Genomic DNA, 57,671 nt, shown 5'->3' on the forward strand with positions numbered 1-57,671 from the left:
TCTCTTACATCAGCATGTCACCTGCATTTTTTGACAAAAATTACGATAGCAAAACGCAAAGCGACTACTGGTATTTGCGTGAAATATGCTAACCTACGGCCATAGTTTCTGATAGGTGGTTTTTATGCATTGTGATATTTATAAGTTTCCCAAACATGACGATATGTACGTCTATATCGCGCGTCCCGATTATCCTAATGATACCGATGAGATCAAGGACTGGCTTGGCGTGTTACCAAAAGACTTTCGTGCAGGCTTAGGTCGTAGCAAGTTTGTCATGCATCTGGATTTGGCGGCAACGGCTACGCTTGCTCGTGTCAATAAGGAAGAGGTACTGGCCAAGCTACAATCACAAGGCTATTTTGTGCAGATGCCGCCGCAGGATGTCATGCGCCGCCAAGCTGAGCTACGCGCCCGTGAAGCGCAAGATAATATTTACGACTAGTAGCGCTATCGCCGAATCAGTAGGTTTATATGAGGTGTGTGGCAAGTTGGTTTTGAGCGTTGTCGATAGACTGAGAAAGACGCTATAGTTGATACAGTTTAAAAGAGAGTCAAGGCAACCGAGTGTAGATGTATAGGTGATACTTCAAGTGAGGTTAACGCTGTCCTTCTTTTATAGAGGATTGACTATATAACACATTTGGTCACATGCATTTAGGCATAGAGTCATGATAAACTGGCAGTCACGAAATCCATATAGAGACGTGCGTCATGTGCGCGTCGATGATGTATTCGGTCTTATTTGAGTGCTGTAAAACGTACCCTATGCCGCTTGGCACACAACGTGTCACCGATGACAAACGCAGGTAATTAAATACGCATGGACTGGTTAAAAAATATCTTACACAGCTTACCGTTAGAATCTATCAGTGACATTCTCGGTGAGATTGCCATTTGGTGGGGCCAGATGGTAAAGGATGTCCCACCTGCCGATCTGCCAATGTATGCTTATCTTGGCGGTGCTATTTTGGTATTGGTCTTATGGGTGCTGGTCGCTCGAGTATTGCCCAAACCGCTAGGCGGAATGAGTTGGATGATTCTGTTTGCGGTGTTATTGGCACCCGGTACGGCACTTGGTGATCCAAGTGAGCTGGCACCAGCCAGTATCAGCGTGGTATACGGCATTATGATGAAAGACTATGCCGGCGCGATAGCCAGTATGTTGCCTATCTTGGTGGTATTGGTCGCAGGCTTGTTCGTCGGGTTTGTATGGCAGCTGATACGTAGCGCATTTGCTTCTAGCTTAGACAAAGCCCGTAGCCGCAGCGCAGAAGACACGCAAGCAACATTGCAAATGACGACAGGTAGCTATTTACCAGAAGGCGCTACCGTAACCGAACAGCCTGAAACCAATGTGAGCTTAAAAAAAGAAAGTACATTGGCCAAAAATCCTAAGAATGATATGTCTAACAAGCAGTAAAAAAATGCTAAGCATTTAGAGAGTATTGTTATCTTAATAGACTTTAATACTCAAATAAAAAGACACCAATGCGTGTCTTTTTTTATGTCGCAAGATTTATCCACTATATAAAAAACTGAGGGTTGTCCGCTATACATAACATTTGTTAATAATGGCGAACGCATGAGTATTTTGGCAATGCGTCAGGCTGTGCTAATCTAATTTGATAACCCGCTATTTCTAGATGATTACTTCGCCTGTTTATGACCCATTTATCTATAACAATAACTCAACCATAACTGAGATTTGACTATGAGTACGACTGACACGACTAAAAAAATCTTCACTGGCACACAAAGCTATATTGCCACAGATGATTTACAACTGGCAGTCAATGCCGCTATTACGTTGCAAAAGCCGCTACTGATCAAAGGTGAGCCGGGCACCGGTAAGACATTGCTGGCCGAAGAAGTTGCCGAGAGTTTAGGTATGCCACTAATCACGTGGCACGTCAAATCGACGACTAAAGCTGAGCAAGGTCTGTATGAGTACGATGCAGTATCGCGCCTGCGGGATTCGCAGTTGGGCGATGATAAGGTCTATGACATTGCCAACTATATCAAACCAGGTAAGCTATGGGATGCGTTTACCAGTACAGAGCGTACGGTATTATTGATTGATGAAATTGACAAAGCAGATATCGAGTTTCCAAACGATCTGCTGCATGAGCTAGATAAAATGTCGTTTTATGTGTATGAAACGGGCGAAACCATCACTGCAGCGCAGCGTCCAGTGGTCATTATCACTTCGAACAATGAAAAAGAGCTACCAGATGCATTTTTGCGTCGTTGCTTCTTTCATTATATCGACTTCCCTGAAGAGCAAACCATGCGTCAAATCATTGAAGTGCATTTTCCTGATATCCAAGAAAAACTGGTCAATAACGCACTCGATATCTTTTATAAGCTGCGTAATATTCAAGGTCTTAAAAAGCCACCATCAACGTCTGAATTGGTCGATTGGTTGACCTTGTTACTCGCTGACGATATGGCTCAAGAAGAGCTAGAAGAAAACTTGCGTGGTGAAAAGTCTATTCCACCACTGTATGGTGCACTGCTCAAAAACGAAGCCGATGTGAGTCTATTGCAGCGCTTTGCCAATATGATGCGTCGCTAGCCTGTCAGCATTAGAGGGCAACTCAACTGCCTTGTCATCATGGCTTGAGCCTATCAATACTAGGCTCAGTCATAACCCAATCAGCCAATAAGCGATGCGACTCTTATGTTTATTAAACTGTTTTATACCTTGCGTACTTACGGCGTGCCAGTCAGTACGCGTGAGCTGCTCGATCTCAATGCTGCGCTTGAGCAGGGTTTGATGATGCAGCCGCACCCAGAAGACCCAAGCCTGACCACCTTTGCCAGTCGCGAAGACATGTATCGATTGATTCGGCTATGTATGGTCAAAGATGAGCGCCACTTTGATAAATTCGATCGGGCAATGGCGGATTATTTCGAAGGTGTCGATAGTTTGGATATGGATGAGCTATTGGCTAAGCTGACGGACGTTCCTAAAGAGTGGTTGGATTTAAAACTAGACCCCAAAAACTTAACGGAAGAGCAGCGTCGACTACTCAAAAAATATGGCTCGCTAGAGGAGCTGATGAAGGCGTTAGAAGAGCGTCTGAAAGAACAAAAAGAACGACATCAAGGTGGCAGTAAATGGGTCGGCACAGGTGGTACATCGCCATTTGGTGCCTATGGCGATCATCCAGAAGGCGTTCGAGTCGGCGGTGAATCTCGTAAGCGCAGCGCGGCCAAAGTCTGGGAGCAGCGTAAGTATCGAAATCTCGATGATGATAGTCAGCTCGGTACTCGTCAAATTCAGATGGCGCTACGCAATCTACGCCAGTTTGCCCGTACTGGCAGTGCTGATGAGCTTGATATCAAAGAAACCATCAGGCGAACCGCAAAAAAAGGCGTGCTCGATATTCATATGCAGGCTGAACGCCGAAACCGTGTCAAAGTGCTGATGCTATTTGATGTGGGCGGTAGTATGGATGTCCATGTCGAAGCGCTTGAGAAACTATTCTCTGCGGCAAAAAACGAGTTTAAAACCTTAGAGTTTTTTTATTTTCACAACTGTCTTTATGACTATGTGTGGAAAGATAATAACCGTCGCCACAGTGCGCCGATGCCAACCTATGAGCTGCTGAATAAATATGGTCGGGAGTATCGCGTTATATTTGTTGGCGATGCGTCTATGTCACCCTATGAGTTGATGACGGTAGGCGGTAGCGTTGAGTATATGAATAATGAGGCGGGTATCGTATGGCTGAAGCGAGTACTTGATCATTTTGATAAAGTCGCTTGGCTCAATCCGGAAAATCCTACATATTGGCAATATACTCAAACCATCGTTGAAATCAAAAAACTCGTGGATAACAAGATGTATCCCATGACCTTGCATGGTGTGGAAGAGATGACCGGTTACTTAGCACGGTAGTTTTGACATCTACCCTAATTTATAAAGTCTATTAGTTCTGATTGAATCTTTATGAAAGCAGCCATTATGACAACATAATGGCTGTTTTTTTTGTTTATAAATAAGCAATATGACAATTCGGCATTGGTATGCTGAGTAAAACATGATAACATTCATTTTAAATGAATCTTATAAGTGTTCTTATTTAAGACATTTACTTAAAGATTCTTATCTCCTGTTTTTTAATATATCCATTCGACCACTCACTGAGAAACAACATGGCTTCACCAAAAACATTAGAAATCGTCACCGCAACCGTTCCTGTACTTGAACAACATGGCGTTGCGATTACCACAGTATTTTATAGAAACATGTTTAATGAGCATCCTGAGCTGTTAGATATTTTTAATGAGACCAATCAAAAACTAGGACGTCAACAGACCGCATTGGCTACAACAGTATTAGCCGCTGCTAAGCATTTGGACAAATTGGCCACGCTATTGCCGCAGGTGACCCAGATTAGCCATAAACATAGAGCGTTACAGATATTGCCTGAGCATTATCCTATCGTCGGTAAATATTTGATCGGTGCGATAAAAGAAGTGCTAGGAGAGGCAGCCACTGACGACATCATTACCGCTTGGACAGAAGCCTATGATGAGATCGCTTCGGTATTTATTCAAATTGAACATGGCATGTATAAAGAGGCGATGTGGAAAGGTTTTGCGCCTTTTAAAGTCACCGAAAAGATAGCAACTGCTACGGATATCGCAGCCTTTACAGTAGTGCCAGTGAATGATAATGAAGATAGTAATGAAGATATTGACCTGAATAAATTGAAGTTAACCGCTGGTCAATATATTACGGTGAAAACAGATCCAACAGACAGCGATCATATTGCGCTGCGTCATTATTCTTTGTACTCTGCCAGTACCGATGCAGGCATTCAGTTTGCTGTTAGACGTGACAACCGTAATGAGCATCATGGGTTGGTCTCTAACTATATGCATGACCAATTAGAAGTCGGTGACACAGTTTTATTGTCGGCTCCAGCTGGTGATTTCGCGCTTAATCAAGATTTGGTACAACAGAATGAGATTCCGTTGGTATTGATGAGTGCCGGTGTCGGGGTAACACCTGTGCTGTCTATGTTAGAGGCGCAAGTACTGGCCAATCCTAAACGACCTATTATCTGGATTTATGCGTGCCAAAATGCCACACATCATGCTTTTTCTGATCAGGTAGAGGCCTTACTCGCAAAAGCTGAAAACGTAGAAAAGCATATTTTTTACTTTGAATCGGGACAGCTATTAGATGCTGCATGGCTTGAAACATTACCAAAGCCTGCCGATATCTATGTATGCGGATCAATGCCATTTATGGAAAGTATGATTGATGGGTTAGTGGGATTAGATCATGGTGTCGATAGTGTCCATTATGAACCGTTTGGCCCTAAAATGAGCTTGGGCGGTTAAGTTTTTAACATATAGTTGGTGAACTACTAAACCGCTACGGCGTTACCCATCCTTAGATGTACTACTTGTACAATCTGCAGTCGGCTACCTTGTACCCATTTTAGAGTTCTTTGACTATAATATTAAAAATAAACGTTTATAAAAAAGCACTTAGCGTGAAATAATCATGCTAAGTGCTTTTTTAATCTTAGTTGACAATAAATAGTATCAGGGCACATTACTCTTTATTTTCAACCACACCAATCATGACGCCCATCTCTTTTTTATCCTGCTTATCGATGCTAGGCGCATATAATGCCGACGCAATCCCACCATCTAAAAACAGTGCATTCGGGCAGTTTAAATTGTCTCTAAATAGGGATGCAAACTGATAAAACGTGACTGGTTCATCGCTATTGACGAACTGTATCGTGCCATCATCACACACGCCTGCACCATTACGAATCTTGAGTGAGGTGCTATCAGGTTTGAATTGTGGATGTATCTCATTATTAATGACCAGCATAGGGCCTGATTGAGTGGCATACCAGGGCTGCGCTTTGTCCTCTGACAGTAACTCACTCAAAGCATTACTTTCCGTAATCTGTACCTTGCCAGCTTTATCCCACCACATGACCCCATTAGGTAACAGATGAAAATTGCCACCACCTTCTTTTAAATTTAATGACTTGATCTCTTTACCTTCGATAACCGTATAGCCAATCGGTGCGTATTTTTGATTGTACATCCCAGCATTCATCGCAAAGTTGAGTGTCTTATCTGTTGGTAATGTTGACAACAACGCATCAAAGGTAAGCATGGGCTGACTACTATCAGATGACTGCCAAAATAACTTTAATGCGTAGCGTTCATCAGTCAATGCTTCCGCTGTAATTCGGCACGCACTGTAAGAAAATGGCATATCCTGAGACTGGCACGACCAGCTGTCTGTATCGCTGCTAGCCGTGTCAGTATTTGATTGCTGGCAAGCGCTAAGGCTTAGCACAAGCACTATCGTTGATAGAGCTAAGGTAAAAAGGGAACTTGGCATTAATCACGCGTCTTTTAACATAGAGGTTATTTAAAGGTTGCTACTGCTTGCTGCTTAATCGCATCTTTATCAATCATTCTCGAGGACTGTTTTTTAGTCACTCGTCGGTGGAAAATCACGGAATGTATTATTGACGTTACCGATCATGATACCAGTAGTATTATTGTTTGCTTTATCGTCCGTTGCTTGATCACCTGCTTTTAAAGTTGGCGCTTCGGTTTGTTTACCTGTATCTCGCGAGTCTTTGTTGTAGGCAATCAGCGCATCATTATCGGCAAGGAAGCTATCCGCTGTCGACATCACCCACATCTGATTGAACACGTCTGCCCGGGCACTTTGATCAAGTAAGGCGCCTCTATCTGTAAAGTAAAAGAACTTCGACAGTAGTTTGATTTGTCCATCGTCTAAGCGGCGTGCGATGTGATAAGGCTGTAGTTGACTTGGATGCTGTAAACCAACTGCGCCTACGATGCTAGCAAGCGATTTTAGCGTGTTTTTATGGAAGCTGGCAACGCGCTCGGCTTTACTTGGGACATCAAGCGCTTTTTGGCGATATGGATCTTGGGTAGCGACACCTGTTGGGCAAGTGTTGGTATGACAAGAGCGCGACTGGATACAACCGACCGCAAACATAAAGCCACGTGCTGAGTTACACCAGTCTGCACCCAAAGCAATCATACGAGCAATATCAAAACCAGAGACGATTTTGCCACTTACGCCAAGCCTAACCTTGTCACGAATACCTGCACCGACTAAAGTGTTATGAACCAATAGAAAGCCATCAACCATCGGCATGCCGACATTATCCATAAACTCGACAGGTGCGGCACCAGTACCACCCTCAGCACCATCAATGACGATAAAATCAGGATAGTTATCCGTCTCTATCATGGCTTTGACAATCGCCATAAACTGCCACGGCTGACCAATACAAAGTTTAAAACCAACAGGCTTGCCACCAGATAGTTCACGTAACTGCTGCCAAAACGCCACGAGCTCACGCGGGGTACTAAATGCAGTATGCGAAGAGGGTGAGATGCAGTCTTGACCAAGTGGTACTTGACGCGTATCAGCAATCTCTTGGGTGATTTTACTAGAGGGTAGGACACCGCCTTTACCTGGCTTAGCGCCTTGCGATAGTTTGATTTCGATCATTTTTACTTGTGGATCAACGGCTTTTTCTGCAAAGGATTGTGCATCAAAATCACCATTGGCATCGCGGCAACCGAAATAACCCGTACCCAATTCCCAAATCAAATCGCCACCAAATTTTCGATGATGAGGGCTGATCGCACCTTCGCCCGTATCATGCGTAAACCCGCCTATTTTCGCGCCTTGATTCAGCGCCATAATAGCGTTGGCAGACAAGCTACCAAAGCTCATGGCAGAGATGTTAAATACCGACATATCATGTGGCTGTGTGCAACGCTCACCGCCCACCATGATACGAAAATCTTTGTTTTCAAGTGGTGCACTAATAGCTGACTGCAAAAACCATTCTTTGCCATGCGTATATAAATTGTCGAGCGTCCCAAAGGCATTGGTATCACTGACGTTCTTAGCACGCTGATAAACAAGGGCTCGCTGCTGGCGTGAAAACGGTACTTGCTCTTTGTCATCCTCGAGCAAATATTGACGAATCTCAGGGCGGAAGTCCTCTAATACATAGCGGACATGACCCGCGATAGGGTAGTTATTTAGGATGGCATGCTTGGATTGAATGACATCGTAAATGCCCAAAGCCACCCCAAAGCCACCAATAAGAATCAGCCACCAGTTCAATAATAACAACCCTGCTAAAAACAGAAAAACGGCTGCACCAAAGGTGCTATAGCGCAACAGTACACCGGTCAAATAGGGCGAGTTACTTTTTGGTTCAGGGTTTAGATTGGTACGAGATTGGGGCATAGCGAGGCTCGGTAATAAAACATGAAAATTAAAAAACGCGGTAATTATATATAACAGATAAAAAGAACATGTCTCAAGCATCAATACGTATGATGTCGACGACAGATAATATTTATCTTAACTTATAATTAACGCGCATATTGTACGGTTATGATATCACGGCTTAGCGGTAATTGAGTAAGGGATGCTTGTGCCATGACTTTCTCAACAAATCACTCGCACCAAAGTTTTCTGCTCATCAATGGCCTCAAACTTAATGTCAACGGGCAAAAACTGCTCAATCAACCATGCTTGAGTTTCAGTATGTTGGCTGATAATTCGTGCCGTAAATTCGCCACCACCAGATAGCGCCAGTGGCAATAGCAACTGGTCTGTTAAGTATTCATCGACCAACGCATCAGTTTTGAACAGATAACGTTTAACCAAGCCTGCTAGTCGATTGCCCATTTTCTCAGCTGACGTGCGTTTTTCGCCCAGTAGCGTAAATATTTCATGATGCAGATGATCGCCACATTCATGAGTAACCTGTGCATAGCAAGTATTGCCTTCACCGATACCGTCCAGCTTATTCGCTTTAGTAGTAATAAGTGACTCATCTACTCCGCTTTCAAGCAGTACGGCTTTAGCGCTGGCAAGCTCGCGTTTGCCAATGTCATATTCTAAATTTAGGACACTGGCTACTAATGCGATATTTGTCAGCGCTCCACGTTCGGTTAGGTGTAGTGGCTTGGAATCAGCACGGCGCATGAACGGTGTAATGGTCGTCTTAATCAGGCCGCCACCGATGGGCGCAAAGCCTGCTTGCACGCATTCAATATTCACTTGCATGCCTAATTTCGCCAGTGCAGGGACGAATGCGTACTGCAAAAAGTCCGTGGTTGGCGCTAATGGATTATGCGTACCGCCTTTTATACTCAATGTTGAGTGGACACTTTGATCTGTATTAGCAAAAAGCAGAGCAGGAAGTAGCGTTTGTAGCACCAAACTGGTACTGCCAGCCGAGCCAATATCAAAATGGTAATCACCTGATCGAATCGCACTCGGCGCAAAGCGAAATGATGAGCTGCCTAACACTGCGCCTGATACGCTAGCGTTCGATATCTGTTGTGACGCTTGTACACACATTAAGTGCTGACGCATCAACCCAGATTTGGCTCGCCCAGCGCGGATATTAAACATTTCAATAGGTATGCCTGTCAGCATCGATAATGAGAGAGCGGTACGAATAATTTGTCCGCCACCTTCGCCAGTGCTGCCATCTATTTTTAGGATTGCGCTCTTGGTGCTTGCAGTATGGGCGTTGGCATTATTGGCGCTTTGGTTGGACATAAAGCTCATTGATACACTCTCAAATTTTAATTTTTTGTAAGGCGGTATGTGATTATTCTATCGTGCGTGCTTAAGTTGCTATCAACTACTATCAACTACTATCAGATAAAAGAGCCTAAAAAATACGTTATGACGCATATTTTTTAGGCCCTGTTCATCTATCTATCAATCAAAATTTAGCTTTAGATATCAACGTTTAGCTGTTGAATTTTTTCGCTAATAACTCTTTGATAAATGTCACGACGGCTGCGCTGTGCTCAGAGTTTTTGATTTCATCTAATAGCTCAGCTTTTGACATGCTTTGGTATCTCTGTATGTCTTCGCTGCTGATGTTTTTTGCGCTGTCGATCAAGCCTGATAGGCCATTGTCATCGTTATCACCGCCTGTTACAGCGCCTAACATATCGTTCATATTTAACATCGGTATTTCCTCATATAAAAGTAATTATCAAATGCTTCAATGTGAAAGTCATTATAAATCTGTGCCGTGGTCACATACCACGCACATCTTAGTCTACCGTATCTATATTCGTTTAGGGGTATTAAAGTCGCTCATGCAAATGATTTGCGCCAACTTCTTTTGCATATCGCTACGGATAATTAGGGCTTCTGCGAGTTTCATTTTGGTTCTCTCTTATTATAATCAGGATTCAATATCGCCCCAAAAATCAATATGATTTGGCGTATCGATTATTGGAAATTTATCTGACAATTCAAAACGAAATTCATGAGCAAGATAGTTTGATAGATCGTATCCATAGTAGATAATATCTGTCTGATAGATAGAAAAGACAGGGTTACCAGCTTTAAAAGGTTTGTTAGCAATATAGCGATGTGAGCGAATAGGTATCATTCTGGAATAAGTCTTATAATGACGTTTAGCAGTAGCTATGTTTTCGCTAACATTATCAGACTTTGTGCCCCATTCCTCTATCCAAAATCCATTTTTCTCTATATCAAATGCTATGCCATCAAAAGGCCAGCCCAGTTTTTTGCGGATAGCAATTGCCTCAATTTTTGACTTTAGACCTAATCGCCAGTTAACAAAATCATTAGATACAGGCAGCTCTTTTTGCAAAAAATCTCGTAGATCAGGGGGAAACTTTAAATTGAATTTACTTTCAATTTGTTGAACTTCTTCATCAGATAGTCCATGTTCAAATTTGACTTTTTTGCTTTAAGTTTTCGTATGATTTCTATAGTTTGAGCATGTTTCATGATGTTTGCTTCCAATTTTAAAAGCTGATTTCAAAATAATTAAATGAGGCACTTATTACCAATCTTTTAATCTTCCCAATAAAAAAGCCCATCGTAATAAGAGAGATAATTATCAACCAGCACAGAAGGTATTTTTTCAGCTATTTCCAATGATGTAGTCAGTGCAAGTGTATTCAAACGAATTAAGCCTTTGCGAGTCAAAATTTTTTCTACTTTCTGAGCAAGATTCTTCACCGCACTATTGGTCAAGTTATCTAGCATTTTACGGCTTGGTAGATAATGAGAACACATTGAAGGGTCATGAATAGGCCATGACTTTGAACCTTGCATAAAGACATAGTAAGGTAGCATTCGATGAAATAGAATTATAAGCCCTTCATAGCTCTCAAGACTTTCGAGAGGATCACTAGTAAAGTCAGAAGTCTGCTGGTAAAACCATGCATCACAGTAAGAGGCATAACCTGAACCATAATGATCTACTTCTAGTTGAAATAGAGTTTGAGTATGACTTTTTATCTCTTCACAGAGGCCTCTATAATAACCTTCTATCGTAGACTCTTCTCCTGTATTGAAAGGATGCCCGTGCCAAACAATCTCTTTTTTTTCAACATGAATTTGGTGGATCAAATCATATAGATTAATAGTTTGTTTCATAATAATCTCCTTTTAAAAGTTTAACCCTTCACACACACCACCTGACGCAAAGTATGTACCACTTCTACCAAATCACTTTGCGCTTGCATTACGTCATCAATATTTTTATAAGCCGCTGGAATCTCATCAATCACATCCGCGTCCTTTCGGCATTCTACGCCCGCAGTCTGCGCAATTTGATCGGCGACCGTAAATACCTTTTTGGCTTCAGTACGTGACATGATACGACCTGCGCCATGCGAGCAAGAGCAAAACGATTCTTCGTTCCCTTTACCGCGCACGATGAATGATTTGGCACCCATTGACCCCGGAATAATGCCGTATTCACCAACGCGGGCACGGACAGCGCCTTTACGGGTCACAAATACTTCTTCGCCGTAATGTTGTTCTTTTTCTACATAGTTATGATGACAGTTCACCGCTTTTACGGCTGCATCAAACGGCTTATGTATGATTTGGCGTAGCGCTTTGATGGCTTTTTCCATCATGATTTCGCGGTTTTTAAAGGCAAAACGCTGCGCCCAGCCAACGGCAAACCAATAATCATCGAAATGCTCTGTACCCTCGGCAAAGTAGGCCAAATCTTTATCTGGCAAGTTGATAAACCACTTGCGCATGTCCTCGCGTGCCAGCTCAATAAAGTAGCGACCGATGGCATTACCCACACCGCGTGAGCCTGAGTGCAGCATGATCCAAACTTGGTTGGTCTCATCAAGGCACACCTCGACGAAATGGTTCCCCGTACCCAGCGTACCCAAATGATTAAGGTTATTGGTGTTTTTAAGTTTGGGGTGTTTTTGGGTTATATAATTAAAGTCATCAACCAGCGTTCCCCAACCGTTCATTACCGTGTCATCAGGGTTTGCCCACGCACCCACATCACGGCGTGACCCGCGACCACGCGTTTTACTACGACCATGTGGAATTGCTTTTTCCAATTCGGTACGCAGACCAAGCAAACTGTCTGGCAAGTCGTTCGCGGTTAGCGTGGTTTGCACTGCCATCATTCCGCAGCCAATATCGACGCCAACGGCAGCCGGAATAATCGCTTCTTTGGTTGGCAATACCGTACCGATAGTCGCGCCAATACCAACATGCACATCGGGCATCACCGCAAGCCATTTATATACAAACGGCATCTTTGAGGCTTTGATCAATTGATCGTGTGCTTTTGGATCAACAGGCACGCCCTTAGTCCAAAGTCTAATAGGCGTTCCACCGTCTTGAATGATGTTATGAGTAGTTGGTTGCATGTTATGTTCCTTAGCATTCCAAAGTTTGTTTATTATGAAAGACAATTCTTACTTTATATATTGCTAAGGGCGTGCCAAGTTTTTAGAATAGTTTGAATTTATTTATAAGTGTTTGATAGTAAATGGTTTAATTCTTACGTGTTTTTCAAATAGATGAATTTACTTAACTATAGGTTAAAAATATATAGAAATATATCTAACTAGATAGAAAATAATATACTATTTATAAATGATAATCAGTGATAAGTAATATTATGAATAGTGATTCGAACAACAAAACCGCCGTCATTGGCTTCCTCGGCACTACTTTAGACAATGGCTTTAATGAAAAGCGTTGGCAAAGATGGCGTCCAACCGTCAGTTTGGGTCTACATGATGAGCTGTTTGTTGATGAGCTGCATATCTTATATAGCAAGCGCGATAAGCGGCTATTTAAAATTATTGCTGATGACGTAGCACAGGTTAGCCCTCATACCACTGTTATTGGTCATCACGTGGCGTTGACCAGTCCGTGGGATTTTGCCGATGTTTATGCTGAGCTGTATGACTTTGCCGCAAGGTTTGATTTTCAGGACAATACCGATTACTTGCTGCATCTGACCACAGGTACGCACGTGGCGCAGATTTGCTGGTTCTTGTTGGTAGAGGCGGGATTTATTCCCGCTAATTTGATTCAGACTTCTCCTTGCCCAAGACCTGACCAAGCTGATCCGCAAGGGCGCTATCAAGTGATTGACTTGGATGTCTCACGCTACGATGGCTTGCGTGAACGCTTTGAAGCAGAAAAACAGCAACATTGGCAAACTCTACAAGCCAATCTAGTCACCCAAAACGCCGCTTATCAAAAGCTCATCTCTGATATTGAAAAGGTGGCCACGCGCTCAACCGCATCCATACTATTGATGGGCGCAACAGGGGCGGGCAAGTCGCAACTGGCAGGCCAAATTTACGCGCTTAAAAAAGCCAAAGCCAGCAGTGCGCAAGGCAAAAACACGCTTGAACAATTCATTGAGGTCAACTGCGCCACGTTGCGTGGTGACACTGCCATGAGTGTATTATTCGGTCATGTCAAAGGGGCATTTACAGGCGCTGCGACGAGTCGGGATGGGCTGCTAAAATCAGCCGATGGTGGATTGTTATTTTTAGATGAAATCGGTGAGTTGGGGCTTGATGAGCAAGCGATGCTATTGACCGCACTGGAGGAGCAGCGCTTTTATCCGCTGGGCAGTGATACGCCGATTAGCGTGTCGTTTCAGCTAATGGCAGGGACGAATAAAGACTTGCGGCAAGCGGTCGCTAATGGCGAGTTTCGAGCGGATTTGTTTGCGCGTCTTAATACATGGACGTTCTTTTTACCATCGTTGAAAGACCGTCTGGAAGACTTACCTGCCAATATCGACTATGAGCTAGCGCGCTTGGGCAGCGAGCAGCAGCAGCAATATCGATTTACCCCAGAGGCGAGGCAGTTGTATGAAGCTTTTGCAATGAGTACGGATGCGACATGGCAGGGGAACTTTCGTGATTTGACTGCTAGTATGATTCGTCTGACCACGCTGGCTGAGAGTAAAGTGATTCGCAATGATGATGTGCAAGCGGAGATTGAACGCTTAACGCATCTTTGGGAATTGCCTGATAGTTTTAATGGCTCTGATGGCTTAAATAGCGGTAATGTTAGGACTAAAAATAGCCTAAGCAATAATAGTACTTTAAATAGTGAAACCATTGAGAAGGGTAGCCATAATATTTTAATAAAATATCTCGATGAAGACATGCTGACAACTATTGATCCGTTTGATGCAGTGCAATTGGCATATGTGATTGAGGTATGTATTAGCCATAAAAACCAAGCAGCGGCTGGACGCTATCTGTATGCGAATTCGCGTGATAAGCTAAAAAGCCCGAACGATAGCGATAGATTGCGTAAGTATCTGATGAAGTTTGGTCTTAGGTTTGATGAGCTAAAATGAAGTATCTCTCATAAGATAAAACCCGTCAATTAAGTCAAGATACTTATACTATAGTTTTATGGTTTATTCTCTTTTAAACGCCCGAACCAATCCGCTCAGCCAATGCCTGCAATTTTGGCACTATCATCGTCGCATAGTTATCAGCTTCCCAGTTGGCACTTGGCACACTGGCATTGAGCGAATAAGCATACTGTCCAGTGGCGATATCAAACACGCCAATCGCTACCGCCAATATATCGGTAGAAAACTCCCCATCAGACACGGTATAGCCGTATTTTTCATAATGCTCAGTCGCGCTGGCTAGGGCAGTTTGCGCATGGTTATAATCCTCTGTAGATAACTGCTCTTGTAAATTACTATCAATTACAGCCTGTCTCGCCTGTGAGCTTACCGTATAAAAAGCACGTCCGATAGCAGTGCGTGCGACGGGTACGGCGGAGCCAACCTGTAAGTTGACCGATAGACGAGCAGGACTACGGCAGCAGGCGTGATATCGCATTTCTCCTTCGACTTCGGTTGCCAAATTCACCGATACTTCGTTTTCACTAGCGAACTGACGTAATAGTGGTTCAGCTGCTGCGACCATATCGTGGCGACTCCATGCGGTCGCGCTTAGGCGTACAGCACTACTGCCCAATTGATACTGACCATAATCATTCGTTCGTAAAAAACTAAGCGTAGTCAAAGTATGGATAAGGCGAGTAATGGTTGCTTTTGGCAGTTTGGTCATCTGACATAGCTGTTGATGGGTGAGCCGCTCATTATGCTCAAAAGCCGCTAGTATGATCAGTCCCCGTCCCAATGCCGTCACAAACTGTCGGTCATTCTCTTCCTTATTTTGACTCATTGTTGCATGCATGCGTTCGAGTAGTGGAGTAGCTGTTGATAAGGGTTTCGTCATTTTATACTCATATTTTTTTGATAAAGGTTTACAGCGTGGCTAAAGTTTGGTTAAATGGTTTTAAATTATGAAACTAAGTTTCGCACAGCGGAATAATGAAGTCAATGACTTGTTAGACCAAATGATGTATCAAACACTATTAGTCAGTCAGGATGACTGATACCAAGGAGATCCACATGGCAACATCTACTAGCCCACGCTTTGATTGGGAAGATCCTTTTTTACTACGTGACCAGCTCACTGAAGAAGAGCGCATGGTCACCGACAGCGCGCGTCAGTTTTTTCAAAAAGAGCTGATGCCTGGCATTATCGAGGCCAATCGCAACGAGAATTTTGATCGTAATATCATGCGTCAAATGGGTGAAATGGGTCTGCTTGGTGTCACGATTGAGGGCTATGGTTGTGCAGGTCTATCAAGTGTCGCCTATGGTCTGATTGCCAAGGAAGTGGAAGCCGTTGATTCGGGCTACCGTTCAGCGATGAGCGTACAATCAAGCTTGGTTATGCATCCTATTTGGGCGTATGGCACAGAAGAGCAAAGAGAGCGTTATTTGCCTAAGCTTGCTTCGGGTGAGTATGTCGGCTGCTTTGGTCTGACTGAGCCAGATTCAGGATCTGATCCTTCATCGATGTCTACTCGTGCGCGCGCTGTGGATGGCGGTTATGAGCTGACGGGCAATAAAATGTGGATTACCAACAGTCCTATCGCTGACGTATTTGTCGTGTGGGCAAAAGATGATGCGGGTGAGATTCGCGGTTTTGTTTTAGACAAAGGTATGAAAGGATTATCAGCACCGAAAATCGAAGGTAAGTTCTCATTACGTGCGTCAGTCACTGGTGAGATTGTTATGGACAAAGTATTCGTTCCTGAAGCCAATGCTTTCCCAGATATCCGTGGTCTAAAAGGGCCATTTGGCTGCTTGAACAAAGCCCGTTATGGTATCGCTTGGGGTTCGATGGGTGCGGCAGAATTCTGTTGGAAAGCCGCTCGTCAGTACACGCTCGATCGTAAGCAGTTTGGTCGTCCGCTAGCCGCAACGCAGCTGGTACAGTTGAAGCTGGCCAATATGCAGACAGAAATCACATTAGGTCTACAAGCGGCACTACGTGTCGGTCGTCTGATGGATGAAGACAATGCAGCACCTGAAATGATTTCACTCATTAAACGTAATAACTGCGGCAAGGCGCTTGATATCGCTCGTATCGCTCGTGATATGCATGGCGGCAACGGTATCTCTGACGAATTCCATATCATCCGTCACGTGATGAACTTGGAAGCCGTCAACACTTACGAGGGTACACATGATATTCATGCGCTTATCCTAGGCCGTGCACAGACAGGCATTCAAGCGTTCTTTTAAGCGTTTTTAGCTAATAGTTTTTGGTACAAATGTATTTTATGACGTACGTTACTGCTTGGCTTTTTATCAAAAGAGCATTAACAGTAGCGTACGTTTTTCAGTTGTTCTTCATGATTTAACTGCTTAGCAATTACATCTTGAAGAACAATTTTCTAATCAGAAAATCGAAAAATACGCCACAGAGTAAGGGAATCTCATGACAGATATGATTGATATGGCTAACATGCCAAGGGGCGCATTGCATGGTATCAAGGTGCTCGATTTATCGAGAGTGCTGGCTGGCCCTTCTTGTACTCAAGTACTTGCTGATCTTGGTGCCGAAGTCATCAAAGTTGAGCGTCCTCATATCGGTGATGAGACGCGCCATTGGGCACCGCCAACATTCAGCGATGATACCTCCGCTTATTATGCTACGATTAACCGCAATAAAAAATCACTGACGGTAGATATCACTACGCCGACAGGACAAGACATCATTAAGCAGCTAATCGCTGACAGTGATATCTTGGTTGAGAACTTCAAAGTCGGTGGTCTGAAAAAATACGGCTTGGATTATGACAGCTTAAAACAAGACAATCCGCGGCTGATTTATGCGTCATTGACAGGCTTTGGGCAGACAGGTCCCGATGCCGCGCGCCCTGGTTATGATTATATTATCCAAGGGTTATCGGGGCTGATGAGTATCACAGGCCCTAGTGATGGCGAGCCGCACAAAGTTGGCGTGGCAGTCGTCGATTTGTTTGCAGGTTTGCAGCTAACGATTGGTATTCAGGCGGCACTATTGGCGCGTCAAAATACGGGTGTTGGTCAACATGTCGATGTGGCATTGCTCGACAGTGCACTGGCTATGCTGGCCAATGTCGGCATGAATCATTTGGCATCCGATAAGATACCGCCAAGGTTGGGTAATCAGCATCCTAATATCGTGCCGTATCAAGTATTTGCGGGCGAGGGCGAGCAGCACTTTATTTTAGCCTGTGGTAACGACAGTCAGTTTGCCAAACTGTGTGAGGTGCTCGCAGTTGATTGGCATACCAAAGAGCGCTTTGCGACCAATCCACAACGCGTTGCCAATCGCGAACTGCTGTGCGGGGAGCTGACTAAGTATTTTGCTAATCAGCCACGCGCCTATTGGCTAGAAGTGCTAGATCAGGCAGGTATTCCATGCGGCGCGATTCATAACGTGGCTGAAGCCTTGGCCATGCCGCAAGCGCAAGCACGTGAGATGATCGTTAATTTCACCGAGCAAGGCAGTCCAGTACGTGCACTTGGCAATCCTATCAAATTATCCGCATCACCAGTCAGCTATCGTACGCCGCCACCGCAGTTAAGCGAACATACTGATAGTACACTTGCTGATTTGGGTTATGACAGTGAGATGATCGCTAAGCTAAAAGCTGATGGTATTGTTTAGTGCGTCGTTTGCAGTAGTATACTTGCAGGAATAGATGCTCAAAATAACAGCTAGAAAATGGAACTTCTTAAATAAAGTAGTGTTAAATACAGCAGTATCACAACAAATAATGCAAAACCAAGTAGTGTCAAACAAGGAATGTTGAGCATGAAAATATACAGCCATGAAAATTTAAGCCTGCATAGACCGCTGCCATATTTTTCTTATGGAAAGATGCATGAGCCGTTAGAGATACCAGAACGTATGGTCGAGTTTTTGAAAGCGCCAGCTGCATTGGGCTTAGAGGTGACGACTGCTATCGATGTTGGCACCGGGCCTATATTAGCGGTACATGATTTTGGTTATGTTGAGTTTCTTAAGCATGGCTATGATGAATGGATGGCAGTAGGGGAAGACTTGGGTGCGCAGGTGCAGACAGGGATTTTTGTACCGTATGATAATCCTGGTATTGGCATCATGGCAAAAGCAGCTAAGTATCAAGCAGATGACAGTGCGCCCATTAGTGAGCATTCTTGGACATCTATCTATTGGTCAGCGCAAACAGCACTTAACGCAGCCGAAGCATTGCTAAATGATAAAGTAACAGACGCTGAGCGTGCTGACAGTCATATACAGCTTTGCTTTTCACGGCCGCCTGGTCATCACGCGCGTAAGAGCGCTGCGGGTGGGTTTTGCTATCTTAATAATGCTGCCATCATCGCCGAACATCTACGGCAGAAATACGCAAAAATCGCCGTTATAGATACGGACATGCATCACGGACAGGGTATCCAAGAAATATTCTACGACCGCAAAGACGTGCTTTATACTTCAGTACATGGTGACCCCGTTAATTTTTATCCAGCAGTGACAGGGCATGCGTTTGAAAAAGGCATAGGCGAAGGTGAGGGCTACAACATCAATTTCCCGATGCCACATGGCACCGATGAAGTGGGATTTTTTGAGTATATTGATAAGTCTATCGAGGCAATGATGCTATTTGACCCTGATGTTATCGTTCATGTCTTGGGGTTTGATGTTTATGAGAATGACCCAGAAGCAAGATGTGCTGTTAGTACCGAAGGCTTTAAGATATTGGCACAAAAAATGAAAGCGCTAAACAAGCCATTGATCGTCTTAGTCGAGGGTGGCTATTATATTCAAAAGCTCAATGATAATCTGCAAGCATTTTTATCTGGGCTTATCGCTGAAGACAGCAATAATAGTTGAAGTTATAAGCAACTAAAGTAATATAAGTGATCCAGCTAGTTGAATGCTCAGTAGTATCAGTCAAATTAAAAACAATCAAATAGGTCACAGAGTTTACCGTCACACTCTGCGACCTACTCTCTACAAACTTCTATCATTTATCAATTCGTAGTAAAGCCTAAATGCTGCTCAATTTGCTCGGCCAATTCAATCAATACCGCACTGACCTCAGCCCGTTTAGACTCATACTCTCCTTGCAAAAAACTCACCGCCATACCAGCGACCGCATTGCCTGATGCATTACGGATATAAGTGCCCAAGCAGTACATCCCATCTCGTAATTGACCGTCATCGAGCGATACTCGGCTTTCTTGTATCGCCGCAAGCTCAGTTGCCAAATCGGTAAAATTCTTGACCCCATGCTGGGTCATAGGCGTTGGAAACGCATCTTTATACAATGATTTGATACTGTCCATCGACAACGTCGATAGCATGGCTTTGCCTGTCGCAGAAAATACGGCAGGTACGCGAACGCCTGCTCGAAAAGTAAATCCAAGCGGCGCAGGGGACTCATGACAAGCCAAAAATACCACTTCGCCCAAATCAAGTTTTGACAAGGTAACTGTGTGCTGAAGAAGTACCGGATACTGCACAATCAAATCTTTAAACAACTGCACCACGCCTTGCTGCTGCTCATACTTGCCTGCCCAATACATCAAATATGAACCCAAATAAAAACGGCTTTCAGGGTCTTTGTAAATGACATGCTTGGTCAATAGACTCTGCAAAATGTTGTGAGTGGAGCTACGCGGTAGCCCAAGCTCTTTTGCGATATGAGCCGCTGTCAGAGGCTGTGAGCTATCGGTAATCAAGTCCAAAATCTGAAATGTTTTGTCTAGCGCAGGTACGGCAGTCGAGCTCATAAATAACCTATAAAGTGAAATAAAAGAAAGAAGTACAAGATAATTTTTAAAATAATGAGATTAAGGGTTGCAAATCGCGTCATATCGTTCTTATAATGATGTCTCGTATATAGAATACCTGTTCAGTATATTGAACAAACAACGAATTATCAATAATTATTTACGACTTACCATTGTATCCATTCTTATAAATACATCCTATATGACAAGGAGCGTCAACATGTCACACACGCTGCAGTTATCGAATCCAGATTTACTCAAACAATCTTGCTTCATCAAAGACGGCTGGCATGCTGCTAGTGATGAAGCTGTACTTGATGTCAACAACCCTTTTAATGGCGAGCTCATTGGTACTGTACCAAGCCTCACCACAGAAGATGTCAACGAAGCCGTTGCTTATGCTCATGATGTCCAAGCAGACTGGGCAGCAAAAACAGCCAAAGAGCGTGCAGAGTTATTGCAAAAATGGGCTGATCTAATCGATGCCAATAAAGAAGATTTGGCCATCATTATGACTGCTGAGCAAGGTAAGCCGCTGACTGAGTCACGTGGTGAAGTGGGTTATGCCAACAGCTTTATCCGCTGGTTTGCAGAAGAAGGCAAACGCGTCTATGGTGATGTGATTCCTGCCAATAGCGCGCAGCTACGTCATGTCGTTCTCAAGCAGCCAGTCGGTGTTTGTGCCGCTATTACGCCTTGGAATTTCCCAGCTGCGATGATCACGCGCAAAGTTGCTCCTGCACTAGCAGCAGGCTGTACGATTATCGTCAAACCTGCTACCGAGACACCATACTCTGCATTAGCACTGGGTGTATTGGCAGAGCAAGCGGGTATTCCTGCTGGCGTTATTCAGGTTGTAACCGGTAAGTCTTCTGTCATCGGCGACATCCTAACGGGTGATGCACGCATTCATAAACTGTCATTCACAGGCTCTACAGAAGTAGGCCGTACGCTGATGGCACAATGCGCGCCAACTATTAAGAAGCTATCGTTAGAGTTGGGTGGCAATGCGCCATTTATCGTCTTTGATGATGCCGATCTAGAGAAAGCCGCTGCTGGTTTAATCGCTTCTAAATATCGTAATGCTGGTCAGACCTGTGTCTGTGCCAACCGTGTATACGTGCAAGACAGCATCAAAGATAAATTCTTAGACGTCTTTGTCAAAAAAGTCGCTGAATTAAAAGTAGGTAACGGCCTAGAAGAGGGCGTCGATATTGGTCCTCTTATCAACAAAAAAGCGTTAGATAAAGTCCAAGCCTTGCTAAAAGACGCGCTAGATAAAGGCGCAAAGCTGGTCACTGGCGGTAGTATCAATGATGCTTCAGAACTGACTTATAACCCAACGGTTATCACCGATATTAGTAGCGATATGGATATCGCCTCTGAAGAAATCTTTGGACCAATTGCGACCATCTTTACCTTCAAAGACGAAGCAGAAGTTATTCATGCTGCTAACGATACGATTTATGGCTTGGCCGCTTACTTTTATAGTAGCGACTATGCACGCTCATGGCGCGTTACCGAAGGTCTTGAGTACGGCATCATCGGTCATAATACTGGTCTAATTTCTACCGAAGTTGCCCCATTTGGCGGCGTGAAGCAGTCTGGATTTGGCCGTGAAGGTTCAAAATATGGTATCGAAGACTATATCACGACCAAATACTGGTGCTCTGATATCACCTAATAGCCATAACCTAATGAGTTGGCTTAATGGTTAGCACAGTAACAATTAAAAAAGTATCAATTAGCATAAATTTTTAGATATCTGTGGTGTTTTGGGTCAAACAAGCACCATTTGATATCTAATGAGTACAAAGACAGACATCAAATAAACCGCCAATCTCTAGATGGCACTTATGTTACGAACAAAGAAAAGGACATTCCCATGACGACTACCAATCAATCATTACTTGAGCGCCGCAAAGCTGTTTTACCAACAGGACTTGGGGTTGCCTTTCCTATCTTTGCAGAAAAAGCAAAGAACTCAGAAATCTGGGACATCGAAGGCAAGCGCTATATCGACTTTGTCGGTGGTATCTCAGTATTGAACACCGGTCACAGCCATCCAAAAATCACCCAACGTGTCCATGAGCAGTTAGACAAATTTACGCATACTGCGGCGCAAATGATTAACTACGAATGCTATGTGGATTTGGCTGAAAAGCTGTGCGAAAAAGCACCTATCAGCGGCGATACCAAAGCATTCTTTTTGACCACTGGCGCAGAAGCCGTTGAAAACTGCATCAAAATTGCTCGTGCTAAAACCCGTCGTCCAGGCGTGATTTCTTTTGTTGGCGGTTGGCATGGTCGTACCATGATGTGTATGAGCCTGACAGGCAAAGTATTGCCATACAAAAAGAACTTTGGCCCGATGCCAGGACCTGTGTTCCATGCGTTGTTCCCTGCAGAAGAGTTGAACGTAACAGAAGCGCAAGCGCTACATAGCCTTGACATGATCTTCCAAGCAGATATCGATCCTAGTGAAGTGGCTGCAATGATTATCGAGCCAGTCCAAGGCGAGGGTGGTTTCCATCAGGTAACGCCGTCATTTGCCAAAGCATTGCGCGAGATTTGTGATGAGCATGGCATCGTGCTTATTTTTGACGAAGTACAGTGTGGTTTCGCTAGAACCGGTACCTTGTTTGCAGGTGAGCAGCTAGGCGTTGAGCCTGATTTGATGACAACTGCCAAGAGCTTGGCTGGCGGCTATCCTATATCAGCAGTAGTTGGTCGTGCTGACATCATGGATGCGCCGCAAGTAGGCGGTTTGGGTGGTACTTATTCTGGCAACCCACTGGCTTGTGTTGCGGCACTTGCTGTTATGGAAGTTATCGAAGAAGAAAACTTACTTGAGCGTAGTGTGGTGATTGGTGATACCATCGCCGCGTTCTTAAAAGGCTTGAACCTAAGCAGTATCGGTCATATCCGTCATAAGGGCGCGATGTTAGCGTTTGAATTGATTGATAGCGAAGGCAAGCCTGATGCCGCCGCCGCAGCCAATCTAAAAACAAAATCATTTGAGCAAGGCTTGCTACTAGCGTCTTGTGGTATGTATGGCAATGCCATTCGTGTGATGGTGCCATTGACAGTTGAAGATGAAGTGTTACAAGAAGGCCTTGATATCATCAAAGGTATTCTAACGGCATAAGCAATACTGAGTGTCATTTACTTTAGCGATGGATCGTTTTTAACCAAGTACATCTAGTTCAAGTACCGATATTGGTTAAAAGATTGTATGAAAGATAACGGCAAGGTTGCCCTTATGACACTCCATTTGAGTATGTTGTTAGACGGCGCCTTGCAAGTCAAGACGCCGTTTTTTTTGTGCCTGAATATTTGTGCCTGAATAGCCAAATGGCATATAGGCGGTCTGATGTGAAACAACGCAAACAGTAAATAGGATGAGTGCTGTCGCACGACATAAACATGGTGTAACCGTAAAAGGTTCACACGGATGATACAAAGACAAGGAGTGGGTTATGTCTGAATTAAAAAAAACGTTAGGGGTCTTTGATATTATTGCGCTGGCATTCGGGGCAATGGTTGGTTGGGGCTGGGTCGTACTGGCTGGTAGTTGGATCATCTCGGCAGGTATATGGGGCGCAATTAGCGCCTTTTTGATAGGCGGTCTGGTGGTGGTTTTGATCGGTGTGACGTATGCTGAACTGGCTGCATCCATGCCTATTACAGGGGGCGAGCATACGTATACTCACCGGGCACTGGGGGTGAATGTCTCCTTTATCTGCTCGTGGAGTATTTTGTTTGGTTATTTTTCTGTCGTCGCTTTTGAGGCAGTGGCATTGCCTACTGTTGTCGAATATGTCATTCCGAACTATAGCCAAGGTTACCTTTGGAATATCGCTGGCTGGGATGTCTATGCCACGTGGGTGGCTGTCGGTATGCTCGGCTCAGTGATTGTCACATGGCTCAATATACGCGGGATGGAAGTGAGTGCTTGGTTCCAAAAGCTCGCAGTCGTAGGTATTTTCTGTGTAGGTATACTGCTGTTCGTTGGGGCGTTGATGTTTAGTCCTGAGACCTCTAATACAGTACAAGCGCCTAACTTTATCGGTGGTATGGGCGGCATTATGACGGTGATGGTCATGGTACCGTTTTTGTTTGTCGGCTTCGATGTCATTCCCCAAGCAGCAGAAGAGATCAATCTATCTCGTCCAAATATTGGCAAATTTTTGATAGTCTCTATTATTATCGCAGTGCTTTGGTATGTGGCAGTCGCTTGGAGTGTGGGTAAGACATTGCCATTATTACAAGCGCAAGATTCGACACTGGCGACGGCTGATGCGATGACCAACGCTTGGAATGGTAAATGGGCGGGTACGTTGCTCGTTATCGGCGGTGTACTGGGTATTTTATCGAGCTGGAACGCGTTTCTTATCGGTGGTAGTCGCTTGTTATACGCTATGGGCAAGACGCACATGTTGCCGCAGTTTCTATGCAAGCTGCATCCGAAATATAATACCCCAGTCAATGCGATCTTGTTGATCGGTGGCCTTGCGACACTCGCGCCACTCTTTGGTCGCAAAATGCTCGTGTGGATTGTAGACGCAGGCGGGTTCGGTATCGTTATTGCTTATACATGTGTTGCCCTGTCATTCTTAGTGCTACGCTACCGTGAGCCTAATATGGTACGCCCGTTTAGAGTACCAGCAGGTAAATTGGTTGGTGTCATTACTATTATACTTAGTCTGGGTATGTTGGCACTATATCTACCGGGTATGCCATCGGCACTCGTTGCGATTGAGTGGTGGATTTTCCTTGGCTGGACAGTGCTAGGTGCTGCATTATACGGTTATGCCACGATGAAGAACCCTGGTAAGAGTAAAGAGATTATGGATCATGAGCTGCATGAGCTTAAAATCGTTAACCAGCAATGGTTAAAAGAAAATCCATATAAAAAGTAGACTTACTTTAATTACCTTCTAATAAAAAAGCCTAACGTCAAACGTTAGGCTTTTTCGTTATCTTTGTTCTGTTCGAAAATTAGTTGATATATTGTTAATAATCAGCCAGCATAATATTCGTATATTGACATTTAATGATAAAGAGTTAAAATAGATAACTTTTGTTTGCTATCATCATTATTGTGGAAGTTGACTGTATGATCAGAAGTGGGGATAAACTAAAATGTACCTGTGGCAACGATTTTTTTGTGGAAGGTTCGGTTTACACTGTCGGTAATATTATAAGCAATAAGTTTTTTCAAATAAATATTGGTGCAAACGACGAGTATTGGTATGCAACAAAAGACAGTGAAGGTATATACGTTCGCTTCAATGAAGAAAACCATCTAGTCAATGATGCTTTTTTCGCTTTAGAAAAATAATAGTATTAGCATCTCATTGAGAAAGCTGTGAGATTCAAGCATCAGACGATTGATTGAAGTATTGCGACTGGCTGACACCATAACCAATAAGCAGCAAGACATTTTTCTAGACTTTGGCAATGTACTCGACATCGCATCATCTAGCTATATAAAGACAATTTAGCATGAAAATACTGCATAAGAATTTTCCAACAAAAAAAGCCTAATATTCGATATTAGGCCTTTTTTTGGCGTTAGATATCGCCAGCTAAAAATAAGAAAAACATGTATTGAAGATATTTTGCAGAGATGAATTTTCCTAGCTAATTTTGTACTCTATAAGCATTATAGAACTCATCTCAGCATTACTGTGCTTTTTTGGAGTAAATAGATAATAGGATTAAGATCTATCGCGAATCAGCTTATAGTTTAAGAACTCGGTGATACCTAGTGTACCAAGCTCGCGACCAAAGCCTGAGCGCTTGACCCCGCCAAATGGGGTATTTGCTTCACTACCAGACGGTGAGTTGATAGTGACCATACCCACTTCTAACTTGCTAGCGATGTCTGCTGCTAGGGCGGGATCTTGTGTCTGAATAGACGCACCTAGACCGAATGGTACATCGTTGGCAATCTTGATCGCGTGTTCGATGTCATCTGCTTTGTAAATCACAGCCACCGGACCAAACAACTCTTCACGGTACACATCCATTGATTCAGTCACATCTGTCAGTACCGCAGGCGCAAACCAAGCACCCGGCTTGTCTTTTACCATACCGCCTTCTACGAGCACGGTTGCTCCTGCTTGAATGGCACTATCTAGCTGCGCTTGTAGATTGACGGCAGCGGCTTTTGAGGACATGGGACCCATAAATGTCTCTTCGTTAAGAGGATCGGTTAAGGTGATGCCATTTACCACAGCGGTGAAGCCCTCAACAAATTTGTCATAGACAGACTCAATGATAATCAAGCGTTTGGCCGCGTTACAGGCTTGTCCTGTGTTACCAAAACGACCAGAGATAGCGCCTTGAATGGCCTGTTCGATATCAGCATCGGCTGCGACGATAAAGGCATCTGAACCACCAAGTTCTAGCACGACTTTTTTAAGTGCGCCGCCAGCTTCTTTTGCCACTGCTTGTCCAGCACGTTCAGAACCTGTTAACGAAATACCTTGTACGCGTGTATCGTTGATGATGGTCGCTGATTGCTCATTGGTCGCAAAAATATTGTTATAAACGCCCTCAGGTACGCCTGCGTCTTTGAAAATATCGACGATGATTTCTGCTGTCTTAGGGCACTGCGGCGCGTGTTTTAGAATAATGGTATTACCTGCCATAAAGTTTGGCGCGACAAAACGAGCTACTTGGTAATGCGGATAGTTCCACGGCATGATACCTAATAGCGCGCCTACAGGGTGTTTCTCTACCGATGCTGATCCGGAGTCAACATCAATGGTGCTAGGCGCTAGTAGCTGTTCAGCATTGTCCGCATAATAGCGATAGATATCAGCCACCAGACCAATCTCGCCTTTCGCTTGTGCGACTGGTTTGCCCATCTCATTGGCGACGATACGGGATAGCTCGTCTTGGCGCTCAAGATAGCTGTCGGCGATTTTGTGCAGTAGTGCGCTACGCTCACTTAATGAAACGTGACGCCAGTCTTGATAGGCATTGTCAGCCTTCTCAATCACTTGTTGGATATCTTGCTCAGTGGCGGTCGGGTAAGTGGCTTCTACTTCACCAGTGGCTGGGTTATTAACTTGATAATCGCTCATAATTTGTCCTGTAGTTTAAAATATTATTGGGTTCAAAATCCGTTTTGGGTTGTTATTGATACTACATGGTTCTAGTCAGTGTTGCTGTTATGACAAGTGCTTTGTCATCATAAGTATTTTTTAAGACATTACTTTTTCATTGCTGCTGGCTGCTGCTGAGTAATACAGTGAATATTGCCCCCACCAAAAACAATCTCTCTCGTTCGTACTCCCACTACCTGATGCTGAGGAAAGATCCTTTCAAGCTGCTCGATAGCGAGAGCATCATTTATATCATCATATTGCGGTACAATGACAGCGTCATTACAAATTAAAAAGTTGGCGTAGGAGGCGATACAAATATCGTCCGTATTACGAGACTTGGCATCGCCAGACTGGGTAATATCAGCATTGTCAGGCAAGGTGACAGGATGCTTGGTACAGCACAGTTTATGAACTTTTAACTTTCGGCCTTTGGCATCCGTCATCTCTGAGAGCTGCTGATACGCCTTTTGCGTGGCTTCATAGAATGGATGCTCAGCATCATCCGTAAATAAGCAGACCACTTCGCCAGGTCGCGCAAAGCATGCAATATCATCAATGTGCCCAGTGGTTTCATCGGGATCGATACCATCATCAACCCACAGCACTTTTTCGACATTGAGATGCGATTTCAGCATGTCTTCGATTTGTGCTTCATTTAAGTGAGGGTTGCGCCCAGGACTGAGCAAGCACATGCGTGTGGTTAATACCGTACCTTCGCCATCGACATGAAAGGCACCGCCTTCTAGTACAAAATCGTCAGTACGATAGCGCTCAATATTCAAATGTTCGCACAGTCTCTCAGCAAGCTTGTCATCGTCATCCCAAGGCGTATAAAGACCATCGTAATCACCGCCCCATGCATTAAATGTCCAATCGCACGCACGTATATCACCAGCATCATTGATTAAGAATGTAGGAACGGTATCACGCGCCCACGCATCATTGCTTGGCATCGATATCACATCGATATTATCGGGCAGTTGCGCACGACAAGCATCAAAATCATCAGCATTGACCAAAACACCAACATCACAGAACTGTCTGATGGCAGTAGCAACATCTGCATAGGCTGCTTGCGCGGGGACGGCTTTCTGTCGCCAATTGTCTTCTCGATACGGCCATACCATCCAGACTTTTTGCATCGGTGCAAATTCTGCAGGCATATAAAAACCATCTTGTTTGGGAGTCGAACCTGTCAGTAATGTGAACATAAAGTCACCTTATCGAACTCAAGCAGTTATAGAAATTGGGAAAGTGGGTTAGCCGTGCGTGAGCAATGTGCCATACATTGATGGACGACGGTCGCGGAACACGCCCCATTGGCGACGCTGTTCTGCCAGTGCATCCAAATCAAAGGTGGCCATGATAAATTCGCTTTTATCGGTTGAGGCTTCTTGTATAATTTCGCCGCGGCCATCAGTGATAAAAGAACTGCCATAAAACTGCATGGTGCTGCCCGTACCATTTTGGCTGATGGTTTCTTCACCAATACGGTTGGAGGCAATAACTGGCATGAGGTTAGCCGCAGAGTGTCCTTGCATACAGCGCTGCCAGTGGCCAGTTGAGTTGATATTTAGGGTTGGCTCATCACCAATGGCGGTTGGATATAGCAGTATCTCTGCCCCCATCAATGCCATGCTACGCGCGCACTCAGGGAACCATTGATCCCAGCAAATACCCACACCGATTTTGCCGTACTTAGTGTTCCAAACTTTAAAGCCAGTGTCACCAGGTGTGAAGTAGAATTTTTCTGCATAAGGGATACCATCTGGAATGTGAGTTTTGCGATAAGTGCCTAGTATCTCGCCGTCAGCATCGATGATGGTCACACTATTAAACATCGCATTGCCTGACTTTTCATAAAAGCTAATAGGCAGTACCACTTCAAGCGACTTGGCCAGTTCTTTGAAATGATTGATGGCTGTATTGTGCTCGACTTCGGTAGCCAGATTAAAATACTCAAAATCATGTACTTGGCAAAAATAAGGAGTTTCGAATAACTCTTGTAGCAAGATGATATTGGCACCAGCTTTGGCAGCTTCAGTGACCAATGCGGTAGCTTTATCGATGTTTTCTTGTTTGTCCCAAGAGCAGGCTATTTGAGTGCTGGCAACAGTAACGGATCGCATGGTGTACTCCTTGATTATAATTTATCTTTTGTATGAATAAAATAAAGCGTAATAAAAGCAAAATTTGGTCATAGTAACGGCTTAAATAGTGATGTATTTAAACCGTATTGTAGTTAAGAAGTTATTTAGCAGTGAGAGTAGCAGTAGCAGCTTCTTTACTCACTATCTAGCGTTAAGCCATCATAAAACCAAGTCCTAAGAAGGTAGCAACCGACAGCACAGCACCAAGCATCGCATAAGGGAACTGCGTGAAGGCATGCTGCATGGGTGAACACCCAGCACCTTGTGCGGCCAATAATGATGAGTCACTAAAGAAGCAAGCATGACTACCAAATGAAGACGCTGATAACAAAGCACCGATGACCAATGGCGTACTAACACCTAGTGCGGCTGCTACTGGGAATACAATCGGCATGGCAAGAACATATAGACCCCAGCTTGATGAGGTCGCAAAAGTTAAGAAAGCCATGACAGCGAAAATAACAGCAGGGAAGATAATAATCGTCATGTGCGGTGAGATAGCGTCAATGACATACATAGTCATACCAAGCTCGTCGTTAATGGCTTTCAAAAAGAAACCACCAATAACGGTCGATAATGGGTATAACATGACTTTAAAGCCTGTAAAAATAGACTCTACTTGGGTCTCAAAACTCAAAAGACCTTGTGCCCAATAGACCATAACGGTCACAAAACAGGTGAGCAATGCGCCTCTTAATAAATCCACTTCAAAGTAAATAGTTGAGACGATAAGCAAAATCATTGGGAATGCAAAGTTAAAAATATTGGCTTTGAATGATAGCGTACGTTTGGCTTTAACATTTGAAACCAATTGCTCATCGATAAAGTCTTCTGGAACAGGATTCCCTTCTTTCGCGCGTTTTTCTGCACGTTTCATTGGGCCCCAATCACCTATGATACCGTAGGCCACCAAAAACACGATAAGTAATGCAAACCAAGCGTAAGCCATGAATGGTATAGAGCTGATATAAAGCGACATACCAGCACCGTCTGCTGCCACGCCGTTTTCTTCTAACAGGCCTGAAAAGTAGACTGCCCATGTAGAGATAGGAACGATCACACACATAGGGGCAGCGGTAGAATCGACAATATAAGCAAGCTTTTCACGTGACACGCCATAAGTATCCGTCAGTTTTTTCACTGATGTCGAAACGGCCAAACAGTTTAGGTAATCATCAATGAAGACCACAACGCCCAATGCAAAAGTCGCCAGTAACGACTGTCTACGTGATTTAATGATTCTTTTGAGCCATTCACTAAAGCCATCTAAGCAACCACTCACTTCGAGAAGCTGAATCAGACCACCCATGAGACCACAAACAAGCACGATCCAAATAATGGTTTCGTTACCGAGTACGGCTGAGATATTATCTGCAAAAGGGGAGACTAGATCGAATGGGTTGAGCATGACAAGGCCAGCAACACAGCCTGCGATCATTGATTCAAAGGGACGTCTCGACACGATGGCAATGATGAGTACTAGCATGGTCGGTAGTAGGGAGAGGATTCCCCAAGATTCTGATGGATCTCGGGTGGATGATAACCAGACAAAGGCAAGATAGATGGCTATTCCCACTACGACAGTGAGAAAAACTCGCTTGTTGTGATACTGTCCTTCGACAGCATCCTTGAGCTTCATGTTCATGGTGACGTTCCTTGTGTGACATTATGGCTTATATAGAGAAGATCCTGTTTTAAGATAATGATCGATAGGAAGTGCGAGTGGACTTCCTATCGAGTTAGTAATAACAATCTGTTGCATGAATAGCTTCAAAGTCTTGCTTATCATTAAGCAGAAAATTGAAGCCATCACATTATTTATAAGCCAGTCGTGTCTTTTAGCGCATACCACCATGAGCCCATCATGGAGTAGGGCACGCGTAGCGCGCGGCCACCTGGGAAAGGAATCCATGGGATTTGTGCAAAGGTGTCGAACTCTTTGGTATTGCCGTTGATTGCATCAGCCAATATCTGTCCGAATAGATGTGAGCCTGTCACGCCATGACCACTATAACCATGGGCGAAATATACGCGATCATGTAGCTTACCCATTTGCGGTACGCGTGAAAACGACAATGCAAAGTTACCACTCCATGCATAGTCAATTTTGACATCGCGCAGCTCTGGAAAAATCTTATTCATGTTTGGTCTGATTTTGGCAGTGATATCAGAGGGATCTTGACCACCATAGACCGTACCACCACCAAACAACATGCGTTTATCTGCTGAGAGGCGATAGTAATCCAAAATATAGCGGACATCTTCGACACAGACGTCAGTTGGGAGCAGCTTATCTGCTAAGTCACCTAATGGTTCGGTGGCGATGATTTGTGTCGATACTGGCATGACTCGGTCAGTCAGCTTAGGAATGACTTTGTTTAAGTACGCATTACCGCACATAACGGCTTGTTTACAAGTGACCGTGCCAAATTCAGTGATGACCTTGATATGGTCGTCAGCATATTCAACATCAACGACTAGGGTGTTTTCATAAATAGTGCCGCCACGTGATTCAATGGCCGCGGCTTCGCCAAGCGCAAGGTTGAGCGGATGAAAATGTCCACCTGAGTGATCGATAACCCCGCCTACATAGGCCTCTGACTTGATATGCTCTTGCATACCGTATTTATCTAGCATTTCGCGATCGTGCATGCCGTGGCTTTCCCACAGTGCATGCGTTTTTTGTAAATCTCTCAATTGCCCATTGTTTAAGGCGGCAAAGATATTCTTTTCTTTTAAGTCGCAGCTGATGTCGTAGTCTTGGATTAGTCGGCGAATAATTTTGCCACCGCGTGTCACGAGCTGACCGACAAAATCGGCGTTTTGTTGACCATAAGAGCTTTTGATTTTTTCTAAGCTGGCATTTAGACCGTTGACAATCTGACCACCATTGCGACCTGAGGCACCCCAACCAATCTGTGCGCCTTCCAGCACGACCACTTCGTGATCTGTCTCCATGAGATGCAGTGCCGTTGATAGACCACTATAGCCACCACCCACCACGCAAATCTCAACATGAATATCATTTTCTAGCCTTGGTCTATCTGGTTTAGGATTACGACTGGCAGCATAGTAGCTATCAGGATACTGTCCTTTGTCTGAATAATGCGGGATATTGCGCGTGTTGTTAGACGGCTTGCTATTTGACATATTAGACATCCTGTAAATAGGTGAGGTATTCAAGGTTGGTGACTTGCTGAGAGAAGCGTTTGGCTTCTTGTTTTTTAACCGCAATCAGCAGTTCAATCATCTCGCTTGGGAATAGTGCATCAATGACGTCACTGTTTTCAAACTGACGAATGGCTGATAGCCAATCTAACGGTAAGGTTTTGAGATCTTCTTCGTTATAAGTAATGCTATTGATGGGCTCGGGCGCCTCTAACTTGTTTTCGATACCATATAACATGCCTGCCAATACTGCACTACAGACCAGATAAGGATTGGCATCAGCACCTGATACACGGTGTTCGATACGGCGTGCTTTTGAGTCCCCACCAGGGATACGTACAGCGGCGGTACGGTTCTCATAACCCCATGACACGTTGTTTGGTGCCAAGGTACCGGGTGCAAAACGGCGATAAGAGTTCACGTGTGGCGCAAATAATAAGGTGCAATCTGACATGGTTTTCAATAGTCCAGCGACCGCATGACGCAGCATATCTGAGCCTTCCGCTGAGCCATCATCAAAGACATTGTTGCCGTCCTTGTCTAATAAGCTGCAATGTACATGGAAGCCATTACCTGATTGTAGGCCGAACGGTTTTGCCATAAAGGTCGCGGTGAGCTTGCGACGAGTGGCCACTGCTTTGACGACTTGCTTAAACAAAATCGCATCGTCGGCGGCTTTTAGTGGGTCATCTACGTGTAGTAGGTTAATCTCAAACTGACCACAGCCATTTTCAGCCAATGCGGCATCGACAGGAATGTCTAGCTTTTTGCACTGGGCATAGACTTCGTCTAAAAACTCATCGAATTGCAATAAGTCATTGATGCTTAGAATAGAGGTTTTGTTTAATCTCAGACCACTCTTGGGGCGAATAGGTGGTTTTGGCGTCTCGCCTTCTGTGTAGTCAACCAAATAAAACTCAAGCTCAGTCGCCATCACTGGTGTCAAACCAAGCGCTTTGAATTTTTTGCTGATAAAGTCTAAAACGTGTCTGGCATCACCGTAATACGGCTCATTGTCTTCGGTATAGAGCCAAATAGGGAGTAGCGATGACGGGGCACTGGTATTGAGCAGAGGATAAGCGGCACGGCCAGTAGGGCGAGCAATGGCATCGATATCACCATTACACTGAGAGGATTCAATCACGTCAGCACCCCAGATGTCGACACCCAAAATAGACAATGGCAGTCGTATCGCTCCGTCTTTTGCCTTCTCCATTTGATTGGCGGGGATGCGCTTACCACGAAGTAAGCCATTGATATCACCTGCTGCCACATAAACGTACTCTGTGTCGTTTGCAGATTCGCCCATTCCATTGGTTATCGTCATGTCTATTCTTCCTATGAATTTGTAGAATTACCGGGTTTGTTACTGCTGCTACGTTTTGGATGTTGTGTCTAAATTTTCTATTAGTGGCATTTATAACTAACACTTGAAAGATAAGCATTTGATAAATGACTGGTTGAATAGGGCGTGTTTTTATTTTTTATCAACGATATTAGTGACTTATAGACTGTGCTCTTAGGCGTTTTTATTCAGGCTAAAAGTTAAACTATGTTGGTTATCATTGCTGCTGACTTTTAATATATGGATGAAAACTATAATTGTCAATTTTTATTTAAAATTATCTTAAAATAACTCAAATGCGGGTTTTTAGTACAAATACCGATATTAATGAAGTTTATAGTTTACATTTCGTGAGGCGCTGTGTTAAATTTTAGCTAAATAAGGGATTAGACAACATAGACAGCCTAGGTCTATTTGCTATAACAAGAGAAAATGATATGAAAAATTCCAGACCTATTATTGCTATTGTGTCTTGTCATAAGATGGTTGACGGCCAGCCCGCACAGGCGGTATATCAAAAATACATCGATGCTGTAAACTTCTATGGCGGTAACCCTATACTGCTGCCAAACACAGCTGCCGATAGCGAAAACTTTGATGCATTGCTCGAAATGGCAGATGGAATTTTATTGACAGGTAGCTACAGCAATGTCGCACCAATGCGTTATGGCGCGACGCATACCGAAGCAAAACAGGATCTAGGCCGTGATGAGCTAAGCTTCAAATTGTTGGCTTATGCAGACAGAACAGCGACTCCGCTATTGGCCGTTTGCCGAGGCTTACAAGAGATGAATGTGTATTTTGAGGGGACGTTGCATCCTGACTGGCGTGAGGTAGAAGGGTTTTATGAGCCCCATCTGGAAGACAATACCCAACCGCTTGAGGTGCAGTATCAGCCAGTACATGACGTTATCATTCAACCCAAGGGTAGGCTGGCGGCGTTCGGTGAAACATGGCACGTCAACTCACTACATAAGCAGGCCATCAACAAAGTTGGCACACGTCTATTTGTCGAAGCGTTAGCACGTGATGGCTTGGTAGAGGCTATCAGCTTATTACAACATCCATTTATGATTGGTGTACAATGGCATCCTGAGTTAAATTATGCGCAAGACAGCTTGTCCAAATTTCTATTCACGGAATTTATTCACCATGCCAGAGAACCACAAACCGAATAGCACGACTAAAAGTAAGGCAGAAACTACTGTCACTGATATTGATAACATTGAGAATGATGTTGATAATGTCGATGACAAAGAGGTAGCTGATATTGAAATAGATGATATCGATGATGATGAACTGAATGATTCTGAAACAGCGTCAACTTCTGAAGCAGATGAATCGTTGAAGGAAGACATTGGTAAAAAGATTAACCAGCTGCGTCTAGCAAAAGGTTACTCGCAACGTAAGCTGGCAAAACTGTCAGGATTGACGAACACGTCTATCAGCTCGATTGAGCGTAACAAGGTCAGTCCAGCGGTCAATACGTTAAAGGCGATTTTGACAGTATTGGGTTCTGATCTGACCACGTTCTTTAGTGACGAGTGGAAAGAGCCAAAGGCTAGAGTGATCGTAACGCCAAAAGATCTATTAGAGCTTAATGAACCCAATAGTAAAGTGTCGCTAAAGCAAGTCTATAACTGTAGCACCACCAGAAACTTGGGGTTTTTGATCGAGACCTATCAGCCAAATAGCTCAACCGAAGAAAAAATCGCTCATGAGGGTGAGGAGATTGGTACGGTCATCGAGGGCAAGATTATTATCCGTATTGAAGACAGTACTTATTTGCTTAACCAAGGTGATAGCTATGTGATTGATACCATTCAACCGCATACCTTTATCAATCCTACCGATAGTATTACTCGTATTGTCAGTGCACACACACCGACGACTTATTAAACCTAAGCTTGGCTTCGGAGTGTGGGTATATTAAAGTTCTAAATCGTTAACAAGAAAGGCGACTTCAATGAGAAGTGGCCTTTTTTTTGATTATAAAGTTAGGTATCGAATAAAATGCTTAGCTTATGGCTGTTGATTATTTTCAGTTGTATCTATTGTATCCGCTGTCTTAGTTTTTTCTTTAGTGAGCTTTATTTTTGGATTCTTAGCAACAGGCTCGATATTTTTCACAGCGACGTTTAGGGCAGGCTTCGCCGCTTTTTTGAGGCTTTTTTGGATTCTGCGCACGGCCAATGCATCGGCCTGTGCTTGCTCTTGTGCCAATGCCATATCATGCAAGTTTTGATAGACCTCAAGTGTTTTGTCAATCATTTCACGCATCGTGAATTTATTGGTCATCTCAGGCCGAGTCACACTCTCTAGCTGGTTTTTGACCGCTTTACAAAGCGAGCTGGCATTATGCTTTTTGACCAGTCCTTGTGGATAGAGTGGTTGCAGAATTTCACTAAAGGCTGCCTGATCCCAACCAATCACTGGCGTACCTAGATGGATGGCTTGCAGCGCATTAATACCGATGGATTCAGGTTCATTGGCGAGCGCCATCACAATATTGGCCGCTGATAGCCACTCACGCATGTCATTACGTTTGCTGCCCACATAAGTAATACGCTCAGCGAGTCCCAAACTATTGCTACGCTGACGAAAGTCTTCGTGAGCGACATCGCCATCTTTATAATCATCATCCATAATAATGACATGAATATTTGGGAACTGTTCTTGCAGATTGCCTAAGATGTCAATGAGCCACTCTTGGCCATACTCATTGCCAATGACGGTTGGGAATATCAGCCATTTTTTATGCTCAAGCTCAGGGTATTCAGCAAAGGTATGACGGAGCCAATAGACAGAGGGGTTATGCCGATACGGGTAGCGCCGAGTATCGATACCGCGATAGATACGCGTAATGACTTTGGGGTCAGCATCTTCAAGGCGTAGGCCTTTTTTTAGATATTGAGTGACGCTGTCTGACACGGTGATAATCGTATCGACATTGAGTAGCGCTTGGGAGTATTTATTAATGGGATAAAAACCATACATGGTCGAGACGATTTTTGGCAGACGCTTGACGCGGGCACGGCGCAGTGCCAAATGCAATATCCATGCAGGGGTGCGCGAGTGTACATGAATGACATCAGGCTCATATTTTTCAATCAGATGCCGTAGTGATGAGACTTGTAGCAATGACAGCCAAGATTTTTTGTTCATGTATAACTGATGGTAGTGATTGCCGTCACGTTTTAGGCGTCTGACCAAATCATTATTTTCATCGGCGCTAGACACAATAATGGAGGTGTGGCCGTTTTTGACCAACGCGCGCCCAAGATGAAAAATGCCGCGCTCGGATTCATCATGCTTCAAAGACGACAGTAGGCGCATAATTTTCATAATAGCGAGGGTCACCAGTTAATATTATCAAGCTGCTATTGTCAGTGAAAAGCGATTAAAACTCAACCATCAAGATAAAAAGAGGAGACAAGGACTGGAGTTTTTTGAAGACACAGCAATAAGCACATTCAATGGCAAAATCGATAGAGTGTGTTAGCGACGTTTTTGTAGGTGTTCGGCATTGGGCAGTACTTGTTTTTCACTTAAGTATTTCCAATATCGCTGCGGTAGATACTGTTTATGCAGCTTAGGGTTTTTGCGCTCTTTGATATTGACGTTGGTAAAATACCCTTGCCAAAACTTCTGATAACGCTGCTCATCAGGACTGTGAATACTGGCAGGATTACGGAGTACCGCGTCATCAAGATCAGTGATGGTTTGCAGCGCAGCAGGACGCGTAGGTGTGCTGGTACTCTTATCATAATAAATGCCGTAACCACGGGTCAGATCGTAGATGGCCCAATGCTGGTCTTGATAACGCTGACGAAAATGCTCCCCGATGAGTGGTAATACATTAAAGTCTGGCTCAACGCGCGCAAAATAAATATCATCAGTAGTATGCTCAAAACGTACAAACGCTTCCATACGGTGCTTCTCACGCCCGACAGATTTGACCGTTTGTACCAGCTCAAGCACGTCTAAATTACCCAAATCCTGCATGATTTGACGATTGGGATAGTCGATGGCGTATTTGACCACACGAAACAATGTCGTGCCGATATCGTCCTTCTCTGATAAAAATCCCCACAAAATATTGCGCATACCTGAACGACCCAGCAGCGTGTTTAGCTTTACCAAGACACGCTCGGCTTGTTCTTCATCAGTTGCCACGCTAGTCGCCTGAGCAATCAGTGACGGCACATAGCAATCCTGCGCCGTTAGCTTTAGCGCCACATCGTCTTGTAGTTTGTTGGCATAAACATAAAATACCGCACTCAGCCAGCCTTCAAAGCTAGGCTCATACAAGATGATACTAGGCGTTAACTGACCGACAGTGTAAGCGTTGTTTTGGATAAGTGCTGACATGTTTTATCCTAGATTTCTATCCTGTATTTCTATATTAGACACAGGTGCGAGGTGGCAAAGTTTTTAGTATGTGTTTAAGCGTCATTTTAAAACAAAGCCAGCTGCCCGCTACGCTGATCTTTAAACTTGGTCTGCGTTTGCGCCAGTACATACTGACGGAAATTATCGCGAGTCAAATGGGCAAGATGCTCGTTTTTACCCGTCATTGCGATAAAGTATTTGGCACGATTAACCGCCGCGCCCATCTTCTTTAGATGATATAGCGTCAACTGATTGAACTTGCGCGCTTTGACAATCTTTTTGGCCGTTTTAGTACCAATACCGGGTATGCGGACAATCATCTCGTATGTTGCGGTTTGAATATTGACAGGAAAGTGCTCGCGATGCCGTATCGCCCAAGCAAGCTTTGGGTCACAGTCTAAGTCCAAAAAAGGCGACTCCGGCTCCACAATCTCATGTGCACCAAAACCATAAAAACGCATTAACCAATCTGCTTGATACAGACGATTCTCTCGCATTATCGGCACCGGTGTGCCAATCGCGGGCAAGCGACTGTCAGAGAGCATAGGCACATAGCCTGAGTAGTAGACGCGCTTGAGATCATAGGTTTTGTAGAAGTGGCTCGATAGCTGAATCACTTGCAAGTCGGTCTCATTGCTGGCGCCCACAATCATTTGACTGGTTTGACCTGCTGGCGTAAATTTAGGCGCTTTTTTGTGAGTTTTACGGCTCTCACGGATGGTGATGATTTCTTCTTTTACCGTTTCCATCGGCGCTTTTAATTGGTCATGTGATTTCTCTGGCGCAAGCAAAGCGAGTCCTGATTTGGTCGGAATCTCGATATTGACGCTCAAACGGTCAGCATATAATCCTGCTTCTAGTAGCAGTTCTTTTGAGGCGCCGGGTATGGTTTTTAGATGAATATATCCATTGAAGCGCTCACGGGTGCGTAAGAGTTTGGCGACTTCGACCAGTCGCTCCATCGTATAGTCGCCACTTTTAAAAATACCAGAGCTGAGGAATAACCCTTCAATGTAGTTACGGCGATAAAACTGCATGGTCAAATCAACCACTTCTTCGACGCTAAAAGCAGCGCGTGGGGTATCATTGCTTTTACGCGAAGTGCAATAAGCACAGTCATAAATACAATGATTGGTCAGAAGAATTTTTAATAAACTGACGCAGCGGCCATCTTCGGTATAGCTGTGACATATACCGGTCGCTGAGGCATCGCCTAGACCGCCACCTTGGTTTTTGCGAGTACCAGCGGAGGATGAGCAAGAGACATCATACTTGGCAGCATCGGCCAAGATATTGAGTTTGCCCTGTAATCTTTCATAATTGATGTTTGCCATAAGTCGCGTATTACCAATGAATGAACAGGATGTTATTTTATCAAAATACACAGTAAGCTATTGTATTTATTGATTAAATATAAATAATAAACGACAACGGTTGTCGCCCGATCTATATGATTTTAGGATGGATGTAATGAGGGTTTTTAGAAGTGAGTTAGGACAATCTATTAAGAAGATAGGGTGTTTTAAGAAAAGCCAACGCTGTCAGTATTAGATAGCGAGTCACTGTTTAATATATGACTGTCTAAACCTATAACGATATAAATATTTGCTAGGCTAATAATCTCATGACTAAACCGCCAATTATAAATGCACCGCCAAGCAGTATTAGTGGAATAGATAGTATCGTTAGCACCTGTGATTGGCTTTCTCTAATTTCAATAGAGTAATGGCTCAAATCGATATCTGCCAAAGGTATGGCACCTCCTATAATCGCTTGCAATCTAGAAGTGCTCGAACCCGATATTAGCCTCAATTCGTAATTACCCATTTCAGCTCTAAAGGTAAATAGCTCCATTCTACCAGTAGCAAAATTATTTGAGCGCGGAGATAGGAGTGAGCTGTGAAGTTTGCTTTCTTTATTGGTAGACGTATTTAGAATGTGAGGGCGAAACTGTGCAAGTGGCGTTCTTTTAAACAGAGGGCCTTTGTGCCAAACGGCATAAACCCCTGATTTTGAGACCGTAAAACGCCCTATATTATCCTGATACGGCAGCGTTAATAATACATCGCCATTGAAGGTGTTTCTCAACAGTTTAATCGCTTTAAAAAAGACAAATAGGCCTATCGGAATCAGGCAGAATAGCAGTACCCTAATAGACAATATGCTCATGGTTTGTTTTACGCAGATATTGAGTTTGCGATAATTTTATAATAAAAAGGACGTATAGAGTATGACTATCTAAAAAGTGAGTTTTTTGAGGAAAAAATGCGGGCAGGCGTGGATCAGAAAAAGGTCTTGCCAACTATTAGAACAGAGGACAAGACCTTTTATAAAATCTGACGGATTTTGAGCTTAAAAATCAGCTTTATGCTTATTTATCCTTACTGAACTTTGGCGCGTATGACCACCGTTTGAGCACTATTGGCATTAATATTTGCCAAGTCCCACTTAAGTCCAGAGTAGCTTTCTTGCACCATCACGGTATTGCCAACTTGACCGATGGTCTGATAGTTGTCGCCACCCATGGTCGCAAACGTCGGTAATGAGCTGTTTAACGACACCATTTGTACACCACTTGGTAGTGATACGATGGCATTGACACTGCTGACAGGTTGCGCTGTGATGTTGGTATAGGTGGTGTGATATTCAATGATGTCACCAGGGGCGATATGATTGGCAGGTACGGCCACTTCACGTCCATCGGCATTTTTTAGAATTTTCATGACTTTGGTATTTGCATTGACGACACCAGGTGTACTAAAAGTAGGGGTCAACTGTAAGGTATCTAAAGTCGTCGTCGTGATTTGGTTGGTTACAGGTTGGCTTGTGATGACAGTCGTTGGTGCGTTCATTACAGGTAACTGAGTCGCAGTGGCAACAGGCAATATTTGCGTCACGGTGCTAATAGGGGTAGTAATCACGTCTACTTTGGTGACACTGTTGGTCGCTCGATTGGTCACCGGCACGCTAGTGACAGTGGTACTACCTTGAGTGACGACAGCACTATTAGCACCCTGACGAACGACATATCTTGGCACAGTGGTCGTTTGAGTCACCGCATATGGCATGCCATCTTGCATCGTGATACCGCTTGACGTCGCAGTAATAGTGGCTGTTTTGCCATCAGAGTATTGCTCGACCACAGTGGTGCTACCACCAGCCGATGCGCTAACGGCAATCTCGGGCGCTGCGTGAGCTGAAGAGGCCGCAAGTATCATGCCCGTTAATATGGCAGATAATGTAGTATGCAGTGCTGTCGGCTTATAAAACATCATGGTCATAAAATATTCCTCAAAAATAGCAGTAAGTGAAACGACAAAAATACAACGCTTAGATATAAAAAATCCCCGCTAGATGACACCAAAAAGCATGCCACATAACGAGGGTATATCAGTACTGACAATAGCTAGTGTCTATGATCAGATAATCATTATTTTGAGTAAAAGTGCGACAGAATTAACTGACCTCAAATCGCCTAATCTTAAAGATTTTTGGCAGCAAGTTATTTCTTACCAAAGCCCCGTTGCACTAAAAACTAAAACGATTATGCGCCAAAACAAATCATGTATAAAAGCAGCATTATGTAACCAGAACGGTATAAATGCTACCAATACGTAATACCGATTTTATCCAACAGATTAAGGGCTTAGGTGATCAGTTGTATATAATCACTGTTAACATCATTGCCGTTTTCAAAACATTAGCTGATTAAGACAGCTGTCATTTATAGGAGCAATTGTTCAAAGTTGCCGCTATTTAGAGAGTCTGTTATCTAGAATGCTATGATGTAAAAGGCTGCTTATCAAACTGTCTATTATTAAGAGTATCAAGTTTATAGAAGATCAAAAACAGCACATTCTACTAATCGTAGATCACTTTCATGACTTCATACTCAACCACACCTTTTGGCGTTTCGATACGTACTTCATCGCCTTCAAACTTACCAATCAGACCACGAGCGATCGGTGAGTTGACTGAGATTTTGCCAGCTTTAAAGTCAGCTTCATCATCGCCAACGATTTTGTACTGTTTTTCTTCTTCGGTGTCCATGTTTTCGATCACGACACTGACGCCAAACACGATACGGCCTTCTTTGGTCAATGTCGCAGGGTCTATGACCTGTGCGCCACCAAGCTTGGCTTCGATATCACGGATACGTGCTTCACAAAACCCTTGTTGCTCACGGGCAGCATGGTATTCAGCGTTTTCTTTTAGATCGCCGTGTTCACGTGCTTCAGCAATCGATGCGGTGATGCGTGGACGGTCAATACTTTTTAACTGTTTTAATTCGGCTTCTAAAGCCGCGTGTCCTTGCGGAGTCATTGGATAACGTTGCATGTTTTTTCCTTAAACCAATAACACCACACCACCTCATAAGGAGATGGTGTCAGTGTTATTGCAATGGGTATGAATATAAAAAGAATGATAATTAAGATGGCGAAATGAACAAATAGGTTGCCATGAATCAGCAGGCCTCACCTTAATACAAAAATAAACGCATATAATCTTACGTAATAAAAAGCATAGTCGCAGTTTAGCCACTATGCTTTTTGGGTCTGTCAGGTTTGAGTCTATTACAGTAAAGGTGTCGCAGATTTCGCATCACTGAATCACAAATAAACAGTGATGCTTGAATCGGCGTTTAGGCAAGCCTAATGGTTATGCCTAATCTACTGAAATTATTCAATCAAGTCAATAGAACTACGCAATAGTCTTTGCTTGTTCATGTAAGTCCTGTAGTTTATAGACTTCAAATGGCAATTCAATCGCATAAGATTTACAGATGGCATCAGCCGCACCTAACGTGGTGACGTAGAAAACTTTGCCTTGTAGCGCGCTACGGCGGATAGAGAATGAATCCTCTTGCGCCTGTTTGCCTTCAGTCGTATTGATAATCAAATCAATGTTACCGTTCTTTAAAGCATCGACAATATGCGGGCGACCTTCGGTGACTTTGTTGATTTGCTTGCACTCAATACCAGCGTCGCTCAGTACTTTTTGCGTACCCGTGGTTGAGACGATGTTAAAACCAAAGTCGGCAAGCTGACGAGCGATAGGGGCAATTTGCGCTTTGTCACTGTCACGAACTGAGATAAAGACCGTTTTGGTCTCGCCTTCAGTTGGCAAGCCTGGCAAGCGTTCGTTACTACCGATAATGGCTTTGTAGAATGCTTCACCAAAGGTTTTGCCCACGCCCATGACTTCGCCGGTTGACTTCATCTCAGGACTCAAGATAGGGTCAACACCAGGGAACTTAGCAAATGGGAATACCGCTTCTTTGACCGCGTAGAATGCAGGAACGATCTCAGTGGTAAAGCCTTGGTCTTTGAGCGAGGTGCCAGCCATACAGCGAGCAGCAATCTGTGCCAATGAGGTGCCAATACATTTAGAGACAAATGGCACGGTGCGGGCAGCACGTGGGTTGACTTCAAGAATATAGACGGTTTCGCCTTTTACAGCGAACTGTACGTTCATCAGACCGATAACGCCTAGCTCTTTAGCCATAGCAATAGTCTGTGCGCGCATCACATCGCATAACTCTTTAGATAGCGAGTAAGGCGGCAATGAACAGGCTGAGTCACCAGAGTGAACACCCGCTTGTTCGATATGCTGCATGATACCGCCAATCACCACATCGGTGCCATCGCTCACGCAGTCGACATCGACTTCGATGGCGTCATCTAAGAAGCGATCTAGTAGGACAGGCGCTTCGTTAGAGGCTTGTACCGCAGTACGTAGGTAATGTCTTAGCTCGTCTTCGTTATAGACGATTTCCATCGCGCGGCCACCGAGTACATACGATGGGCGTACGACCAATGGATAACCAACGTCTTTTGCTTTGACCAAACCATCTTCTAAGCTCGTCGCTAGTGCATTGGTTGGTTGAACCAAGTTCAATTGCTGAATCATGTGCTGGAAGCGTTCACGGTCTTCAGCACGGTCAATCGCATCAGGGCTAGTACCAATGATTTTGACCCCAGCGGCTTCGAGGGCGCGAGCCAGTTTCAGTGGAGTCTGACCACCAAACTGTACGATCACGCCATCAGGGTTTTCGATACGGACGATTTCTAGCACGTCTTCTAGTGTGATTGGCTCAAAGTAGAGACGGTCAGAGGTGTCATAATCGGTTGAAACCGTTTCAGGGTTACAGTTGACCATGATGGTCTCGTAGCCGTCTTCACGCATTGCAAGGGCAGCGTGTACACAGCAATAATCAAACTCAATGCCTTGACCGATACGGTTAGGACCGCCACCGATGACCATAATTTTCTTATTATTGGTCGGGTTGGCTTCACATTCGCTGTCGTACGTTGAGTACATATAAGCGGTGCTGGTGGCGAATTCTGCTGCACAAGTATCCACACGCTTATAGACTGGATAGACGTTTAGATCCCAACGCTTTTTGCGTAGCTGTTTCTGAGAGACACCAAGCAATTTGGCCAAACGTAAGTCTGACAAACCTTTACGTTTAAAGCTACGTAGGTTTTTCTCGTTCAGTCCACCAAAACCAAGTGATTTCACAGTGGATTCTGTTTTAACAATGTCTTCGATTTGTACCAAGAACCACGGGTCAATCTTGGTGAAATTGAACACTTCATCGACACTCATACCGATGCGGAAGGCATCTGCAATATAATAAATGCGTTCAGGGGTTGGAATGGTTAAACGATTAACAATCTCGCTGCGTGCTTTGTCAGTACTAAGATTACCGTCTTTGATAGCGGCAAAGTCAATTTGCTCATCAAAACCATCATTGCCAGTTTCCATACCGCGTAATGCTTTTTGCATGGACTCTTGGAAGTTACGACCAATCGCCATGACTTCACCAACTGACTTCATCTGTGTTGATAGCACATTGTCTGCTTGAGCGAATTTCTCAAAGTTAAAACGAGGTATCTTGGTCACGACATAATCAAGCGCAGGCTCAAAGCTGGCTGGCGTTTTGCCACCAGTGATGTCATTTTGCAACTCATCTAGCGTATAACCAATCGCCAGTTTTGCCGCGATTTTGGCAATTGGGAAACCAGTGGCTTTTGAGGCTAGGGCAGATGAGCGTGATACGCGTGGATTCATCTCGATGACGACCATGCGACCGGTATCAGGGTTGATACCGAACTGGACGTTTGAGCCGCCCGTTTCCACACCAATCTCACGTAGTACTGCTAATGACGCATTACGCATGATTTGATATTCTTTATCCGTCAAGGTTTGTGCTGGCGCAACGGTGATTGAGTCGCCTGTATGCACACCCATTGGGTCAAAGTTTTCGATGGCACAGATGATGATACAGTTGTCGTTTTTGTCACGAACCACTTCCATCTCATACTCTTTCCAACCGATTAATGACTCATCAATAAGCAATTGATGGTTTGGAGACAAGTCAAAACCGCGCTCGCAGATTTCAATGAACTCATCACGGTTATAGGCGATACCGCCGCCTGAACCACCCATCGTGAATGACGGACGAATGATACACGGATAGCCCATTTTTTCTTGAGTAGCAAAGGCTTCTTCCATCGTTTCAGCCGTTTCAGCGCGTGGGCACTCAAGGCCGATACGCTTCATGGCTTTATCAAACAAGTTGCGATCTTCTGCCATCTCGATCGAGTCTTTGGTCGCGCCAATCAGCTCGCAGTTATACTTAGTCAGTACGCCATGCTTGTCCAAATCTAATGCACAGTTTAGCGCGGTCTGTCCGCCCATGGTTGGCAGGATAGCATCAGGACGCTCTTTGGCAATGATTTGCTCAACCGTCTGCCAAGTAATCGGCTCGATATAAGTCGCATCAGCCATGACAGGGTCAGTCATGATGGTCGCAGGGTTTGAGTTGACCAAGATGACACGGTAGCCTTCTTCTTTTAGTGCTTTACACGCCTGTGCGCCTGAATAGTCAAACTCACATGCTTGGCCGATGACGATAGGGCCGGCGCCAATGATAAGAATGCTTTTTATGTCGGTACGTTTTGGCATAATTAGAGCTACCTTCGTTTGGGTGATATTTTGAGTAATCTTTATTTTTGATAACGCTCGTGGCGTTTTATGCTTACCGTGCTTTATTTAATGCCGCTTGAACCGCTATGGGCGATTCAAGCGTTTACTTATTATTTAATTATAATCAACCGTTTACGCTTGGGCAGTTTTAGACTGTGCCATCATATCTGCAAACTTATCAAACAATGGCGCGCAGTCATGTGGACCAGGGCTGGCTTCTGGATGACCTTGGAAGCTAAAGACTGGCTTATTGGTCAGCTCGATACCTTGGTTGGTACCATCAAATAATGAGCGATGAGTAGATTTAACGTTGTTAGGCAGGGTATCTTCATCAACCGCAAAACCATGGTTTTGACTGGTAATCATAACCGTACCAGTCGCTAGATCTTGTACTGGATGGTTGGCACCATGATGGCCAGTTTTCATTTTGATGGTATTTGCACCGCTAGCCAGACCAATCAGCTGATGGCCTAAGCAGATGCCAAACGTTGGCACATCAGTTTGTTCAATGATGTGGCGTACCGCATCGATAGCGTAATCACAGGCTGCAGGGTCACCAGGGCCATTTGATAAAAAGATGCCATCTGGGTTTAACGCTAGCACATCAGCGATAGGGGTTTGTGCTGGCACGACAGTTACATGACAACCGCGGTCAACGAGCATGCGTAGGATGTTGGTTTTGCTACCGAAGTCATAAGCGACGACGTTGTATTTAGAATCGATGTGAGTGCCGAGTTGCTTAAAGAAGCCGCCAGTACCGCTATCATGACTACCAGGAATATCACGGTTGAGTAGGGTGTCTGACAAATCCCATGTACCCGCTGTCCATTCGAAGCTCTCTTTAGTACAGCACTCTTTTGCCAAGTCCATGCCTTTTAAGCCTGCAAACCCTTGTGCCAGCTCAATCGCTTTTTGCTCATCAGCAGCGCTGATCGTCTCGCCGTCTGAGGCAGTCATGATACAGCCGTTCTGTGCACCTTTATCACGTAATAGGCGAGTCAGTTGACGCGTATCAATTTCAGCGATAGCCACTGTTTCGTTACGTTGTAGATAGTCGCTAAGTGATTCAGAGTTACGGAAGTTAGAGGTTGCCATGGTGGCATCACGGATGATAAGACCGTCTGCCCATACTTTGTGGCCATTGCCAGATTCTGTGTCCTCGCTATTGGTGCCTGTATTACCGATATGAGGGTAAGTCAAAGTCACCAGCTGGCGGGCATAACTTGGATCGGTTAGAATTTCTTGATACCCTGTCATGGCTGTGTTAAATACCACTTCACCAATACGATGACCTAGGCTGCCGATACTGACACCGCGAAAGATTGTACCGTCTGCTAGTGCCAAAATTGCTTGTATTTCTGCCGATGAATTCAAGGATTGCCTCCGCTGTTATTGGTGAGTGCCATCGTGTTTTGTTGGTCTAAAATTGCTCCGTATCCTTTTATTTACGGCATTTGACTGTTGTCATATAAAGGTAGTAAAAGGGCGATACACAAAAATTTTCCACAAAAAAGCGAGAAGACATTATTGATGAAAACTACAAAACCCACTAGATAGTGAATAGGTAACTTGCATCATGTCCGCTCGCTTAGGCACAGATTTTGCGTATTATATACAAAATAGACGGTTATAGCTAGCCGATTTACTGGATTAATAGTCATTTCATGGCTAATAATAAGGACTTTATAAAGATACTTACTTTATAAGAATAGCCTAAGCAAATATAAACCATCTTTTCTTTTATCGAATTCGACATCGAGCGTATATTAATAGCGCTGGATTTTCGCAGTTGGCTTTGCCACAATGGACAGCGCAGCGCTAAACCCACTTTTTATGATCGTTTGTTATAACGATAATGAAGATAACAAGGAGTCGTTATGATTTATCAGTATTTAGACAAAACCCCTGAGTTTGCTGTGCCATTCAACGGTTGGGTAGCAGATTCAGCGCAAGTGATGGGCGATGTATATTTAGGTCATCAAGCCAATGTGTGGTTTGGGGCCGTGATACGCGGTGACAATGATCGTATCCATATTGGTGACTATAGTAATGTCCAAGAAAACAGCGTGATTCATACCGATGCAGGTGTCAAGGTGACCATTGGTAACTACGTCACTATCGGCCATCTGGCTATGCTACACGGTTGTGAGATTGGTGATAACAGCCTGATTGGTATCGGTGCTGTGGTACTCAATAATGCCAAGATCGGTAAAAATTGCCTGATAGGGGCGAAAGCCTTAATTACTGAAGGTCAGGTTATTCCTGATAACTCGCTAGTGATGGGCGCACCTGCAAAAGTGGTCAAGACGCTGACAGATGAGCAAGCAGCGATGCTAAAAATGTCAGCGCTACATTATGCTGAGCGTTGCCAAAAATTCAAAACAGGCTTAACAGCAATAGCGATGCCTGACTAAGGGTAAGCAAACGAGTTGATTTTAAACGGACAAGCTACAAGTTTGAATAGATAGACGATAGGGATCATACTTGTTTCATTGATACACTATTCAATTAATACCGTCAGCCTTAATACATAACCTACCCAACTTTATTAAACGATTCATATTTTTTCGCAACCAACGATAAGGTCTCATCATGCAGGCAAATCAAGCACAAACACAACAAAAGCAACTGGCATTATTTGATTTAGATCATACCTTACTTGATGTCGATAGTGATTATCTCTGGGGCGAGTATATCGTAAAGCATGACCTTGTCGATGAGGCGCAGTACCGCACTGCCAATCAGAAGTTTTATAATGACTATATCGAAGGTACGCTAGACGCGACAGAGTACAATGAGTTTGTCGCACAGTTTTTGAGCAGTTTGCCGCTTGATAGACTTGATGAGCTAAGAGAAGACTATATCAAAAGCGAAATCGAGCCACATATTCGCCCAAAAGCGATGGAAGTATTGTGTCAGCACATTGAGCAAGGACACGAAGTCGTGATTATTTCTGCGACCAATGATTTTGTGGTCTCTGCCATTGCCAAACGTTTTGGTATAGAAGCCGCCAATGTGTTATCAACACCGCTCGAGATAAAAGACAATCGCTATACAGGTAAGTTAGCGGACAAGCCCAATTTTAAAGAAGGTAAGATATATCATCTAGACAAATGGGTGAATAAGCAGCAGTTAGCTGGTGTTACCTTTGAAAAAACGTATGCGTATTCAGATTCTAAGAACGACATCCCATTGCTCGAATGGGCAGATGTGGCCGTTTGCGTGTCACCTGATGACGCGCTTCATGCGCATGCCTTAGCACATCGCTGGGCAGTAGAAGATTGGTCAATCTAGATTATTTAATCTAGTAATGGTAGCAATATTGGCAATAGCGATAATTAGCGAACCATTTAGCCTCAATCTCATTTAAAATAGCGCCACATTCGTTATTTATTTTTATTAGAAAAACAGGAATATTTATGGAAATCAATCCGTATCAAGAACAGATTAAAGATTTATCAGAGCGTGGGCAGGATTTGCGGAGGTATCTTTGACTTCGATGGTAAGCAAGAGCGCCTAGAAGAAGTCAATTTGGAGTTAGAAAACCCAGAGCTATGGAACGATCCAGAGCGTGCGACCAAGATTAACAAAGAAAAAAGCCATCTTGATGGTGTCATCGATGTAGTGGTCTCTCTTGAAACTACGCTAGAAGATGCATCTGCTATGCTAGAGCTGGCGGTAGAGGAAGACGATGAGTCACTGCTCGCCGATGTGCAGACTGAGCTGGACAATGCTGAAAAACGTGTGGCTGACCTAGAGTTCCGCCGTATGTTCAGCGGTGAGATGGATCCAAACAACTGCTACCTAGATATTCAGTCGGGTAGTGGTGGTACTGAGGCGCAGGATTGGGCAGAAATGCTATTGCGCATGTATACACGCTGGGCAGAAGCACATGGCTTCAAAGTAGACGTGATTGAAGTGTCGTCTGGTAGTGTGGCTGGTATTAAGTCGGCAACGATTGAGATCAAAGGCGACTATGCGTTTGGTTGGTTGCGTACCGAGATTGGCGTTCACCGTTTAGTGCGTAAATCACCATTTGATAGTAATAATGGTCGTCATACCTCGTTTGCTGCGGTGTTTGTCTCACCTGAAATCGATGACAACGTCGAGATTGATATCAATCCAGCAGATTTGCGTATCGATACTTATCGTTCATCTGGTGCAGGTGGTCAGCATGTTAACACCACTGACTCTGCGGTACGTATTACTCATGAGCCAAGTGGCGTTGTCGTTACTTGTCAGAATGAACGTAGTCAACACGGTAACAAAGCCACCGCGATGAAGATGCTACGTGCTAAGCTCTATGAGCTTGAGATGCAAAAACGCATGGAATCACAGCAAGCGGTCGAAGATGGGAAGTCTGACGTCGGCTGGGGCAGTCAAATTCGCTCGTATGTGCTCGATGACTCACGTATCAAGGATTTGCGTACCGGTGTTGAAACCTTTAACACCGGTGCTGTATTAGATGGTGACCTCGATCAGTTTATCGAAGCCAGTCTAAAAGCAGGATTGTAAAGGCCGTTTTAAAGTAGTAATCAATATTTAATTAAGGAAAATTATGCCAAGCGTTAATAATTATTTTGATGATAAAGTAACTTCTATTGCCTTTCAAACGGCGACTAAACCTGCGACTGTCGGTGTTATGGAAATTGGTGAGTATGAATTTGGCACCAGTGAGTTTGAAACCATGAGTGTGGTGAGCGGTGCATTGACGGTTAAGCTACCAGAGAGTGATGAGTGGCATACGTTTAACGCTGGTGAGCAATTTACCGTTGAAGCCAACCAAAAGTTCCAAGTAAAAGTAGACGTCGAAACCGCTTATCTATGTGTATACGGCAAATAACGACCTCTAAGTTATAGCAGTATTAGAATAATGAACGCCAAGTATTTTATGCTTGGCGTTTTTTTTGTGTCATATTTCAGATGAATTTTAATCTACTATCCTAAAAATTATGTTTTACACAGCATTACACTTTGTCTGTGCCAAATAAACAGCAAAAATTATTGTCATTAACTATGCTAAAACCATGAATTCTCAAAGGTGTATGACTTTATGGCAAAGGTAAAAGTAAAGACAAGCGAGCAGGCGAGCACAAGAGATGTGCGCCATGATTATGAGCATCTCGCACGCCGCGCCAATTTACGTTATGTGAGTGACGACGAACCAGGCTACGAGCGCAGACGTTGGGGTCGCGGCTTTACTTATCGTGATGCGACGGGCAAAACCATAAAAGACAAAGCGCTGCGTCAGCGTTTTGATGCGTTGGTGATACCGCCTATGTGGTCAGAGGTGTGGATATGCCAAGATGAAAAAGGCCATCTGCAATCGACCGGAAGAGACGAAAAATCTCGTAAGCAATACTTGTATCATCCGTCATGGAACAATATTCGTGACCAAGCAAAGTTTGATGCGATGATAGGATTTGCAGAGGTGCTACCCAACCTACGCGCACAAGTAGAGATAGATTTAGAGACTGAATCCCTGTCACGTACCAATGTGTTGGCAGCTATCGTTAAGTTGCTTGAGACGACACTGATTCGTATCGGTAACAGTCGCTATGCCAAGCAAAATAAAAGCTATGGCCTGAGTACGCTACGCAGCAAGCATGTCAGTGAAACCGACAATGGACTGGCGTTTGATTTCGTCGGAAAAAGCGCAAAAGAGCATCATATTGAGCTACAAGACGAGCGCTTGATTGACATCGTGCAGGCATGTTCTGAGCTGCCAGGCTATCAGATATTCAAATATCTAGATGACAACGGACATAAGCAAGTCGTCGACAGTAGCGATATCAATGACTACTTACGCATGCATACGTGCGGCATGAACTGTGAAAGCAAGCTATACAGCGCAAAGGATTTTCGCACATGGATGGCGAGTGTGCTTGCGGCAAGCTACCTATATGACGAGCTACAAACGTCTGCAGGCGCTAGCATACTAGATAGTGCACCAGAAAGCACTGAGCGACAGCAATTAGTTACTGATATGGTAAAAAGTGTGGCAGCAGAGCTGGGTAACACGCCGACCGTATGCCGTGCCTCTTATATTCACCCCATTGTCATTGAGCGTTTTTTGGCAGGGCAGTTTTTTGAGACTTACAAACAAGCACGCCGTGGACGAACTAAGAAATACCAAAGCTGTGAAGAGAAAGCATTGTTAGGTTTTTTAAGAGATGATGTTTAAGTATAGGGTCTTGGGTAGTAATACTGGTGTTCAGGTATTTTAATAGAAAGTCGAAAACTCTCTGTAACGCATTGGCCATTGTAGATATTCGCTGTAACGCATTGGCCATTGTAGATATTCGTATTGGCTTACAGTGAATTAATGATAATTAGTTATAGATTGTCTTCATTTCTATAAAATAAAAATGATACGTTATGTATTGAAATAAACGTAAAAATACGTTACTAATAGAGCATGATAAATACGAACCTATGAAACGGTCTATAGGATGTGACCGTTTTACAATCATAAATACCATTTTACCAGTTACCAGTTACCAGTTACCTGCTATTGCTAAAGGATTAGCTTATGAACACCGCCTCTCAAACCCCGACGAATATTGATACAGATACTACCGTAGCACCAAAAAACTATACCGATTACTATAATAATTTTGATATGAATACACTGCTGTCAGAAATATTTGGCGAGCATGTGGACGATCGTTTAAATGCTTATATGGCTTGTTGTGGTCGTCATGTACGTGATGGCCGCGCTGACAATACTGCGCTAGTACACGAAGATACCGCAGGCAATATAACGCGCATGACTTTTGGTGAGCTTGACAAAGCGAGTGCTCAAATCGCTAACTTGCTACAGTCGTATGGGGTAAAAGCGGGCGACAAGGTAGCGACGATGCTACCGCGCACGCCAGAGCTGCTGACCGTTGTATTGGCGACATGGCGTATCGGGGCGGTATATCAGCCGCTATTTACCGCATTTGGCTATGACTCAATCAAATATCGGATGGACAAAGCCGATACCAAGGTCGTTTTTACTAACTTAGAAAATCGCAGCAAGTTTGAAGATTTGGCTGAGCAAACCAAAATGGTATTGGTCGGCAGTATAGAAGATGCTCAAACGTGGGGTGACGATCACTATATCCAGTCTATGGAAGTACAGTCGCAAACGATGAAGCCAGTATCACTTGATACTGATGCGCCATTCTTGCAAATGTTTACCTCAGGTACGGTTGGTAAATCAAAAGGCGTCAGCGTTCCATTGGCTGCGTTACCTGCTTTTTACCTATATATGCGTTATGCCATCGACCTACGCGAAGATGATCAATATTGGAACATGGCGGATCCAGGCTGGGCGTATGGCTTGTACTATGCCATCACAGGGCCTCTGTTACTGGGCATCACCACTTATTTTAATGAAGCAGGATTCGATGCGACCCATACCCGTGAATTTATGGTACGTCATCAGATTACCAATTTGGCCTCTTCACCAACCGCATTTCGAATGATGAAGTCTAGCGGTGTGTTCGACAATGTTGATGAAGGCGCTCACAATGATGCCAAGGCCAAGCTATCTTTACGCTGTGCCAACTCGGCAGGTGAGACGCTAAACACCGAAGTGGTCAGCTGGCTAGAAACCTATCTGGGCTGCCAAGTCAAAGACCAATATGGGCAAACAGAAACTGGCATGACTTGCTGTGCACATCATGCACTGGCGCATGATTGTCCTGTTGGCTCGATGGGTATGGCGCTACCAGGTCATACGCTAGTGGTACTAGATGATGATATGAATGTACTGCCGGATGGTGAACAAGGACAGCTAGCAGTTGTGGTCAGTCAATCACCTGCATTTTATTTCCGCGGTTATAGTTGGAATGAAAAACAAGCCTTTGTAGATGATTACTATCTGACAGGCGACGTGGTTGAGCGTCATAGTGATGGCAGCTACTGGTTCTCAGGCCGTGATGATGACATCATTATTACCGCAGGTTACCGCGTAGGGCCTACTGATGTCGAAAATACCGTCTTAGAGCATGAAGCAGTCGCAGAATCTGCGGCAGTAGGCGTGCCAGATGAAGTGCGCGGCCATACCATCAAGTCTTATGTGGTACTAAAAGATGGCATCGAAGGCAGTGAGCAAATCGCCAAGGAAATCCAAGAGCTGGTACGCAAACGTCTATCCACTCATGCGTATCCACGTGAGGTCGAGTTTGTGACAGAACTGCCAAAAACGCCAAGTGGCAAGATTCAACGCTTTTTGCTGCGTAGTCTGTCTGCCGCATAAATAATTTGGTAAAGCTTACATAAATTTAATAGAAAAATGTCTAATAAAAAGTAGAAATTCAAAGGAATAATTATGCAAGTTAAAGAAAATAGCTTTTTGGTCACCGGCGGTGCATCAGGTTTAGGTGAATCAGTGGCTCGGGCGATTGTGGGTCAAGGTGGTAACGTCGTCATCGCTGATTTAAATGAATCTGCTGGGCAAGCATTAGTCGCTGAGTTGGGTGACAATGCGCGCTTTGTACGCTGTGATATTACTAACGGCGATGAAGTGCAATCAGCGGTTGAGATGGCAGAGTCAGCTTTCGGTGGCCTACAAGGTTCCATCAACTGTGCTGGTATTGTAGTGGTACAAAAGCTGCTAGATCGCGATAACAATCCCGCAGACCTTGAGGCATTTAGCCGCGGGGTCAATATCAATCTGGTCGGCTCATTTAACGTCGCTCGTTTGGTCGCTGCTAGCATTGCCAAGCGCATAACGAATGACAGCAATGCAGGCGACCATGTAGAAAAGAATGCAGATCAAGGCATTATTATTAATACAGCCTCTATCGCCGCCTTTGACGGTCAAGTAGGTCAAGCCAGCTATTCTTCGTCCAAGGCAGGCGTGGTTGGTCTGACCTTGCCACTTGCTCGCGAGCTGGCACGTCATGGCATCCGCGTGATGACTATCGCACCAGGTGTCTTTGCTACGCCGATGATGGACAGTATTCCTGAAAAGGCACGCGAACAGTTAGAAGCAGGCGTGCCATATCCTAAACGTTTGGGCGATCCCAATGAGTTTGCCAAATTGGTGACTCATATCATCGATAATGCTTATCTAAATGGTGAAGTTATTCGCTTAGATGGTGCGATTCGCATGGTGTAACAGTCTCGTGAGTGATTCATCACTTTTGCACAAAACGTATCTACAGAATCTGGCATAGTACTTTGATACATATGATTAATGACAAAAAATTAATTATGGGAATCAAAGCCTATGCTATTTTTTTATAAAAAATCTTACTCATCAAATGAGCAGCGTATGCCTTGGCTGCCTATTACTATTGTTCTTAGTCTTGCTGCCATTGTCAGCACCAGCGCTATTGCTTATGTCAAAAGCACCTCAAAACCCAAGAATCCTATTCCTCCTTCTATAGTGATTGATCGAGTCTTCGTCGACAAATCAGATCGTGTCTTAAAACTGATGAGCGATGGTAAAGCCATTAAGTCGTATCGTATTGCGCTAGGGGGTAGTCCAGTGGGTCATAAGCAACAAGAAGGTGATCAGCGTACGCCAGTTGGGGTTTATACATTAGATTATAAGAATGAAAATTCCATTGCCCATCGTTCTATTCATATCAGCTATCCCAATACTGCTGACAAAGCATATGCTAAAAAACTAGGAGTCAGTGCAGGCGGAGATATTATGATTCACGGGCAAATGAATGGCTTTGGATACTTGGCATTATTTAATCAACGACGCGATTGGACAGATGGTTGTATCGCTGTCACTGATGACGAGATGGATGAAATAATGGCAGCGGTGACACTTGGCACTCCTATTAGAATCGTGGAGTAACACAGTTAGGTTTGTGATAAATAGGTGCATTGCTCATTACTATTTTCGGCAGAAATTTATCATTTGTTTACACCAATAAGGGGCTTTATTACCCTCTTGATTTATTTTATCTATGATTAATAGCCTATTTAAATATTATTAATAATAAATATCATTGTTTTAAGTAAGGTTTTATTTGGTAATCTTCTTGAAATAGGTGTATATATACCTTATATAGATGACAGCTAACAGTGGCACTAGACTAAGAGAGGTCTTAGAGGGGCGACTGAAAATACTAATTATAAAAGGATATAGACATGAGATTTGAGAAGTTTACTCAAAAATTGCAATCTGCCATTCAAGAAGCACAGAGCCTAGCATTAGGTCGCGATCATACGGGTATTGATCCCGTGCATTTGCTTGCGGTCTTACTACAAGATGAGTCTAATTTATCTATCTGCCAACAAGCAGGTGCTTCTATTCCAGCGTTAAAAAATGGCGTTGCAAAAGCATTGGACAATCAAGCGACCATTTCGGAGCCGACAGGTGACGTCAACCTAAACCCAAACTCGGTAAAAATCTTGAACTTGGCAGATCGTCAGGCGCAAAAAGAAGGCGATGATTTTATCGCGACTGAATGGGTCATGTTGGCACTTGCTGAGCAAGGCGAAACCAAAAAGATATTTGAAAGTGCAGGCGTAACGGCTAGCAAACTAAAAGCTGTGATTGAGCAGCTGCGTGGCGATGATACGGTGAATAACCAAAACGCAGAAGATCAGCGTGATGCACTCAACAAATATACGATCAACCTGACTGAACAAGCGGAGCTTGGCAAGCTAGATCCAGTCATTGGCCGTGATGAAGAGATTCGCCGTACCATTCAGGTGCTGTCACGCCGTACCAAAAATAACCCTGTACTCATCGGCGAGCCGGGCGTTGGTAAGACGGCTATCGTTGAAGGCTTGGCGCAAAAAATCATCAATGGTGACGTGCCAGAGGGTCTGCGCCGCAAAGAAGTGTTGTCGTTAGATTTAGGTGCGCTCATTGCAGGGGCAAAATTCCGCGGTGAGTTCGAAGAGCGCCTCAAAAGCGTATTGAGTGACTTGGCCAAGCAAGAAGGCAATGTCATTTTGTTTATCGATGAGTTGCATACGATGGTTGGTGCAGGCAAATCTGAAGGTGCAATGGATGCGGGCAATATGCTAAAACCTG

The 57,671-nt window shown here is 44.1% G+C and carries 47 protein-coding genes (1 of these 47 only partly in view); 24 read left to right on the plus strand and 23 right to left on the minus strand.

Annotated elements, in window-relative coordinates; all coding sequences use genetic code 11:
- The first annotated feature begins 124 nt into the window (after positions 1-124).
- From IP485_RS09625 to IP485_RS09645, 5 genes are all read left to right on the plus strand, one after another.
- Entirely contained in the window at positions 125-445 is a 321-nt protein-coding gene (locus tag IP485_RS09625) for a YcgL domain-containing protein (RefSeq protein ID WP_197177273.1), read from the plus strand.
- Positions 446-823: 378 nt separating this feature from the next.
- Positions 824-1,423, plus strand: coding sequence for a hypothetical protein (locus tag IP485_RS09630; protein ID WP_198327043.1), 600 nt, complete (start codon positions 824-826; stop codon positions 1,421-1,423).
- A 291-nt stretch (positions 1,424-1,714) separates the two neighbouring features.
- Entirely contained in the window at positions 1,715-2,578 is an 864-nt protein-coding gene (locus IP485_RS09635) for an AAA family ATPase (RefSeq protein WP_198327044.1), read from the plus strand.
- A gap of 105 nt (positions 2,579-2,683) precedes the next feature.
- Positions 2,684-3,907, plus strand: a complete 1,224-nt coding sequence (locus IP485_RS09640; protein ID WP_198327045.1) for a vWA domain-containing protein — start codon at positions 2,684-2,686, stop codon at positions 3,905-3,907.
- A 257-nt stretch (positions 3,908-4,164) separates the two neighbouring features.
- The gene (locus IP485_RS09645) at positions 4,165-5,361 is read left to right on the plus strand and encodes a globin domain-containing protein (protein WP_198327046.1); all 1,197 of its coding nucleotides are present in this window, start codon (positions 4,165-4,167) and stop codon (positions 5,359-5,361) included.
- Between the two features lie 217 nt (positions 5,362-5,578).
- On the opposite strand, the gene IP485_RS09650 is transcribed toward IP485_RS09645, so the two are convergent.
- From IP485_RS09650 to IP485_RS09680, 7 genes are all read right to left on the minus strand, one after another.
- Complete coding sequence (locus tag IP485_RS09650; RefSeq protein ID WP_198327047.1) at positions 5,579-6,391, minus strand: phosphodiester glycosidase family protein; 813 nt, start codon at positions 6,389-6,391, stop codon at positions 5,579-5,581.
- A 93-nt stretch (positions 6,392-6,484) separates the two neighbouring features.
- A complete protein-coding gene (locus IP485_RS09655) occupies positions 6,485-8,299 on the minus strand; it encodes an FMN-binding glutamate synthase family protein (protein ID WP_198327048.1) in 1,815 nt (604 codons plus the stop codon).
- A 204-nt stretch (positions 8,300-8,503) separates the two neighbouring features.
- Entirely contained in the window at positions 8,504-9,628 is a 1,125-nt protein-coding gene (gene rtcA / locus IP485_RS09660) for an RNA 3'-terminal phosphate cyclase (RefSeq protein WP_198327049.1), read from the minus strand.
- A 196-nt stretch (positions 9,629-9,824) separates the two neighbouring features.
- Complete coding sequence (locus tag IP485_RS09665; RefSeq protein WP_194364008.1) at positions 9,825-10,049, minus strand: hypothetical protein; 225 nt, start codon at positions 10,047-10,049, stop codon at positions 9,825-9,827.
- Between the two features lie 222 nt (positions 10,050-10,271).
- Entirely contained in the window at positions 10,272-10,706 is a 435-nt protein-coding gene (locus IP485_RS09670; protein WP_198327050.1) for a hypothetical protein, read from the minus strand.
- 206 nt (positions 10,707-10,912) lie between these two features.
- On the minus strand, positions 10,913-11,500 hold the full coding sequence (locus IP485_RS09675; RefSeq protein ID WP_194364011.1) for a hypothetical protein: 588 nt from the start codon (positions 11,498-11,500) through the stop codon (positions 10,913-10,915).
- 20 nt (positions 11,501-11,520) lie between these two features.
- Positions 11,521-12,753 (minus strand): RtcB family protein, encoded by a 1,233-nt coding sequence (locus IP485_RS09680; RefSeq protein WP_198327051.1) that lies wholly within the window; start codon positions 12,751-12,753, stop codon positions 11,521-11,523.
- Between the two features lie 254 nt (positions 12,754-13,007).
- Here IP485_RS09680 and rtcR point away from each other — a divergent pair, with 254 nt between their 5' ends.
- Complete coding sequence (gene rtcR, locus IP485_RS09685) at positions 13,008-14,720, plus strand: RNA repair transcriptional activator RtcR (RefSeq protein WP_227686508.1); 1,713 nt, start codon at positions 13,008-13,010, stop codon at positions 14,718-14,720.
- A 73-nt stretch (positions 14,721-14,793) separates the two neighbouring features.
- Here rtcR and IP485_RS09690 read toward each other — a convergent pair whose 3' ends face one another.
- Entirely contained in the window at positions 14,794-15,621 is an 828-nt protein-coding gene (locus IP485_RS09690; RefSeq protein ID WP_198327052.1) for an IclR family transcriptional regulator, read from the minus strand.
- 176 nt (positions 15,622-15,797) lie between these two features.
- Between IP485_RS09690 and IP485_RS09695 the strand changes: the two genes are divergently transcribed.
- From IP485_RS09695 to IP485_RS09705, 3 genes are all read left to right on the plus strand, one after another.
- Positions 15,798-16,982 (plus strand): acyl-CoA dehydrogenase, encoded by a 1,185-nt coding sequence (locus IP485_RS09695; RefSeq protein ID WP_191113865.1) that lies wholly within the window; start codon positions 15,798-15,800, stop codon positions 16,980-16,982.
- A 205-nt stretch (positions 16,983-17,187) separates the two neighbouring features.
- Positions 17,188-18,396 carry a CaiB/BaiF CoA transferase family protein gene (locus IP485_RS09700; protein WP_198327123.1) on the plus strand — a complete coding sequence of 403 codons (1,209 nt, stop codon included), beginning with the start codon at positions 17,188-17,190 and terminating at the stop codon, positions 18,394-18,396.
- A gap of 147 nt (positions 18,397-18,543) precedes the next feature.
- The gene (locus IP485_RS09705) at positions 18,544-19,605 is read left to right on the plus strand and encodes a histone deacetylase family protein (RefSeq protein ID WP_198327053.1); all 1,062 of its coding nucleotides are present in this window, start codon (positions 18,544-18,546) and stop codon (positions 19,603-19,605) included.
- Between the two features lie 140 nt (positions 19,606-19,745).
- Here the strand turns inward: IP485_RS09705 and IP485_RS09710 are convergent, their stop codons facing one another.
- A complete protein-coding gene (locus IP485_RS09710; protein ID WP_198327054.1) occupies positions 19,746-20,507 on the minus strand; it encodes an IclR family transcriptional regulator in 762 nt (253 codons plus the stop codon).
- 202 nt (positions 20,508-20,709) lie between these two features.
- Between IP485_RS09710 and IP485_RS09715 the strand changes: the two genes are divergently transcribed.
- The 4 genes from IP485_RS09715 to IP485_RS09730 all read left to right on the plus strand — a co-directional run bounded on the left by IP485_RS09715 (position 20,710) and on the right by IP485_RS09730 (position 25,851).
- Positions 20,710-22,191, plus strand: a complete 1,482-nt coding sequence (locus tag IP485_RS09715; protein ID WP_198327055.1) for an NAD-dependent succinate-semialdehyde dehydrogenase — start codon at positions 20,710-20,712, stop codon at positions 22,189-22,191.
- A 201-nt stretch (positions 22,192-22,392) separates the two neighbouring features.
- On the plus strand, positions 22,393-23,655 hold the full coding sequence (gene gabT, locus IP485_RS09720; RefSeq protein WP_198327056.1) for a 4-aminobutyrate--2-oxoglutarate transaminase: 1,263 nt from the start codon (positions 22,393-22,395) through the stop codon (positions 23,653-23,655).
- Positions 23,656-23,986: 331 nt separating this feature from the next.
- Entirely contained in the window at positions 23,987-25,429 is a 1,443-nt protein-coding gene (locus IP485_RS09725) for an APC family permease (protein WP_198327057.1), read from the plus strand.
- Between the two features lie 248 nt (positions 25,430-25,677).
- A complete protein-coding gene (locus tag IP485_RS09730; RefSeq protein WP_320159132.1) occupies positions 25,678-25,851 on the plus strand; it encodes a hypothetical protein in 174 nt (57 codons plus the stop codon).
- 379 nt (positions 25,852-26,230) lie between these two features.
- On the opposite strand, the gene IP485_RS09735 is transcribed toward IP485_RS09730, so the two are convergent.
- The 6 genes from IP485_RS09735 to IP485_RS09760 form a co-directional block, all read right to left on the minus strand.
- Positions 26,231-27,604 carry an NAD-dependent succinate-semialdehyde dehydrogenase gene (locus IP485_RS09735; protein ID WP_198327058.1) on the minus strand — a complete coding sequence of 458 codons (1,374 nt, stop codon included), beginning with the start codon at positions 27,602-27,604 and terminating at the stop codon, positions 26,231-26,233.
- Between the two features lie 128 nt (positions 27,605-27,732).
- Positions 27,733-28,839, minus strand: coding sequence for an agmatine deiminase (gene aguA, locus IP485_RS09740; protein WP_198327059.1), 1,107 nt, complete (start codon positions 28,837-28,839; stop codon positions 27,733-27,735).
- 48 nt (positions 28,840-28,887) lie between these two features.
- Positions 28,888-29,757: an N-carbamoylputrescine amidase gene (aguB, locus tag IP485_RS09745; RefSeq protein ID WP_198327060.1), complete on the minus strand. Its 870-nt coding sequence runs from the start codon at positions 29,755-29,757 to the stop codon at positions 28,888-28,890.
- 172 nt (positions 29,758-29,929) lie between these two features.
- Positions 29,930-31,423 (minus strand): Na+/H+ antiporter NhaC family protein, encoded by a 1,494-nt coding sequence (locus tag IP485_RS09750; RefSeq protein ID WP_198327061.1) that lies wholly within the window; start codon positions 31,421-31,423, stop codon positions 29,930-29,932.
- Positions 31,424-31,596: 173 nt separating this feature from the next.
- Positions 31,597-32,928: an NAD(P)/FAD-dependent oxidoreductase gene (locus tag IP485_RS09755; RefSeq protein ID WP_227669547.1), complete on the minus strand. Its 1,332-nt coding sequence runs from the start codon at positions 32,926-32,928 to the stop codon at positions 31,597-31,599.
- Position 32,929: 1 nt separating this feature from the next.
- Positions 32,930-34,273, minus strand: a complete 1,344-nt coding sequence (locus tag IP485_RS09760) for a glutamine synthetase family protein (RefSeq protein WP_194364027.1) — start codon at positions 34,271-34,273, stop codon at positions 32,930-32,932.
- A gap of 455 nt (positions 34,274-34,728) precedes the next feature.
- On the opposite strand from IP485_RS09760, the gene IP485_RS09765 reads away from it, so the two are divergent.
- Both IP485_RS09765 and IP485_RS09770 read left to right on the plus strand, forming a co-directional pair.
- Positions 34,729-35,469, plus strand: a complete 741-nt coding sequence (locus tag IP485_RS09765; RefSeq protein ID WP_198327062.1) for a gamma-glutamyl-gamma-aminobutyrate hydrolase family protein — start codon at positions 34,729-34,731, stop codon at positions 35,467-35,469.
- Entirely contained in the window at positions 35,444-36,190 is a 747-nt protein-coding gene (locus IP485_RS09770) for a cupin domain-containing protein (RefSeq protein ID WP_198327063.1), read from the plus strand. Before IP485_RS09765 ends, IP485_RS09770 begins: the two co-directional genes overlap by 26 nt.
- Positions 36,191-36,313: 123 nt before the next feature.
- Here IP485_RS09770 and IP485_RS09775 read toward each other — a convergent pair whose 3' ends face one another.
- From IP485_RS09775 to carA, 8 genes are all read right to left on the minus strand, one after another.
- Positions 36,314-37,636 (minus strand): glycosyltransferase, encoded by a 1,323-nt coding sequence (locus IP485_RS09775; RefSeq protein WP_198327064.1) that lies wholly within the window; start codon positions 37,634-37,636, stop codon positions 36,314-36,316.
- 153 nt (positions 37,637-37,789) lie between these two features.
- Positions 37,790-38,662, minus strand: a complete 873-nt coding sequence (locus IP485_RS09780) for a TIGR03915 family putative DNA repair protein (protein ID WP_198327065.1) — start codon at positions 38,660-38,662, stop codon at positions 37,790-37,792.
- 86 nt (positions 38,663-38,748) lie between these two features.
- On the minus strand, positions 38,749-40,017 hold the full coding sequence (locus IP485_RS09785; protein ID WP_198327066.1) for a putative DNA modification/repair radical SAM protein: 1,269 nt from the start codon (positions 40,015-40,017) through the stop codon (positions 38,749-38,751).
- Positions 40,018-40,291: 274 nt separating this feature from the next.
- Complete coding sequence (locus tag IP485_RS09790) at positions 40,292-40,771, minus strand: hypothetical protein (RefSeq protein ID WP_198327067.1); 480 nt, start codon at positions 40,769-40,771, stop codon at positions 40,292-40,294.
- 293 nt (positions 40,772-41,064) lie between these two features.
- Complete coding sequence (locus tag IP485_RS09795; protein WP_198327068.1) at positions 41,065-41,964, minus strand: hypothetical protein; 900 nt, start codon at positions 41,962-41,964, stop codon at positions 41,065-41,067.
- A 580-nt stretch (positions 41,965-42,544) separates the two neighbouring features.
- Positions 42,545-43,021, minus strand: a complete 477-nt coding sequence (gene greA, locus IP485_RS09800) for a transcription elongation factor GreA (RefSeq protein ID WP_194364035.1) — start codon at positions 43,019-43,021, stop codon at positions 42,545-42,547.
- Positions 43,022-43,384: 363 nt separating this feature from the next.
- Entirely contained in the window at positions 43,385-46,654 is a 3,270-nt protein-coding gene (gene carB / locus IP485_RS09805; protein ID WP_198327069.1) for a carbamoyl-phosphate synthase large subunit, read from the minus strand.
- 153 nt (positions 46,655-46,807) lie between these two features.
- Positions 46,808-48,049 carry a glutamine-hydrolyzing carbamoyl-phosphate synthase small subunit gene (gene carA / locus IP485_RS09810; protein WP_198327070.1) on the minus strand — a complete coding sequence of 414 codons (1,242 nt, stop codon included), beginning with the start codon at positions 48,047-48,049 and terminating at the stop codon, positions 46,808-46,810.
- A 503-nt stretch (positions 48,050-48,552) separates the two neighbouring features.
- Here carA and IP485_RS09815 point away from each other — a divergent pair.
- The 9 genes from IP485_RS09815 to clpB all read left to right on the plus strand — a co-directional run.
- Positions 48,553-49,089 (plus strand): gamma carbonic anhydrase family protein, encoded by a 537-nt coding sequence (locus tag IP485_RS09815; RefSeq protein WP_198327071.1) that lies wholly within the window; start codon positions 48,553-48,555, stop codon positions 49,087-49,089.
- A gap of 178 nt (positions 49,090-49,267) precedes the next feature.
- Complete coding sequence (locus IP485_RS09820) at positions 49,268-49,969, plus strand: HAD family hydrolase (protein WP_194618814.1); 702 nt, start codon at positions 49,268-49,270, stop codon at positions 49,967-49,969.
- Between the two features lie 125 nt (positions 49,970-50,094).
- Positions 50,095-51,190 (plus strand): peptide chain release factor 2 gene (prfB, locus tag IP485_RS09825; RefSeq protein ID WP_197177230.1). Its coding sequence is split into 2 segments (ribosomal slippage): positions 50,095-50,166 and positions 50,168-51,190, totalling 1,095 coding nucleotides; the frame shifts between segments, so codons are not numbered across the junction.
- Between the two features lie 43 nt (positions 51,191-51,233).
- Complete coding sequence (locus tag IP485_RS09830; protein ID WP_198327072.1) at positions 51,234-51,518, plus strand: pyrimidine/purine nucleoside phosphorylase; 285 nt, start codon at positions 51,234-51,236, stop codon at positions 51,516-51,518.
- 210 nt (positions 51,519-51,728) lie between these two features.
- Complete coding sequence (locus IP485_RS09835; protein WP_198327073.1) at positions 51,729-52,859, plus strand: DNA topoisomerase IB; 1,131 nt, start codon at positions 51,729-51,731, stop codon at positions 52,857-52,859.
- 348 nt (positions 52,860-53,207) lie between these two features.
- Positions 53,208-54,923, plus strand: a complete 1,716-nt coding sequence (locus IP485_RS09840) for an AMP-binding protein (protein ID WP_198327074.1) — start codon at positions 53,208-53,210, stop codon at positions 54,921-54,923.
- Positions 54,924-54,995: 72 nt separating this feature from the next.
- Complete coding sequence (locus tag IP485_RS09845; RefSeq protein ID WP_198327075.1) at positions 54,996-55,787, plus strand: SDR family NAD(P)-dependent oxidoreductase; 792 nt, start codon at positions 54,996-54,998, stop codon at positions 55,785-55,787.
- 156 nt (positions 55,788-55,943) lie between these two features.
- The gene (locus IP485_RS09850; RefSeq protein WP_227686510.1) at positions 55,944-56,480 is read left to right on the plus strand and encodes a L,D-transpeptidase family protein; all 537 of its coding nucleotides are present in this window, start codon (positions 55,944-55,946) and stop codon (positions 56,478-56,480) included.
- 296 nt (positions 56,481-56,776) lie between these two features.
- Positions 56,777-57,671, plus strand: partial view of an ATP-dependent chaperone ClpB gene (gene clpB, locus IP485_RS09855; RefSeq protein WP_198327077.1) — the 5' end (the start) only. 1,703 nt of this gene lie beyond the right edge of the window; only the first 895 of its 2,598 coding nucleotides appear in the window; the start codon lies at positions 56,777-56,779; its stop codon lies off the right edge, out of view.

Origin of the sequence: Psychrobacter sp. NG27, assembly GCF_016106655.1 — a bacterium.
Classification (GTDB): domain Bacteria; phylum Pseudomonadota; class Gammaproteobacteria; order Pseudomonadales; family Moraxellaceae; genus Psychrobacter.

Bases quoted from the DNA above. Each gene is read 5' to 3' on its own strand.
- IP485_RS09715 (WP_198327055.1), top strand. From the start codon at position 20,710: ATGACAAGGAGCGTCAACATGTCACACACGCTGCAGTTATCGAATCCA.
- IP485_RS09830 (WP_198327072.1), top strand. From the start codon at position 51,234: ATGCCAAGCGTTAATAATTATTTTGATGATAAAGTAACTTCTATTGCC.
- IP485_RS09815 (WP_198327071.1), top strand. From the start codon at position 48,553: ATGATTTATCAGTATTTAGACAAAACCCCTGAGTTTGCTGTGCCATTC.
- IP485_RS09820 (WP_194618814.1), top strand. From the start codon at position 49,268: ATGCAGGCAAATCAAGCACAAACACAACAAAAGCAACTGGCATTATTT.
- IP485_RS09725 (WP_198327057.1), top strand. From the start codon at position 23,987: ATGTCTGAATTAAAAAAAACGTTAGGGGTCTTTGATATTATTGCGCTG.
- rtcR (WP_227686508.1), top strand. From the start codon at position 13,008: ATGAATAGTGATTCGAACAACAAAACCGCCGTCATTGGCTTCCTCGGC.
- IP485_RS09735 (WP_198327058.1), bottom strand. From the start codon at position 27,604: ATGAGCGATTATCAAGTTAATAACCCAGCCACTGGTGAAGTAGAAGCC.
- aguA (WP_198327059.1), bottom strand. From the start codon at position 28,839: ATGTTCACATTACTGACAGGTTCGACTCCCAAACAAGATGGTTTTTAT.
- IP485_RS09850 (WP_227686510.1), top strand. From the start codon at position 55,944: ATGCCTTGGCTGCCTATTACTATTGTTCTTAGTCTTGCTGCCATTGTC.
- IP485_RS09680 (WP_198327051.1), bottom strand. From the start codon at position 12,753: ATGCAACCAACTACTCATAACATCATTCAAGACGGTGGAACGCCTATT.
- IP485_RS09845 (WP_198327075.1), top strand. From the start codon at position 54,996: ATGCAAGTTAAAGAAAATAGCTTTTTGGTCACCGGCGGTGCATCAGGT.
- IP485_RS09750 (WP_198327061.1), bottom strand. From the start codon at position 31,423: ATGAACATGAAGCTCAAGGATGCTGTCGAAGGACAGTATCACAACAAG.
- IP485_RS09710 (WP_198327054.1), bottom strand. From the start codon at position 20,507: ATGAGCTCGACTGCCGTACCTGCGCTAGACAAAACATTTCAGATTTTG.
- IP485_RS09630 (WP_198327043.1), top strand. From the start codon at position 824: ATGGACTGGTTAAAAAATATCTTACACAGCTTACCGTTAGAATCTATC.
- IP485_RS09650 (WP_198327047.1), bottom strand. From the start codon at position 6,391: ATGCCAAGTTCCCTTTTTACCTTAGCTCTATCAACGATAGTGCTTGTG.
- IP485_RS09840 (WP_198327074.1), top strand. From the start codon at position 53,208: ATGAACACCGCCTCTCAAACCCCGACGAATATTGATACAGATACTACC.
- IP485_RS09635 (WP_198327044.1), top strand. From the start codon at position 1,715: ATGAGTACGACTGACACGACTAAAAAAATCTTCACTGGCACACAAAGC.
- IP485_RS09640 (WP_198327045.1), top strand. From the start codon at position 2,684: ATGTTTATTAAACTGTTTTATACCTTGCGTACTTACGGCGTGCCAGTC.
- IP485_RS09690 (WP_198327052.1), bottom strand. From the start codon at position 15,621: ATGACGAAACCCTTATCAACAGCTACTCCACTACTCGAACGCATGCAT.
- IP485_RS09795 (WP_198327068.1), bottom strand. From the start codon at position 41,964: ATGACCATGATGTTTTATAAGCCGACAGCACTGCATACTACATTATCT.
- IP485_RS09625 (WP_197177273.1), top strand. From the start codon at position 125: ATGCATTGTGATATTTATAAGTTTCCCAAACATGACGATATGTACGTC.
- rtcA (WP_198327049.1), bottom strand. From the start codon at position 9,628: ATGTCCAACCAAAGCGCCAATAATGCCAACGCCCATACTGCAAGCACC.
- greA (WP_194364035.1), bottom strand. From the start codon at position 43,021: ATGCAACGTTATCCAATGACTCCGCAAGGACACGCGGCTTTAGAAGCC.
- IP485_RS09755 (WP_227669547.1), bottom strand. From the start codon at position 32,928: ATGTCAAATAGCAAGCCGTCTAACAACACGCGCAATATCCCGCATTAT.
- IP485_RS09700 (WP_198327123.1), top strand. From the start codon at position 17,188: ATGATTGATATGGCTAACATGCCAAGGGGCGCATTGCATGGTATCAAG.
- IP485_RS09675 (WP_194364011.1), bottom strand. From the start codon at position 11,500: ATGAAACAAACTATTAATCTATATGATTTGATCCACCAAATTCATGTT.
- IP485_RS09770 (WP_198327063.1), top strand. From the start codon at position 35,444: ATGCCAGAGAACCACAAACCGAATAGCACGACTAAAAGTAAGGCAGAA.
- IP485_RS09780 (WP_198327065.1), bottom strand. From the start codon at position 38,662: ATGTCAGCACTTATCCAAAACAACGCTTACACTGTCGGTCAGTTAACG.
- IP485_RS09695 (WP_191113865.1), top strand. From the start codon at position 15,798: ATGGCAACATCTACTAGCCCACGCTTTGATTGGGAAGATCCTTTTTTA.
- IP485_RS09705 (WP_198327053.1), top strand. From the start codon at position 18,544: ATGAAAATATACAGCCATGAAAATTTAAGCCTGCATAGACCGCTGCCA.
- IP485_RS09655 (WP_198327048.1), bottom strand. From the start codon at position 8,299: ATGCCCCAATCTCGTACCAATCTAAACCCTGAACCAAAAAGTAACTCG.
- carB (WP_198327069.1), bottom strand. From the start codon at position 46,654: ATGCCAAAACGTACCGACATAAAAAGCATTCTTATCATTGGCGCCGGC.
- aguB (WP_198327060.1), bottom strand. From the start codon at position 29,757: ATGCGATCCGTTACTGTTGCCAGCACTCAAATAGCCTGCTCTTGGGAC.
- gabT (WP_198327056.1), top strand. From the start codon at position 22,393: ATGACGACTACCAATCAATCATTACTTGAGCGCCGCAAAGCTGTTTTA.
- IP485_RS09665 (WP_194364008.1), bottom strand. From the start codon at position 10,049: ATGTTAAATATGAACGATATGTTAGGCGCTGTAACAGGCGGTGATAAC.
- IP485_RS09785 (WP_198327066.1), bottom strand. From the start codon at position 40,017: ATGGCAAACATCAATTATGAAAGATTACAGGGCAAACTCAATATCTTG.
- IP485_RS09835 (WP_198327073.1), top strand. From the start codon at position 51,729: ATGGCAAAGGTAAAAGTAAAGACAAGCGAGCAGGCGAGCACAAGAGAT.
- IP485_RS09765 (WP_198327062.1), top strand. From the start codon at position 34,729: ATGAAAAATTCCAGACCTATTATTGCTATTGTGTCTTGTCATAAGATG.
- IP485_RS09645 (WP_198327046.1), top strand. From the start codon at position 4,165: ATGGCTTCACCAAAAACATTAGAAATCGTCACCGCAACCGTTCCTGTA.
- IP485_RS09760 (WP_194364027.1), bottom strand. From the start codon at position 34,273: ATGACGATAACCAATGGAATGGGCGAATCTGCAAACGACACAGAGTAC.
- IP485_RS09775 (WP_198327064.1), bottom strand. From the start codon at position 37,636: ATGAAAATTATGCGCCTACTGTCGTCTTTGAAGCATGATGAATCCGAG.